Origin of the sequence: Streptomyces longwoodensis (assembly GCF_001514125.1) — a bacterium.
Lineage (GTDB): Bacteria > Actinomycetota > Actinomycetes > Streptomycetales > Streptomycetaceae > Streptomyces > Streptomyces longwoodensis.
In genome coordinates, this window is the sequence record NZ_KQ948550.1 from 287,021 (window position 1) to 343,169 (window position 56,149).

General features: G+C 75.1%; 53 protein-coding genes and 1 pseudogene (2 of these 54 cut by a window edge). 30 read left to right on the top strand and 24 right to left on the bottom strand.

Annotated features, from left to right (window positions below; translation table 11 throughout):
* The 8 genes in view from AQJ30_RS06225 to AQJ30_RS06260 are tightly spaced (at most 47 nt apart) and all read left to right on the top strand, a layout consistent with a single transcriptional unit that may run on beyond the window.
* Positions 1–904, top strand: the 3' portion of a protein-coding gene (locus AQJ30_RS06225; protein WP_067229647.1) for a glycosyltransferase family 9 protein. It extends 83 nt beyond the left edge of the window; only the last 904 of its 987 coding nucleotides appear in the window; the start codon falls outside the window, past its left edge; its stop codon occupies positions 902–904.
* Positions 901–1,833: a glycosyltransferase gene (locus AQJ30_RS06230; RefSeq protein ID WP_067229650.1), complete on the top strand. Its 933-nt coding sequence runs from the start codon at positions 901–903 to the stop codon at positions 1,831–1,833. Before AQJ30_RS06225 ends, AQJ30_RS06230 begins: the two co-directional genes overlap by 4 nt.
* Positions 1,830–3,056 carry a glycosyltransferase gene (locus tag AQJ30_RS06235; protein WP_067229652.1) on the top strand — a complete coding sequence of 409 codons (1,227 nt, stop codon included), beginning with the start codon at positions 1,830–1,832 and terminating at the stop codon, positions 3,054–3,056. Before AQJ30_RS06230 ends, AQJ30_RS06235 begins: the two co-directional genes overlap by 4 nt.
* On the top strand, positions 3,056–3,640 hold the full coding sequence (locus AQJ30_RS06240) for a D-sedoheptulose-7-phosphate isomerase (protein WP_067229655.1): 585 nt from the start codon (positions 3,056–3,058) through the stop codon (positions 3,638–3,640). The genes AQJ30_RS06235 and AQJ30_RS06240 overlap by 1 nt, the downstream gene beginning before the upstream one ends.
* Before the next feature lie 47 nt (positions 3,641–3,687).
* Entirely contained in the window at positions 3,688–5,115 is a 1,428-nt protein-coding gene (rfaE2, locus tag AQJ30_RS06245) for a D-glycero-beta-D-manno-heptose 1-phosphate adenylyltransferase (protein WP_079083935.1), read from the top strand.
* Positions 5,112–6,050 (top strand): glycosyltransferase family 9 protein, encoded by a 939-nt coding sequence (locus AQJ30_RS06250; protein ID WP_067229661.1) that lies wholly within the window; start codon positions 5,112–5,114, stop codon positions 6,048–6,050. The genes rfaE2 and AQJ30_RS06250 overlap by 4 nt, the downstream gene beginning before the upstream one ends.
* Positions 6,047–6,931, top strand: coding sequence for a glycosyltransferase family 2 protein (locus tag AQJ30_RS06255; protein ID WP_067229664.1), 885 nt, complete (start codon positions 6,047–6,049; stop codon positions 6,929–6,931). Before AQJ30_RS06250 ends, AQJ30_RS06255 begins: the two co-directional genes overlap by 4 nt.
* Positions 6,928–7,824, top strand: a complete 897-nt coding sequence (locus tag AQJ30_RS06260; protein ID WP_067229666.1) for a glycosyltransferase family 2 protein — start codon at positions 6,928–6,930, stop codon at positions 7,822–7,824. Before AQJ30_RS06255 ends, AQJ30_RS06260 begins: the two co-directional genes overlap by 4 nt.
* A 35-nt stretch (positions 7,825–7,859) precedes the next feature.
* On the opposite strand, the gene AQJ30_RS06265 is transcribed toward AQJ30_RS06260, so the two are convergent.
* The 4 genes from AQJ30_RS06265 to AQJ30_RS06280 form a co-directional block, all read right to left on the bottom strand.
* Complete coding sequence (locus tag AQJ30_RS06265; RefSeq protein WP_067229669.1) at positions 7,860–8,186, bottom strand: DUF3040 domain-containing protein; 327 nt, start codon at positions 8,184–8,186, stop codon at positions 7,860–7,862.
* A 62-nt stretch (positions 8,187–8,248) separates the two neighbouring features.
* On the bottom strand, positions 8,249–9,163 hold the full coding sequence (locus tag AQJ30_RS06270) for a polysaccharide pyruvyl transferase family protein (RefSeq protein WP_067229672.1): 915 nt from the start codon (positions 9,161–9,163) through the stop codon (positions 8,249–8,251).
* A gap of 53 nt (positions 9,164–9,216) precedes the next feature.
* Positions 9,217–9,855 carry a DedA family protein gene (locus AQJ30_RS06275; RefSeq protein ID WP_067229675.1) on the bottom strand — a complete coding sequence of 213 codons (639 nt, stop codon included), beginning with the start codon at positions 9,853–9,855 and terminating at the stop codon, positions 9,217–9,219.
* 193 nt (positions 9,856–10,048) lie between these two features.
* Positions 10,049–10,846, bottom strand: a complete 798-nt coding sequence (locus AQJ30_RS06280) for an SAM-dependent methyltransferase (protein WP_067229677.1) — start codon at positions 10,844–10,846, stop codon at positions 10,049–10,051.
* Between the two features lie 191 nt (positions 10,847–11,037).
* Here AQJ30_RS06280 and AQJ30_RS06285 point away from each other — a divergent pair, with 191 nt between their 5' ends.
* Complete coding sequence (locus AQJ30_RS06285) at positions 11,038–11,925, top strand: NAD(P)-dependent oxidoreductase (protein ID WP_067229680.1); 888 nt, start codon at positions 11,038–11,040, stop codon at positions 11,923–11,925.
* A 34-nt stretch (positions 11,926–11,959) separates the two neighbouring features.
* Here the strand turns inward: AQJ30_RS06285 and AQJ30_RS06290 are convergent, their stop codons facing one another.
* Positions 11,960–12,802 carry a helix-turn-helix transcriptional regulator gene (locus AQJ30_RS06290; protein WP_067229682.1) on the bottom strand — a complete coding sequence of 281 codons (843 nt, stop codon included), beginning with the start codon at positions 12,800–12,802 and terminating at the stop codon, positions 11,960–11,962.
* Positions 12,803–13,166: 364 nt separating this feature from the next.
* On the opposite strand from AQJ30_RS06290, the gene AQJ30_RS06295 reads away from it, so the two are divergent.
* A complete protein-coding gene (locus tag AQJ30_RS06295) occupies positions 13,167–14,108 on the top strand; it encodes an SDR family oxidoreductase (protein WP_067229684.1) in 942 nt (313 codons plus the stop codon).
* A gap of 34 nt (positions 14,109–14,142) precedes the next feature.
* Here AQJ30_RS06295 and AQJ30_RS06300 read toward each other — a convergent pair whose 3' ends face one another.
* On the bottom strand, positions 14,143–15,735 hold the full coding sequence (locus tag AQJ30_RS06300) for an AMP-binding protein (RefSeq protein ID WP_067230884.1): 1,593 nt from the start codon (positions 15,733–15,735) through the stop codon (positions 14,143–14,145).
* 50 nt (positions 15,736–15,785) lie between these two features.
* Positions 15,786–17,459 carry an AMP-binding protein gene (locus AQJ30_RS06305; protein WP_067229686.1) on the bottom strand — a complete coding sequence of 558 codons (1,674 nt, stop codon included), beginning with the start codon at positions 17,457–17,459 and terminating at the stop codon, positions 15,786–15,788.
* Positions 17,460–17,669: 210 nt separating this feature from the next.
* Between AQJ30_RS06305 and AQJ30_RS06310 the strand changes: the two genes are divergently transcribed.
* From AQJ30_RS06310 to AQJ30_RS40050, 3 genes and pseudogenes are all read left to right on the top strand, one after another.
* Complete coding sequence (locus AQJ30_RS06310) at positions 17,670–18,509, top strand: helix-turn-helix transcriptional regulator (protein ID WP_067229689.1); 840 nt, start codon at positions 17,670–17,672, stop codon at positions 18,507–18,509.
* Positions 18,510–18,648: 139 nt separating this feature from the next.
* Positions 18,649–21,471 carry a helix-turn-helix transcriptional regulator gene (locus AQJ30_RS06315; RefSeq protein WP_067229692.1) on the top strand — a complete coding sequence of 941 codons (2,823 nt, stop codon included), beginning with the start codon at positions 18,649–18,651 and terminating at the stop codon, positions 21,469–21,471.
* 95 nt (positions 21,472–21,566) lie between these two features.
* Positions 21,567–21,758 (top strand): annotated as a pseudogene (locus tag AQJ30_RS40050) (trypsin-like serine protease); the annotation flags it as partial.
* A 133-nt stretch (positions 21,759–21,891) separates the two neighbouring features.
* Here the strand turns inward: AQJ30_RS40050 and AQJ30_RS06320 are convergent.
* Both AQJ30_RS06320 and AQJ30_RS06325 read right to left on the bottom strand, forming a co-directional pair.
* On the bottom strand, positions 21,892–22,998 hold the full coding sequence (locus AQJ30_RS06320) for a winged helix DNA-binding domain-containing protein (RefSeq protein ID WP_067229695.1): 1,107 nt from the start codon (positions 22,996–22,998) through the stop codon (positions 21,892–21,894).
* A 76-nt stretch (positions 22,999–23,074) separates the two neighbouring features.
* The gene (locus AQJ30_RS06325) at positions 23,075–23,791 is read right to left on the bottom strand and encodes a hypothetical protein (protein ID WP_067229697.1); all 717 of its coding nucleotides are present in this window, start codon (positions 23,789–23,791) and stop codon (positions 23,075–23,077) included.
* Positions 23,792–23,993: 202 nt separating this feature from the next.
* Between AQJ30_RS06325 and gcl the strand changes: the two genes are divergently transcribed.
* Positions 23,994–25,778: a glyoxylate carboligase gene (gcl, locus tag AQJ30_RS06330; RefSeq protein WP_067229701.1), complete on the top strand. Its 1,785-nt coding sequence runs from the start codon at positions 23,994–23,996 to the stop codon at positions 25,776–25,778.
* 238 nt (positions 25,779–26,016) lie between these two features.
* On the opposite strand, the gene AQJ30_RS06335 is transcribed toward gcl, so the two are convergent.
* From AQJ30_RS06335 to AQJ30_RS06345, 3 genes are all read right to left on the bottom strand, one after another.
* Positions 26,017–26,280, bottom strand: a complete 264-nt coding sequence (locus tag AQJ30_RS06335; RefSeq protein ID WP_079083862.1) for a hypothetical protein — start codon at positions 26,278–26,280, stop codon at positions 26,017–26,019.
* A gap of 552 nt (positions 26,281–26,832) precedes the next feature.
* Positions 26,833–27,747 (bottom strand): 2-hydroxy-3-oxopropionate reductase, encoded by a 915-nt coding sequence (locus AQJ30_RS06340; RefSeq protein ID WP_067229702.1) that lies wholly within the window; start codon positions 27,745–27,747, stop codon positions 26,833–26,835.
* 88 nt (positions 27,748–27,835) lie between these two features.
* Complete coding sequence (locus AQJ30_RS06345; protein ID WP_067229705.1) at positions 27,836–28,675, bottom strand: TIM barrel protein; 840 nt, start codon at positions 28,673–28,675, stop codon at positions 27,836–27,838.
* Between the two features lie 153 nt (positions 28,676–28,828).
* Between AQJ30_RS06345 and AQJ30_RS06350 the strand changes: the two genes are divergently transcribed.
* From AQJ30_RS06350 to AQJ30_RS06380, 7 genes are all read left to right on the top strand, one after another.
* On the top strand, positions 28,829–29,077 hold the full coding sequence (locus tag AQJ30_RS06350; protein WP_067229708.1) for a YkoF family thiamine-binding protein: 249 nt from the start codon (positions 28,829–28,831) through the stop codon (positions 29,075–29,077).
* Complete coding sequence (locus tag AQJ30_RS06355) at positions 29,074–29,442, top strand: helix-turn-helix domain-containing protein (RefSeq protein WP_067229709.1); 369 nt, start codon at positions 29,074–29,076, stop codon at positions 29,440–29,442. Before AQJ30_RS06350 ends, AQJ30_RS06355 begins: the two co-directional genes overlap by 4 nt.
* Before the next feature lie 158 nt (positions 29,443–29,600).
* Positions 29,601–30,113 (top strand): 2-oxo-4-hydroxy-4-carboxy-5-ureidoimidazoline decarboxylase, encoded by a 513-nt coding sequence (gene uraD, locus AQJ30_RS06360; RefSeq protein ID WP_067229712.1) that lies wholly within the window; start codon positions 29,601–29,603, stop codon positions 30,111–30,113.
* 4 nt (positions 30,114–30,117) lie between these two features.
* Entirely contained in the window at positions 30,118–30,522 is a 405-nt protein-coding gene (uraH, locus tag AQJ30_RS06365; RefSeq protein ID WP_067229715.1) for a hydroxyisourate hydrolase, read from the top strand.
* Between the two features lie 4 nt (positions 30,523–30,526).
* Positions 30,527–31,456: a factor-independent urate hydroxylase gene (gene pucL, locus AQJ30_RS06370; protein WP_067229717.1), complete on the top strand. Its 930-nt coding sequence runs from the start codon at positions 30,527–30,529 to the stop codon at positions 31,454–31,456.
* Between the two features lie 124 nt (positions 31,457–31,580).
* A complete protein-coding gene (locus AQJ30_RS06375; RefSeq protein WP_067229720.1) occupies positions 31,581–32,960 on the top strand; it encodes an 8-oxoguanine deaminase in 1,380 nt (459 codons plus the stop codon).
* Between the two features lie 277 nt (positions 32,961–33,237).
* Positions 33,238–34,599: a nucleobase:cation symporter-2 family protein gene (locus AQJ30_RS06380; RefSeq protein ID WP_067230889.1), complete on the top strand. Its 1,362-nt coding sequence runs from the start codon at positions 33,238–33,240 to the stop codon at positions 34,597–34,599.
* A 39-nt stretch (positions 34,600–34,638) separates the two neighbouring features.
* Here the strand turns inward: AQJ30_RS06380 and AQJ30_RS06385 are convergent, their stop codons facing one another.
* On the bottom strand, positions 34,639–35,439 hold the full coding sequence (locus tag AQJ30_RS06385) for an AraC family transcriptional regulator (protein WP_067229721.1): 801 nt from the start codon (positions 35,437–35,439) through the stop codon (positions 34,639–34,641).
* A 95-nt stretch (positions 35,440–35,534) separates the two neighbouring features.
* Between AQJ30_RS06385 and AQJ30_RS06390 the strand changes: the two genes are divergently transcribed.
* Both AQJ30_RS06390 and AQJ30_RS06395 read left to right on the top strand, forming a co-directional pair.
* Positions 35,535–36,386, top strand: a complete 852-nt coding sequence (locus tag AQJ30_RS06390) for an NAD(P)H-binding protein (protein WP_067229724.1) — start codon at positions 35,535–35,537, stop codon at positions 36,384–36,386.
* A gap of 164 nt (positions 36,387–36,550) precedes the next feature.
* On the top strand, positions 36,551–36,706 hold the full coding sequence (locus tag AQJ30_RS06395; protein ID WP_425424127.1) for a hypothetical protein: 156 nt from the start codon (positions 36,551–36,553) through the stop codon (positions 36,704–36,706).
* 22 nt (positions 36,707–36,728) lie between these two features.
* On the opposite strand, the gene AQJ30_RS06400 is transcribed toward AQJ30_RS06395, so the two are convergent.
* The 3 genes from AQJ30_RS06400 to AQJ30_RS06410 all read right to left on the bottom strand — a co-directional run bounded on the left by AQJ30_RS06400 (position 36,729) and on the right by AQJ30_RS06410 (position 39,474).
* Entirely contained in the window at positions 36,729–37,373 is a 645-nt protein-coding gene (locus tag AQJ30_RS06400) for a hypothetical protein (protein ID WP_067229728.1), read from the bottom strand.
* A 239-nt stretch (positions 37,374–37,612) separates the two neighbouring features.
* Complete coding sequence (locus AQJ30_RS06405) at positions 37,613–38,212, bottom strand: histidine phosphatase family protein (RefSeq protein WP_067229732.1); 600 nt, start codon at positions 38,210–38,212, stop codon at positions 37,613–37,615.
* A gap of 53 nt (positions 38,213–38,265) precedes the next feature.
* The gene (locus AQJ30_RS06410) at positions 38,266–39,474 is read right to left on the bottom strand and encodes a pyridoxal phosphate-dependent aminotransferase (protein ID WP_067229734.1); all 1,209 of its coding nucleotides are present in this window, start codon (positions 39,472–39,474) and stop codon (positions 38,266–38,268) included.
* An 81-nt stretch (positions 39,475–39,555) separates the two neighbouring features.
* Between AQJ30_RS06410 and AQJ30_RS06415 the strand changes: the two genes are divergently transcribed.
* Positions 39,556–40,182: a winged helix-turn-helix transcriptional regulator gene (locus AQJ30_RS06415; RefSeq protein ID WP_067229736.1), complete on the top strand. Its 627-nt coding sequence runs from the start codon at positions 39,556–39,558 to the stop codon at positions 40,180–40,182.
* A gap of 99 nt (positions 40,183–40,281) precedes the next feature.
* Here AQJ30_RS06415 and AQJ30_RS06420 read toward each other — a convergent pair whose 3' ends face one another.
* From AQJ30_RS06420 to AQJ30_RS06430, 3 genes are all read right to left on the bottom strand, one after another.
* A complete protein-coding gene (locus AQJ30_RS06420) occupies positions 40,282–41,091 on the bottom strand; it encodes a hypothetical protein (protein ID WP_067229738.1) in 810 nt (269 codons plus the stop codon).
* On the bottom strand, positions 41,091–42,353 hold the full coding sequence (locus AQJ30_RS06425; protein WP_067229741.1) for a VWA domain-containing protein: 1,263 nt from the start codon (positions 42,351–42,353) through the stop codon (positions 41,091–41,093). The genes AQJ30_RS06420 and AQJ30_RS06425 overlap by 1 nt, the downstream gene beginning before the upstream one ends.
* A gap of 102 nt (positions 42,354–42,455) precedes the next feature.
* Positions 42,456–43,967, bottom strand: a complete 1,512-nt coding sequence (locus AQJ30_RS06430) for an IucA/IucC family protein (RefSeq protein WP_067230891.1) — start codon at positions 43,965–43,967, stop codon at positions 42,456–42,458.
* Positions 43,968–44,050: 83 nt separating this feature from the next.
* On the opposite strand from AQJ30_RS06430, the gene AQJ30_RS06435 reads away from it, so the two are divergent.
* Together AQJ30_RS06435 and AQJ30_RS06440 are read left to right on the top strand one after the other, a co-directional pair.
* Positions 44,051–45,619: an IucA/IucC family protein gene (locus tag AQJ30_RS06435; RefSeq protein ID WP_067229748.1), complete on the top strand. Its 1,569-nt coding sequence runs from the start codon at positions 44,051–44,053 to the stop codon at positions 45,617–45,619.
* Between the two features lie 20 nt (positions 45,620–45,639).
* Positions 45,640–46,545, top strand: a complete 906-nt coding sequence (locus tag AQJ30_RS06440) for a HipA family kinase (protein ID WP_079083863.1) — start codon at positions 45,640–45,642, stop codon at positions 46,543–46,545.
* A gap of 63 nt (positions 46,546–46,608) precedes the next feature.
* On the opposite strand, the gene aceB is transcribed toward AQJ30_RS06440, so the two are convergent.
* Positions 46,609–48,234 carry a malate synthase A gene (aceB, locus tag AQJ30_RS06445; RefSeq protein WP_067229752.1) on the bottom strand — a complete coding sequence of 542 codons (1,626 nt, stop codon included), beginning with the start codon at positions 48,232–48,234 and terminating at the stop codon, positions 46,609–46,611.
* Between the two features lie 184 nt (positions 48,235–48,418).
* Positions 48,419–49,057, bottom strand: coding sequence for a nucleotidyltransferase family protein (locus AQJ30_RS06450; protein ID WP_067229754.1), 639 nt, complete (start codon positions 49,055–49,057; stop codon positions 48,419–48,421).
* A 237-nt stretch (positions 49,058–49,294) separates the two neighbouring features.
* Between AQJ30_RS06450 and AQJ30_RS06455 the strand changes: the two genes are divergently transcribed.
* Positions 49,295–49,612 (top strand): DUF5955 family protein, encoded by a 318-nt coding sequence (locus AQJ30_RS06455; RefSeq protein WP_079083864.1) that lies wholly within the window; start codon positions 49,295–49,297, stop codon positions 49,610–49,612.
* Positions 49,613–49,775: 163 nt separating this feature from the next.
* Here the strand turns inward: AQJ30_RS06455 and AQJ30_RS06460 are convergent, their stop codons facing one another.
* Positions 49,776–50,570, bottom strand: coding sequence for an IclR family transcriptional regulator (locus AQJ30_RS06460; RefSeq protein WP_067229760.1), 795 nt, complete (start codon positions 50,568–50,570; stop codon positions 49,776–49,778).
* 278 nt (positions 50,571–50,848) lie between these two features.
* Between AQJ30_RS06460 and allB the strand changes: the two genes are divergently transcribed.
* On the top strand, positions 50,849–52,183 hold the full coding sequence (gene allB / locus AQJ30_RS06465) for an allantoinase AllB (protein WP_067230894.1): 1,335 nt from the start codon (positions 50,849–50,851) through the stop codon (positions 52,181–52,183).
* A gap of 56 nt (positions 52,184–52,239) precedes the next feature.
* Positions 52,240–53,355 carry an allantoicase gene (gene alc, locus AQJ30_RS06470; protein WP_067229763.1) on the top strand — a complete coding sequence of 372 codons (1,116 nt, stop codon included), beginning with the start codon at positions 52,240–52,242 and terminating at the stop codon, positions 53,353–53,355.
* Between the two features lie 73 nt (positions 53,356–53,428).
* Here alc and AQJ30_RS06475 read toward each other — a convergent pair whose 3' ends face one another.
* Entirely contained in the window at positions 53,429–54,193 is a 765-nt protein-coding gene (locus tag AQJ30_RS06475) for an SDR family oxidoreductase (RefSeq protein WP_067229766.1), read from the bottom strand.
* Between the two features lie 116 nt (positions 54,194–54,309).
* Between AQJ30_RS06475 and AQJ30_RS06480 the strand changes: the two genes are divergently transcribed.
* The gene (locus AQJ30_RS06480) at positions 54,310–55,125 is read left to right on the top strand and encodes an AIM24 family protein (RefSeq protein ID WP_079083865.1); all 816 of its coding nucleotides are present in this window, start codon (positions 54,310–54,312) and stop codon (positions 55,123–55,125) included.
* 46 nt (positions 55,126–55,171) lie between these two features.
* Here AQJ30_RS06480 and metX read toward each other — a convergent pair whose 3' ends face one another.
* On the bottom strand, positions 55,172–56,149 hold the 3' portion of the coding sequence (gene metX / locus AQJ30_RS06485; protein ID WP_079083866.1) for a homoserine O-acetyltransferase MetX. It continues 162 nt past the right edge of the window; the window shows 978 of its 1,140 coding nt (coding positions 163–1,140); the start codon falls outside the window, past its right edge — the gene reads right to left on this strand; its stop codon occupies positions 55,172–55,174.

The following is a 56,149-nucleotide window of genomic DNA, read 5'->3' on the forward strand; positions in this document are numbered from 1 at the left end:
CGACCACGTCACCCTGCTGTGCGGCCCCCTCGGCGCCCCCGCCGCCCACCTGCTGCCCGGCGTCGACGAGGTGCTGGTCTGGGAGGCCCCCTGGGCCGGCTTCGAGCCGCCACCCGTGCGCCGCGCGGACGTCGAGGAGCTGATCGCGTCCGTCCACGCCGACACCGCGCTGGTCCTCACCTCCTTCCACCAGTCCCCGCTGCCCACCGCGCTGCTGCTGCGGCTGGCCGGCGTCGCCCGCATCGCCGCCGACAGCGAGGACTACCCCGGCTCCCTCCTCGACGTCCGCCACCACCGCGCCCCGCACGCCCACGAGGTGGACGCCGCCCTCGACCTCGCCGAGGCCGCCGGCTTCCCCCGGCCCGCCGACACCCGGCTGCGGATCCTGCCCCCGCCCGACACCACCGCCCTGACCGGCGCCGGCCCCTACGTCGTCGTGCACCCCGGGGCGAGCGTCCCGGCCCGCGCCTGGAGCCCAGCCCGCTGCGCCCAGGCGGTGCGCGCACTCGCCGACGCCGGACACCGCGTCGTGGTGACCGGCGGCCCCGGCGAACGCGCGCTGACCCGCCGCGTCGCCGGAGCCGACGGCGTCGACCTCGGCGGGCGCACCGGCGCCCCCGAGCTGGCCGGCGTCCTCGCCCGCGCCGACACCGTCGTCACCGGCAACACCGGCCCCGCCCACCTCGCGGCGGCCGTCGGCACGCCCGTGGTGTCGCTGTTCGCCCCCGTCGTACCGGCCGAGCGCTGGCGGCCCTACGGCGTCCCCTGCGTGCTGCTCGGCGACCAGGGAGCGCCCTGCGCCGACAGCCGCGCCCGGCAGTGCCCCGTCCCCGGGCACCCGTGCCTGGAGTCCGTGACCGCCCACGACGTCCGACTGGCCGTGGAGAAGGTGAGGCAGGCGTGAGGATCCTGATCTGGCACGTGCACGGCTCCTGGACGACGGCGTTCGTCCAGGGACCGCACACCTACCTCGTCCCCGTCACCCCCGACCGCGGACCCGACGGCCTCGGCCGCGCCCGCACCTGGGACTGGCCGGACAGCGTCGTCGAGGTCCCCCCGGAACGCCTGCGCCACACCGAGGTCGACCTCGTGGTCCTCCAGCGCCCGCACGAACTCGCCCTGGTCGACCGGTGGCTGGGGCGCCGCCCGCCGCTGGTGTACGTCGAGCACAACGCCCCGCACGGCGACGTGCCCGACACCCGGCACCCGGTCGCCGACCTGCCCGGCGTCACCCTCGTCCACGTCACCCACTTCAACCGGCTGATGTGGGACAACGGCCGCGCCGCGACCGAGGTCGTCGAGCACGGGATCATCGACCCCGGGCACCGCTGGACCGGCGAACTCCCGCACGGCGCCGTCGTCGTCAACGACCCGGTGCGCCGCGGCCGCACCACCGGCACCGACCTGCTGCCCGTGTTCGCGGACGTCGTGCCGCTGGACGTCTTCGGCATGCGCACCCACCAGCTGGACGTGCCCGGCACCACCACGCACGACCTGCCCCAGCACGCCCTGCACGCCGAGCTGGCCCGCCGCCGGGTGTACGTCCACCCGGTCCGCTGGACCTCGCTCGGCCTGTCGCTCCTCGAGGCGATGTTCCTGGGCATGCCGGTCGTCGCGCTCGCCACCACCGAGGTGACCGAGGCGGTGCCCGAGGGCGCCGGGGTGGTCTCCAACCGCCTGGACGTCCTGACCGACGCCGTACGGGACTTCGTCGCCGACCCGCTGCACGCCCGCCTGATCGGCGAGGCCGCGCGGGCCGCGGCGCTCGCCCGCTACGGGCTGACCCGCTTCCTGAACGACTGGGAGCGGCTGCTGAAGGAGGTGACCCGATGAGGATCGCCATGGTGTCCGAGCACGCGAGCCCGCTGGCCGCGCTCGGTGGCGTCGACGCCGGCGGCCAGAACGTGTACGTCGCGCGGCTCAGCGAGGAACTCGCCCGCCGCGGCCACGACGTCACGGTCTACACCCGCCGCGACTGCACCGACCTGCCCGACCGGGTGCCGCTGCCCGGCGGCGGTGTCGTCGAGCACGTCCAGGCCGGCCCGCCCGAACCGGTGCCCAAGGACGAACTCCTGCCCTACATGCCCGGGTTCGGCGCCCGGCTGGCCGCCGCCTGGCGGCACGAGCGGCCCGACCTGGTGCACGCCCACTTCTGGATGTCCGGCATGGCCGCCCGGATCGGCGCCCGCCCGCGCGGCGTCCCGGTCGTGCAGACCTTCCACGCCCTCGGCACCGTCAAGCGCCGCCACCAGGGCCGCCGGGACACCAGCCCCGGCGAACGCATCGGCATCGAGCGCCAGATCGGCCGCGGCTGCGCCCGGGTCCTGGCCACCTGCGCCGACGAGGTGTACGAACTCGCCGACATGGGCGTGCCGCCGCAGCACGTGTCCGTCGTGCCGTGCGGCGTGGACGCCGAGCACTTCCGGCCCGGCCGGCCCGGCACCGACGTTCCCGCACGGCGGGAGCGCCACCGGCTGCTCGCCTGCGGCCGCCTCGTGCGCCGCAAGGGCTACGACCGCGCCATCCGCGCCCTGACCCGGATCCCGGACGCCGAACTCCTCCTCGCCGGCGGCCCGCCCGCCGGGCTGCTGGAGGCCGACGACGAGGCCGAGCGCCTGCTGCTGCTGGCCGAACGCCTCGGCGTCGCCGACCGCGTACGGCTGCTCGGCGCGGTCGACCCGGCCCGGATGCCCGCCCTCATGGGCAGCTCCGACCTGGTGCTGTGCACCCCCGACTACGAGCCGTTCGGCATCGTCCCGCTGGAGGCCATGGCCTGCGGGGTGCCCGTCGTCGCCACCGACGTCGGCGGCCACCGCGACTCCGTCGCCGACGGCACCACCGGGCGGCTCGTCCCGACCGGCGACCCCGCGGCGATCGCCGCGACGGTCCGCGAACTCCTCACCGACGAACGGCTGCGCCGCCGCTACGGCGCCGCGGGCCGCGACCGGGTGATGGCCCGCTACACCTGGCAGCGCGTCGCCGACGGCGTCGAACAGATCTACCGGCAGGTCGTGGTCAGCCACACCCTGCCCTCGGAGTCCACGGAGGTGGCGTGATGAGCGTCCAGGAGACCACGGCCGTCGCCCACTGCGACCAACTCGCCCAGGCCATCCGCGCGTTCCGCGGCTCCGCGCACCGCACCGAGCACTGGGGCGAACGGCTCGCCGACGTGCTCTGCGGCGGCGGCCGGCTGCTCGCCGCCGGCAACGGCGGCAGCGCCGCCCAGGCCCAGCACCTGACCGCGGAGATCGTCGGCCGCTACCGCGACGACCGGCCGCCGTTCTCCGCGATCGCCCTGCACGCGGACACCTCCGCCACCACCGCCATCGCCAACGACTACGGCGTCGACCAGGTCTTCGCCCGGCAGGTCCGCGCCCACGGCCGCCCCGGCGACGTGCTGATGCTGCTGTCCACGTCCGGCGCCAGCGCCAACCTGCTGTCCGCGGCCGCCGCCGGCCGCGGCGCCGGACTGCGCGTATGGGCGCTGACCGGACCCGCGCCCAACCCGCTGACGGCGGGCAGCGACGAGGCCCTGTGCGTGGCGGCCCCCGTCGCGGCGACCGTCCAGGAACTGCACCTGGTGGCCGTCCACATGATCTGCGCGGCCTTCGACGCGGCCGTGGAACGGCGCCACGGGTGACGTCCCCGCGCCCGTGGCCCGCCGACCGCACCCCGACCGGAGGTGACATGACCGTGAACGCCCCGCTGGTCGTCGTCGGAGACGCCCTGCTCGACCGGGACCTCACCGGCACCGCCGACCGCCTCGCCCCCGACGCGCCCGTCCCGGTCGTCGCCGACTGCGCCGAACACCTGCGGCCCGGCGGCGCCGCCCTCGCCGCCTACCTCGCGGCGCGCGACGGCCGCCCGGTCACGCTGGTCACCGGGATCGGCGACGACGCGGCGAGCCGGGCCCTGCTGCGCCTCCTGGACGGACACGTCGAGGTGATCGCGCTGCCGCTGACCGGGCCGCTGTCGCAGAAGACCCGGGTGCTGGCCCGCGGCCGGCCCGTCGTCCGCCTCGACGCGGGCTCCGGCCGGGTCCGCGAGGCCACCGCCGAGGCCCGCGAGGCCCTGCGCCGGGCCCGCGCCGTCCTCGTCTCCGACTACGGCCGCGGCGCCGCCGACGCCCTGCGGGACGTCCTCGCCGAGCACCCCCCGCTGGTCTGGGACCCCCACCCGCGCGGCGGGCCGCCCGTGCCCGGCACCCGGCTCGTCACCCCCGCCGCGAAGGAGGCCCGCGCGGCCGCCGAGGGCGGCGAGAGCCTGCGCGACCTGTCCCGCGCGGCCGCCGACCTGGTACGGCGCTGGCGGGTCCCCGCCGTCACCGTCACCCTCGGCGCCCGCGGCGCGCTGCTGTCCTACGGCGAGAACCCGCTGCTGGTCCCCGCGCCCGCCGCGCACCACGGCGACCCGTGCGGCGCCGGCGACCGCTTCGCCGCCGCCGCGGCCGGGCTGCTCGCCGACGGCGCGCTCGTCGAGGAGGCCGTCGAGGGCGCCGTCCGCGCCGCGACCGAGTTCGTCGGGGCCGGGGGAGCGGGCGCCGCCCTGGACCCCGCCGACGCGCCCCCGCCCGTGGACGACCCGCGCGCCCTGATCGACGCCGTCCGCGCCCGGCAGGGCACCGTCGTCGCCGCCGGCGGCTGCTTCGACCTGCTGCACGCCGGGCACGTCGGCCTGCTCCAGGCGGCCCGCCGGCTCGGCGACTGCCTCGTGGTGTGCGTCAACTCCGACGCCTCCGTGCGCCGCCGCAAAGGCGAGGGCCGCCCGGTCACCCCGCTCGCCGACCGGGTCCGGGTGCTGCGCGCCCTCGCCTGCGTCGACGCGGTGGCCGTCTTCGACGAGGACACCCCCGAACGGCTCCTGGCCGACCTGCGCCCCGACATCTGGGTCAAGGGCGGCGACTACGAGGGCGCCGACCTGCCCGAGGCGGCCCTGCTCCAGGAGTGGGACGGCCAGGCGGTCCTGTTGCCCTATCTCGACGGCCGGTCCTCCACCGCCCTCATCGAGCGCGCCGCCGAGGGCCTCACCCGCACCGGCGCACCCGACGGCGCCCCCCGACCCGCCGACCGCACCGTTTCCGGGACCGGCTCCTGGACCGCGGAGGGCGTGCGGTGACCGGACGCCTCCTCGTCCTGCGGGCCCTCGGCCTCGGCGACCTGCTCGCCGGGGTGCCCGCCCTGCGCGCCCTGCGCCGCGCCTTCCCCGGCCACGAACTGGTCCTCGCCGCGCCCGCCGAGCTCGCGCCGGTCGCCCGGGCCACCGGCGCCGTCGACCGGCTGCTGCCCGCCGGCGCCCCCGGCCGGGCCGTGCCCCGCAGCCTCGACTGGACCGGGCCCCCGCCCGACGTCGCCGTCGACCTGCACGGCAACGGCCCGCCCAGCCACCGCCTGCTGCAGGCCCTGCGCCCGCGGCGCCTCCTCGCATTCGCGCACCCCGGGACCCCCGAGATCGAGGGCCCGCCCTGGTACGCCGAGGAACACGAACGCGCCCGCTGGTGCCGCCTGCTGGAGGCGTACGGCATCCCCGCCGACCCCACCGACCTGCGGCTGCCCCGCCCGGCCGGCCCCTCCCCGGCACCCGGCGCGGTCGTGCTCCATCCTGGCGCGGGCGCCCCCTCCCGGTGCTGGCCCCTCGACCGGTACGCGGTCGTCGCCGAGGCCCTGCGCGAGCGCGGCCTGCGCGTCGTCGTCACCGGAGGCCCGGGCGAGGACGACCTGGTCGCCGGGCTGGCCAAGCGGGCCGCGCTGCCCGACACCGACCTGTTCGGCGGCGGACTGCCCTTCCCGCGGCTGTCCGCGCTCGTCGCCGGCGCCCGGGCCGTGGTCAGCGGCGACACCGGCGTCGCCCACCTCGCCGTCGCCCACGCCACCGCGTCGGTGACCCTGTTCGGACCCACCCCGCCCAGCCGCTGGGGCCCGCCGGACGACGCCCGCCACCAGGTCCTGTGGCACCCCGGCCCGGACGGCGACCCGCACGGCACGGAGCCCGACCCGGCCCTGCTGCGCATCCGACCCGAGCACGTCCTGACAGCACTGGACCGGCTGCCATGACCCACACGACCCACTCCCGCACCGGCGTCGTCATCGCCACCCGCGACCGCGCCCCCCGCCTCGCCCGCACCCTGGACCACCTCCTGGCGCTGCCCGAGCGGCCCGAGATCCTGGTCGTCGACAACGCCTCCCGCGACGACACCCCGGCCCTGCTCGCCCGCCACCACCCCCGGGTGCGCACCCTGCGGCTGCCCGCCAACCGCGGCGCCCTCGCCCGCACCGAGGGCGTCCGCGCCCTGGGCACCCCCTACGTCGCCTTCAGCGACGACGACTCCTGGTGGGCGCCCGGCGCCCTGGAACGCGCCGCCCGCCACCTCGACGCCCACCCGCGGCTCGGCCTGCTCTCCGCCCGCACCCTGGTCGGCCCCGCCGCGGAGCCGGACCCGCTCAACGACGTCCTCGCCGGCTCCCCGCTGGGCCCCGCCGAGGACCTGCCCGGCGTCCAGGTCCTCGGCTTCCTCGCCTGCGCCTCCGTCGTCCGGCGCGACGCCTACCTCGACGCGGGCGGCTTCCACCCGGTGCTGTTCTTCGGCGGCGAGGAGACCCTGCTCGCCTACGACCTCGCCGCCCGCGGCTGGGGCGTCACCCACTGCCCGGACGTCGTCGCCCACCACCACCCGCCCCCCGCGCCCCCGGCGTCGCGCGCGGGCCGCAGCGCGCTGTTCCGCCGCAACGCGCTGCTCACCGACTGGCTGCGCCGCCCCCTGCCGCACGCCCTGGCCCGCACCCGGGACCTGGCCGCCGAGGCCCGCCACGACCCGCAGGCCCGCAGCGCCCTGCGCCAGGCGCTGGTCCGGCTGCCCGCCGCGCTGCGCGCCCGCCGCCCGCTGCCCCCGTACCTCGAAGAGGCCGCCCGCACCCTGGACGGAGCCCCCCGATGAGCGACCCGCGCCTGACCGTCGTCGTCATCACCCACGACCGGCGCCCCGAACTCCTGCGCACCCTCGACCGCCTCGCGGCACTCCCCGAGGAGCCCCCGGTGATCGTCACCGACAACGGCTCCACCGACGGCACCGCCGAGGCGGTCGCCCGCCGCCACCCCGGGGTGACCCTGCTGCGCCCCGGACGCAACCTCGGCGCGATCGGGCGCAACCTGGCGGTCCGTCAGGTGCGCACGCCCTACGTGGTGTTCTGCGACGACGACACCTGGTGGGACCCCGGCTCACCCGCGGGCGCGGCCGACCTGCTGGACCGGCACCCCGCGCTCGCCTCCGTCACCGCCCGGATCGTCGTGGAGCCCGGCGGCACCGACGACCCCATCGTCGAGGAACTGCGCGCCTCCCCGCTGGCCCGGCCGTCCTGGATGCCCGGCCCGGTCCTCGGCTCGTTCCTCGCGGGCGCGACCGTGCTGCGCACCGACGCCTTCCGCACCGCCGGCGGCTTCCACCCCCGGCTGTGGCTCGGCGGGGAGGAGGAACTGCTCGCGGCCGACCTCGCGTCGGGCGGCTGGTGGCTCACCTACGCCGACCACCTGACGGTCCACCACCAGGCGTCCACGGTGCGCGACCCCACGCTGCGCCGGGCCCACGGCATCCGCAACACCCTGTGGTTCACCTGGCTGCGCCGCCCGCTCCGGCCCGCGCTGCGCCGCACCCTGTTCCTGGCCCGCACGGTCCCGCGGGACAGGGTCTCGCTGCGCGCCTTCGCCGAGGCCGCGGCGGCCCTGCCCTGGGTGCTCAGGGAACGGCGCGTGCTGCCCGTCGAGGTGGAGGAACGGTTCCGCCTGCTGGAGGACGTCCAGCGCCGGTCGACGGCGCGGCAGTACACGGGGTGACCGCAGCGCGTCCGATCACCGTCCGACGCGGGGCCTCAGCCGTGGGAGCGGGGGCCGCCCGGTGGCTCCGTCCACCGGCACAGCAGCCGGAACGCCGCGAACAGCGACAGCGGCCAGACACCGGCGAACGCCCAGATCACCCCGGGTTCGCCGGTGACGATGCCGGCCACCATCAGGCCCACGGCCACGGCCAGCCACCCCGCCACGACCCAGGGGCGCGGGGACCAGGCCGCCAGCCGGGCCAGCCGGGGATGTCGGCAGTGGGTGCGCAGCCGCCGGTCCAGCCGGCGGTCGCGGCGCAGCACGCGCTCCATCTCGTCCAGGATGCGCTGTTCGTGATCGGGAAGCCGGCCGGTGGTCACTGGGCCCTCCTGATGCTGCGGGGGGTGCGCACCCGGAGCGAGTGCCCCGTGGACCCCCGGGACTAACCGGTGCGGGACGGCTCGAGGAGCGCCGCCAGGGCGTCGGCACCGTCCCGTGCGGTGCCCTCGCGCAGGTCGTCGCGGATCCGCCCGGCCGCCGCCCGCCCGTGGGTCAGGCACCAGTCCCACCACCGCCGCAGCTCCGCCGCGTCCAGCGCGTCGGCGGGCACCAGCGCGGGCCAGCCGCAGGCGCGGGCCTGCGCCGTGACCTTCGCGCCGCCCGCCACCGGGTCCACGGCCAGCGCGGGCACTCCCGAGCGCAGGGCGAGCACCAGCCCGTGCAGCCGGTCGGTGACCACCAGGTCCAGCCGGGCGAGCACCGCCTCCACCTGGGCGGCGGTGGAGCCGAGCCGCCAGTCGTGGGCGTCGAGGCGGGTCTCCAGCTCCAGCCGGGCGCAGTCGCGTCCGGCCAGCCACCGCGTGACCTGCTCGGCCACGTGCCCGTGGCGCCGTCGGTCGCCGTACTCGTGCTGGCCGTGGGTGAGGACGACGCCGACCACCGGCCCGGCGGACGGGGGCCGCGGGGCCCGGGCGGCGAGGTCCAGGGAGGGCTCGGTGCCGGGCGCGTCCCGCGGCAGCACCCGGTGGAAGCCGCGCACCGCGGGCCCGTCCGGATCGAGGACCGACGTCCCGACCGCGATCCGCACGCACTCCGCGAACCGCCGGTGCAGTCCCTCGACCTGGGGCCCGTGCGCGGGGCCGCAGACGAACACCACGTGCGAGTAGTCCCGGGGCCGGGCGTCCTCCAGGTGCAGCGCGTCCGGCCGGAACCCGGGACTCCAGGCGACGTCGTGGGCGACGCCGGCCCGGTCCAGCACCTCCCGGACCCGGTCCAGGGCCAGCACGTCCCCGGCGGTCGCCTCCCCGTCCAGGAAACTGAACCACCCGGTCAGCAGGACCCGCCGTACCGACTCCATCGCGGGGCCGGGTGCCCAGCCGGGCGGAGGGCATGCCGGGGCAGCGGGGGCGCTCAGTCGGGGGGCGTGCGGCGGCGGCGCCGCTCGCGGCGGACCTCCACCGCGAGGGGCAGTAGGGAGAGCAGCACCACGAGCGCCACCAGCGGCAGCAGCCAGTCGTCGACCTGCGGCACCGACGCGCCGAGGAGGTACCCGGCGAGCACCAGGCTCTGCGACCACAGCAGCCCGCCCACGACCTGCCAGAGCGTGAAGGGCCGCACCGGCACGCCCAGGGCGCCGGCCGCCGGGTGCAGCACCGTGCGCAGCAGCGGGACGAACCGGCCTATCACCAGGGCCTTGCCGTAGCCGTAGCGGGCCAGCAGCCGTTCCGCGCGGCCCGCGGCCTCCTCCAGGCGCCCTCCCGGGGAGCGGGCCAGCAGCGCCCGCCCGCCGTGCCGCCCGATCAGGAACCCCACCTGGCCCCCGGCGACCGCCCCGACGGCCGCGCACAGCAGCACCTGCCACAGCTCCAGCGGCGCCCGGCCGTCCGTGCCGCTCGCGCACAGCACCCCGGCCGGGAACAGCAGGGTGTCACCGGGCAGGAAGAAGCCGACCACGAGCAGTCCCGACTCGGCGAAGACGACCGCCAGCACCCCGAGCGCGCCGAAGGCGGCCAGTACCGAGGAGCTGTCCGTCGGGTTGACGGCGATCACCGCGCTCGCCTCCCGGCTGCCTCGTCGACTCGTCCCGCGCCGTGGTCCGTCCCGCGTCCGGCCCGGTCGCGCTCTGCGTCCAGCATCGCGTGCGGACGGCGGCCGCGCCCGTCCCGGCGCGCGGACCGGGTCCGGGCGGACGGGACGTGGACGGTCGGGGCGGGGACGGACGGGACGCCGGGACGCCCGCGGGTCAGCCGGTCTTGCGGGCCACGCCCGCGTAGAAGCCGATCAGCTCGGAGCCGGGGGGCGGCGGGGTGTCCGGGCGCCAGTAGGGGACCTGGGCCAGCCCGGGCTCGACCAGCTCGAAGCCGTCGAAGAGCCGCTCGACCTGGGCCCGGGTGCGCAGGTTGAGGCTGGCGGTGGCCCGCTGGTAGACGGCCTGGGCCTCGCTGCGGTCGGCGAAGTCGCCGGTGGCGTGCGACAGCACCAGGTAGCTGCCCGCCGGGAGCGCGTCGCGCAGGGTGGCGACGACCCGCTCCGGCTCGTCGGCGTCGGTGAGGAAGTGCAGGATCGCGACGAGCAGCAGCGCCACGGGCCGGTCGAAGTCGATGATCCGGCGGATGTCCGGGTGCTCCACGACGCCCCGCGGGTCGCGCAGGTCGGCCAGCACCACCGAGTTGGTGCCGGAGGCGCTGAGCAGCGCGCCGGCGTGCGCCGCGACGATCGGGTCGTTGTCGACGTAGGCCACGCGCACGTCCGGTGCCGCCGCCCGGGCGATCTCGTGGACGTTGGGCGAGGTGGGCAGCCCGGTGCCGATGTCGAGGAGCTGCCGCACGCCGCTGTCCACGACGTACCGCACGGCGCGCTGGAGGAAGGCGCGGTTGGCCCGCAGCCCCGGCCGCACCTCGGGCGCGGCGGCCTCCAGCCGCTCGGCGGCTTCCTGGTCCACCTCGTAGTTGTCCTTGCCGCCCAGCAGGTAGTCGTAGATCCGGGCCGGATGCGGCCTGCTGGTGTCGATGTCCTCGGCGCGGAAGCCGTCCTGTGTCACCCTGCGCTCCTCTCGAGGGCCGCCCCGTCCCGCTCCCGGACGGCCGAGCACAGCTTCCCACACCAACTGGCCTGCTCCGGACGCGGGTTGTGCCCGCGGGCGGAGTACCCCGGCGTGGCCGGACGGCCCCTCGGGTCCCGTGTCCGGCAGGATCGGAGTCCGACAGCCAACCGGACAGGAAAGTGGACAACATGACCGACCAGCTCACCGTCAGCGTCCTGGGCACCGGCATCATGGGCGCCGCGATGGCCCGCAACCTCGCCCGCGCCGGGCACACCGTGCGCGCCTGGAACCGCAGCCGCGCCAAGGCCGAGCCGCTGGCCGCCGACGGCGTCACGGTGGCCGGCACCCCGGCCGAGGCCGTCATGGACGCGGACGTCGTGCTGACCATGCTCTACGACGGTCCGGCCGTCCTGGACGTGATGCGCCGGGCCGCGCCCGGGCTGCGCGAGGGCGCCGCCTGGGTGCAGTCGACGACCGTGGGCGTCGAGGCGGTGGAGGAGCTGGCCGGCTTCGCCCGCGAGCACGCGCTGGTGTTCTTCGACGCGCCGGTGCTGGGCACCCGCCAGCCCGCCGAGGCGGGCGAACTGCTGGTCCTGGCCGCCGGCCCCGAGGCGGGGCGCGCGGCGGTGGCGCCGGTGCTGAACGCGGTGGGGGCGCGCACGGTGTGGACCGGTGAGGACGGCGCCGGGGCCGGCGCGACCCGCCTCAAGCTGGTCGCCAACAGCTGGGTCATCGCGGCCACCGCCGCGCTGGGCGAGGTGCTGGCCCTGGCGCGCGGGCTCGGCGTGGAGCCGCAGCACTTCTTCGACGCGATCGCGGGCGGCCCGCTGGACATGGGCTACCTGCGGGCCAAGTCCTCGCTGATCCTGCACGACCAGCTGACCCCGCCGCAGTTCGCGGTGGACACGGCCGCCAAGGACGCGCGGCTGATCGTGCGGGCGGGGGAGCGCAGCGGCGTGCGCCTGGACGTGGCCGAGGCGGCCGCGCGGCGCCTGGAGCGCGCGGCCGCGCAGGGCCACGCCGACGAGGACATGGCCGCCGCGTACTTCGCCAGCTTCCCCGAGGACCCCGCGTGACGCCGGGCGCCGCCCGGGAGGGGTGACACGGCCGTCAGCCCCTCGTCCCCGCCCCGATGACCGACAGCAGGCGCAGCCGCTCGTAGCTCTCACTGCCCGGGACCGCCGTGTACACGAGCAGCATGTGCGACTGGTCCGGGTCGAGCAGCCGCTGGCAGTTCAGTTCCAGCACGCCGACCTCGGGGTGGACGTACCGCTTGACCTCGTGCGGGTGGATGCCGATCTCGTGCTTGTCCCAGAGGCCGCGGAACTCCGCACTGCGCGCGCGCAGCAGCTCGACGCAGTGCGCGGCCCGGGAGCCGGGGCCCCGGAGCGTGGCCAGTTCCCGCAGGCCGGACACGAACACGCGGGAGAGGAACGCGTGGTCCTCGGCCACGTACAGCGACCGGGTGGCCGGGTCGGTGAACCAGCGGTAGCCGATGCTGCGGGCGAGGCCCTCGTGGCGGGTCGTGTCGCCGGTCAGCGCGACCCCGAGCGGGGTCTGGCGCAGCGTCTCGCCGAGTTCGGTGACGATCTCGGCGGGGGTGTCGTCCAGCCGGTCGAAGATGCGGAGCAGACCGGGGCTGATGTGCTCCCCGGTCGTGCCCCGGACGGGCGGGGCCTGCCCGGCGAGCCGGAAGAGGTGGTCGCGCTCGTCCAGGGAGAGGTGGAGGCCCTGGGCGATGGCGGCGATCATCTGCTCGGACGGCTGCGGGCCGCGTGCGCGTTCCAGCCGGGCGTAGTAGTCGGTCGACATGTGGCAGAGCGCGGCGACCTCCTCACGGCGCAGCCCGGTGGTCCTGCGGCGCTGTCCGCGCGGCAGGCCCACGTCCTCCGGTTGCAGCCGTTCCCGGCGACGCCGCAGGAAAGCGGCCAGTCCGGCGCGGTCGATCTCCATGCGTCTCCCTCCACGGCACTAGGGGGTGTCTCGTCGATCAGGCCGGATCAGGGAGCGGCGTCCGGTGCCGCACCTCGCCGCGTTGTCGTCGGTCCCCGATGCTCCGCATCGACTCCCTCCTCCGCCTTGCGATGCACGGCACCGGACGCCGCTCCCTGATCCGGCCTGATCGACGAGACACCCCCTAGTCCCTTTCTACCGCCCGCCGTCACCCGCAGCCACGGCCTGCCGATCCCCCCTTGGCGCGGTGAGCGGGCCGGGCCGCCGCAGCACGGCCCGCGGATCAGTGGATCGGCAGGCCCTGGATGGCCCCGAGCCGCGTCGTCACTGTGGGGGCAAACGGACCGAACGGAAGTGACCCCTCATGCCACGCCACACCACCGACATCCCCCTGCCCGACCTGTCCGGCAGGCGCGCCGTCGTCACCGGCGCCAGCGACGGCATCGGACTCGGCATCGCCGCCCGGCTCGCCGCCGCGGGCGCCGAGGTCGTCCTGCCGGTGCGCAACCCGGCCAAGGGGGAGAGCGCCGTCGCCGTCGTCCGCGGCCGGGTCCCCGGCGCGCGGGTCTCGCTGCGCACCCTCGACCTGTCGTCGCTGGAGTCGGTCGCCACTCTCGGCGACACCCTGCTCGCCGAGGGCCGGCCCGTGCACCTCCTGGTCAACAACGCCGGGGTCATGACACCGCCCGAGCGGCGGACGACCGCCGACGGCTTCGAGCTGCAGTTCGGCACCAACCACCTCGGGCACGTCGCCCTCGTCGGCCGTCTGCTGCCGCTGCTGCGGGCCGGACACGCACGGGTGACCTCCCAGATCAGCGTGGCCGCGAGCCGGAACGCCATCCACTGGGCGGACCTGAACTGGGAGAAGTCCTACGACGGCATGAAGGCCTACAGCCAGTCGAAGATCGCCCTCGGACTCTTCGGCCTCGAACTCGAGCGCCGCAGCCGGGACCAGGGCTGGGGCATCACGAGCAACCTCGCCCACCCCGGGGTCGCGCCCACGAGCCTGCTCGCCGCGCGCCCCGAGATCGGCCGGCCCCAGGACACCCTGGGCGTCCGGGCCATCCGCTTCCTGTCCGCCCGGGGAATCCTCGTCGGCACGGTGGAGAGCGCGGCGCTGCCCGCCCTGTACGCCGCCGCCTCCACCGACGCCCGGGGCGGCACGCTGTACGGACCGAGCGGCCCCGGCCGGCTCGGGGGACCGCCCGCCGAACAGAAGACGTACTCCCGCCTGACCAACACCGAGGAGGCCCGGCGGGTGTGGGAGGTCTCCGAGGAGCTGTCCGGCGTGCGGTTCACCGGCTGAGACCACCGGCTGGGAGCGGGCACCCCGCGGGGGCTCACCCGCCGTAGGTCTCCCGCAGTTCGACCTTGCGCACCTTTCCCGACACCGTCATCGGGAACGCGTCCAGCACCTGCACCCTGCTGGGGACCTTGTAGTGGGCGAGCCGCCCCGCACAGAAGGCGCGCACCTCCTCCAGGGTCGGCGGGTCGGCCGGGTCGCGCGGGATGACGCAGGCCAGCACCTCCTCGCCGTAGGTGGCGTGCGGCACGCCCACCACCTGCACGTCCCTGACCTTGGGGTGGCCGTAGAGGAACTCCTCGATCTCGCGCGGGTAGATGTTCTCGCCACCCCGGATGATCATGTCCTTGATGCGGCCGACGATCTCCACGTACCCGTCCGGGCGCATCACCGCGAGGTCGCCGGTGTGCATCCAGCGGGCCGCGTCGACGGCCTCGGCGGTCTTCTCCGGTTCCTGCCAGTAGCCGAGCATCACGCTGTAGCCGCGGGTGCACAGCTCGCCCGCCGTGCCGCGCGGCCGGGTGACGCCGGTGACCGGGTCGACGACCTTGACCTCCAGGTGGGGCAGCACCCGCCCGACGGTGGCCGTGCGGTGCTCCAGGCCGTCGTCGACGCGGGTCTGCAGCGACACCGGCGAGGTCTCGGTCATGCCGTAGCAGATGGACACCTCCTCCATGTGCATCTCCGCCATCACCCGCTTCATCACCTCCACCGGGCAGGGCGAGCCCGCCATGATGCCGGTGCGCAGGGACGACAGGTCGTACGACGCGAAGTCCGGCAGGTTCAGCTCGGCGATGAACATCGTCGGCACCCCGTACAGGGAGGTGCAGCGCTCCCGCTGGACGGCCTCCAGGGTCGCCGCGGGGTCGAAGGACGGCGCCGGGATCACCAGGCACGCGCCGTGCGAGGTGGCCGCCAGGTTGCCCATGACCATGCCGAAGCAGTGGTAGAAGGGCACCGGCACGCACACCCGGTCCTGCTCGGTGTAGGAGATCAGCTCCCCGACGAAGAAGCCGTTGTTGAGGATGTTGTGGTGGGAGAGCGTGGCGCCCTTGGGGAAGCCGGTGGTGCCCGAGGTGTACTGGATGTTGATCGGGTCGTCGCAGGACAGCTCGTCGTACGTCACGTCCGGGCGGGCCCGGCCCAGCAGCGCGTCCCAGCTCGGGTCGCCGATGTACACGACCTCCCGCAGCGCGGGGCACCTGCCGCGCACCTGGTCGACCATCGCCCGGTAGTCGCTGCTCTTGTGGCTCAGGGAGGAGAACAGCAGGCACACGCCGGCCTGGTTGAGGACGTACTCGACCTCGTGGGTGCGGTAGGCCGGGTTGATGTTCACCATGATCGCGCCGATGCGGGCGGTGGCGTACTGGACGAGCACCCACTCGGGGCAGTTGACGGCCCAGATGCCCACCCGGTCGCCCTTGCCGACGCCGGTCACGCGCAGCGCCCGCGCCAGTTCCTCCACCTCGGCGCCGAACTCCGCGTACGTCCAGCGCCGCCCCGAGGGCACGTCGACCAGGACCTCGCGGTCCGGCCAGGCGGCGACGGCCCGGTCCAGGTTGGCCCCGATGGTGTCGCCCAGCAGGACGGTGTCGCCGGTGCCGTGGGCGTACGACAGCGGCGGCGGCAGGGGCGACTGGGGCGACTCGGGCGACTCGGGCGACTCGGGCGTAGGGGCGCTCACCGGAAGTCCTCCTCGCGGTACTCGTCGGCCGACCCGGCGGCCGTGGCCTCGCGCAGCTCGATCCGGCGGATCTTGCCGGACACCGTCTTGGGCAGCGGGGCGAACTCCAGCCGCCGGACGCGCTTGTAGGGCGCCAGCACCTGGCGGGAGTGCTCGAACAGCACCTTCGCGGTGTCCGGGCCCGGCTCCCAGCCCTCGGCGAGCACCACGTACGCCTTCGGCACGGCGAGGCGCACCTCGTCCGGCGCCGGCACCACCGCGGCCTCGGCGACGGCCTCGTGCTCCAGCAGCGCGCTCTCCAGCTCGAACGGGCTGATCTTGTAGTCGGAGGCCTTGAAGACGTCGTCGGCGCGGCCGACGTAGGTGATGTAGCCGTCCTCGTCCCGGGAGCCGATGTCGCCGGTGCGGTAGTAGCCGCCGGCCATCACCTCCGCCGTGCGGTCGGCGTCGCCGTGGTAGCCGGCCATCAGGCCGACCGGGCGCTCGGACAGGTCCAGCGCGATCTCGCCCTCGGCGGCGCCGGGCGCGCCGGAGACCGGGTCGAGCAGTTCCACCCGGTAGCCGGGGCTGGGGCGGCCCATGGAGCCCGTCTTCAGCGGCTGGCCGGGCGGGTTGGCGACCTGCACGGCCGTCTCGGTCTGCCCGAAGCCGTCCCGGACGGTCACGCCCCAGGCCTGCCGCACCTGCTCGATCACCTCGGGGTTCAGCGGCTCGCCGGCCGCCACCGCCTCGCGCGGCGTGGTCCGCAGCTGGGTCAGGTCGGCCTGGATGAGCATCCGCCACACGGTCGGCGGCGCGCAGAACGTCGTCACGCCCGCCCGGTCCATCTCGGCCATCAGCCGGGCCGCGTCGAAGCGCGTGTAGTTGTGGATGAAGACGGTCGCCTCGGCGTTCCACGGCGCGAACAGGTTGGACCAGGCGTGCTTGGCCCAGCCGGGCGAGGAGATGTTCAGGTGCACGTCGCCGGGGCGCAGCCCGATCCAGTACATCGTGGCCAGGTGGCCGATCGGGTACGAGGTGTGGGTGTGCTCGACCAGCTTGGGGCGGGCGGTGGTGCCCGAGGTGAAGTACAGCATCAGCGGGTCGTCGGCCAGGGTCGGCCCGTCGGGCAGGAACTCGGCGGGCGCCGCGTAGACGTCCTCGTACGGCTCCCAGCCCTCCCGGGGCAGGCCGCCGACGCTGATGCGGGTGTACGTGCCCGGCACGTCGTCGAACTTGCCGGTGTCCTCGGCCCGCACGATCACGTGCGCGACCCGGCCGCGCTCGACGCGGTCGCCGAGGTCGGCCGGGCCCAGCAGCGGGGTCGCCGGAATGACGACGGCCCGCAGCTTCATCGCCGCGAGCGCGGTCTCCCACAGCTCGACCTGGTTGCCCAGCATCACCAGGACGCGGTCCTCGGCGCCCACGCCCCGGTCCCGCAGCCAGTTCGCGGCGCGGTCCGAGCGCTCGGCCATCTCCGCGAAGGAGACCCGGACCTCGGAGCCGTCCTCCTCCACGATGTGCAGGGCGGTGCGGTCGTTGCCGTCCGCGATGACGTCGAACCAGTCGAGGGCCCAGTTGAACCGCTCCGGCCGGGGCCAGCGGAACCCCTCGTACGCCGTGGCCCAGTCCGCGCGGTGTTCCAGCAGGAAGTCCCGTGCCCCGCGGAAACTCTCCGTCGCCGTCGTCATCCGTCCTCCTCGTTCAGGTGGCCGCCCGTCTCCGGGAGGCCCGCCGGTGCCCGGGCGGTCCCGGTGCCCGTCGGCGCACTCCCGCGGTACCGGACCATTGCCGGACGGCTCTCTGCCATCGTGTAATCCGTGATGCAGGTCTCACTACCCCCGAACGGGGGTGTGCGCGGCGCAACGACACGGCTCGGCCGCGGGGAGAGGGCGGAACAGGTGGCAGCAGACGCGTCCGGAACCATGCTGATGCGCGGTGCGCTGGCGCGGCTGCGGCGCGCCACGGGACTGCCGGTCGCCTTCGGCGGGCTGGTGGAGCCCGGGCAGCGGCGGGTGCGCCTGAGCGAGCTGAGCGGCGCGGCCACCTTCGCGCTGCGCGGCCTCGCGGTGACCTCCGGCAACGGCCTGGGCGGCAAGACCCTGGCCCTGTCCCGGCCGTGCGCGGTGACGGACTACTCCCTGTCCCGGCAGATCAGCCACGAGTACGACGCGGCGGTCGCCGAGGAGGGACTGCGCTCGGTGGTCGCGGTCCCGGTCGTCGTGCGGCGCCGGGTGCGCGGGGTGCTGTACGGCGCGCTGCGCACCGCCCAGCCGCTGGGCGACCGCACGCTGGGCGCGGCCGTGGACGCGGCGCGCGACCTGGAGCAGGCGCTGGTCGTGCAGGAGCAGGCGCACGACCTGCTGGCGGCGGCCCGCCCGCGGGACACGCCGCCCGGGGTGCCCGGCCCGGTGCCGGGCTGGGAGCAGGTCCGCGAGGCGCACGCGGCCCTGCGCGCGCTGGCCCCGCGCATCACCGACCCCGCGCTGCGCGAGGAGCTGCTGACCGCGTGCGGCCTGCTGACGACCGGCGTGCCGGACGGCGGGGTGACCCTGGCCCCGCGCGAGCTGGACGTGCTGTCCTGCGTGGCGTCCGGCGCGACCAACGCGGTGGCCGCCGCCCGGCTGGGGCTGCGCCCGGAGACCGTCAAGGGCTACCTGCGCTCGGCCATGCGCAAGCTGGGCGCCCACACCCGGGGGGAGGCGGTGGCCGCGGCACGGCGGAAGGGACTGCTGCCCTGATTCCGGACGGGTGACCGACGGACAGGTGACCGAATTTCTCCCCGCGGCCGCCTGTTATATCCCTCACCACACCGTGCCTCCGAAATTCAATGAGACGTTGCCTAGAATTTGGCTCGAACACGACACACGGAGGGGAGCGGTGACCGTGCGACGGGACTTCCAGGAGTCTGCCCGATGCCGCTCCGACCTGGTCATCGGCCGGGACGAACTGGTGACCGCGGCCCGTGACCAACTGGCCCGCGGCGGCAGCGTGCTGCTCCACGGCCCGGCCGGAATAGGAAAGTCCACCGTCCTGCGCGCTTTGGCCGCGGATTACGGCGAGGCGGCGCGCGTGTTGCGCTGCTCGGCGACCGAGTCCGAATCGCACCTGCCCTTCCTGGCGCTGGCGGACCTGCTCGGCCTCGTCCTGGAGGAGGTGGCCGGCAAGCTCCCCACGGCCCAGCGCACCGCCCTGGAGTCGGCGCTGACCGGACGAGGCGAATCGACTCTGCAGAACGACGGGCTCGCCCTGCGCCTCGCCGTGCTCTCCGCGCTGCGCGCCCTGGCCGCCGACGGCCCCGTCCTGGTCGTCGCCGACGACCTGCAGTGGCTGGACGCCGCCAGCGCCGAACTCCTCGGCTTCGCCGCCCGCCGGCTCGGCGACACCCCCGTCCAGCTGCTCTGCGCGGTGCGCACCGAGGGCCAGGAGTACGACCGCCACCTGCGCGCCAGTCCGCCGGACACCCTCGCCGTCCGCCTCGACCCGCTCTCCCGCGCCCAGATCTCCGCCCTGCTCGACCACCGCGGCTACACCGACCTGCCCCGCTCCACCGTCCGCGAGATCCACCGCACCAGCGGCGGCAACCCGCTGTTCGCCCTGGAGCTCGGCCGCGCCCTCGGCGAGAACCCCACCCCGCCGCGCCCCGGCGAGCCGCTGCCGGTGCCGACCTCGCTGCGCGCCCTGGTGCTCAGCCGCCTCGACATGCTCTCCGCCGACGCCCGCCGCACCCTGCTCGTCGCCAGCGCCGGCGCCCGCCCCACCCTGGGGCTGCTGCGCGCGGCCGGCCGCGAGAACGCCGAGGCCGAGACCACCCAGGCCGCCGCCCTCGGCCTGCTCGCCACCGAGCCCGAGGGCCCCGCCGTACGGTTCGCGCACCCGCTGATCTCCGCCGCCCTCTACGCCGAGGCACCCGCGCGGGAACGGCGCGCCGCGCACGCGGCACTGTCCACCGCGGCCTCCGACCCCATCGAGCGGGCCCGCCACCTCGCCCTCGCCACCACCGGCACCGACCCGGACGTCGCCGCCCGCCTGGCCGGCGCCGCCGCCCTGGCCCGGGAGCGCGGCGCGCCCTCCGTCGCCGCCGCGCTCGGCCTGCTCGCCGCCCGGCACACCCCCGCCGAGGGCACCCCGGGCCCCGACGAGCGGCGCCTGCTGGCCGCCGAGGACGCCATCACCGCCGGCGAGACCGACCTCGCCCGGGACATCGCGCACGACGTGCTGGGCCGCGCCACCGGGGGGGCCGCCCGGGTGCGGGCCTGGATGGTGGTCATCGAGTCCGCCGGGCAGTCCCTCGGCGACGTCGACGCCGTCTTCCCGCAGGTGCTCGCCGACGCCGGCGACGACCCCCGGCTGCTCGCCCTGGTCCACTACCAGCTGGCCTGGCGTGGGCTGGTCGTCGAGGGCGACTTCGCCGAGGCCCGCCAGGAGGCCGCGCACGCGGCGGAGCTGGCCGCCCGCGGCGGCGACCGGCGCACCGAGCTGATGGCGCTGTCCTTCCAGGCCTCGACCGAGACCCTGATGGGCCACCCGGACGCCCCGGCCACCATCAAGAAGGCCCTGCGCGAACCCCAGGACCCGTACGTGGCCTGCCACCACAACGGTGCCGGCGCCGCCCGCTTCCGCTGGCTGCTGATGAGCGACCAGCTCCCCGAGGCCCGGACGACCATCACCGCGCTGCTGCGCGAGGTGCGCCGGCGGGGCATGGTCGAGAGCGAGGTCCACTTCCAGCGCTTCCTCGCCGACACCGAGCTGCGCTCCGGGCACTGCGGGCGCGCCCTGGACCTGGCCCGCGAGAGCCTGCGTCTGGCCCGCGACTCCGGCATCGGGCTGGGCGCCTCCGCCATGCTCGCCTCGCTCGCCGAGGCGTCCGGCGGCGACGTCGACCGGGCCCTGGTCCTGGCCCGCGAGGCCGCCGGGCGGGCCGAGGAGGACGGCGACCAGATGTACCTCTCGCGCGCCCTGGCCGCCCTCGGCTACGCCCAGCTGGTCGCGGGCGACGCGGCGGGCGCGGTCGGCTCGCTGCGCCGGGTGCGCGAGCTGGAGCACGGCCTGGGCATCAACGACCCCGCGCGCGGCCGCTGGCAGGGCGACCTCGCCGAGGCGCTGGTGCGCACCGGGGAGGTCGGCGAGGCGCAGGAGCTCATCGACGTCACCCGGGCGCACGCGCTGCGGCTCGGCCGGGAGAGCGTGCTCGCGGTGCTGGACCGCGCGGAGGCGCTGGTGCGGGCGGCGCGCGGCGAGACCGAGGACGCCGTCGACCGCCTGACGTCCGTCCAGGACCGGCTGGCCAAGCTGGGCTACGGCCTGGAGGAGGCCCGGGCCGCGTTCGCGCTGGCCCGGCTGCGCGCCGCCCCCGGGTCCGGCCCGGCGTCGTACGACGAGGCGGCCCGGCTGTTCCGGCGCTGCCGCGCGCTGCCGTGGCTGCGGCAGGTGGAGCGGGCCGCGTCGGCGGACGCGGAGCCGCCGGCCCCGGTGCCGCCCGCCGCGTCCGTGCCCGCGTCGGACGCGCTGGACGGGCTGGCGGCGATGGAGCGGCAGGTGGCGGCGCTGGTGATGGAGGGCGCCACCAACCGGGAGATCGCCGCGCGCCTGTTCATCAGCGTCAAGACCGTCGAGGCCACCCTGACCCGTGTCTACCGCAAGCTCGGCATCCGCTCCCGCGTGGACATCGTGCGCCTGGCGGCGGGCCGGCACGCGACGTAGGCCGGTCGTCGGGTCCGACCGAGGGTTTTCCCTGTCCCAAGTCCCTTAGGGGGTTCCCTCATTGGGGCGCGGGCGGGCCGGCCCTAGGTTGAGTGATGTGCCGCTCGCCCGGGCACACGGGGGGCCGGTCCCGCGGTCCCCGTGCACACGCTCCGCCCGCGCGACGCACCGACGACCACAGCACACGCCGATCCACTTCCGGCGACCGAGTCTCCTGCCAGGGCGACAGCGGCGGTCCCCTGTTCCTCGGGGGCGTCCTGGCAGGGATCACTTCCCGTGGCGCCCTCCGGCCCGCGCCACCGGGACGCACGACTCCCGGGCATCACCCGGGTGACGAACCAGGGGGCGCTGCGGGCCTCCACGAGCGGCCCGCAGCGTCCCCTCTCCACGTGCGGCCCCCGCCCCGCCCGGGCGGCGCGCTCAGGCGCGGACCGTCCCGAACCGGATGTCGTACGACGTCCCCGGGTGCATCACGGCCAGCATCCGCCCGGCCTCCTCGACGACCTCCCCGCGCGCCCGCCGCGTCAGCGGGTCGAAGGGCTCGACGACCAGGGCCTGCCCGTCCAGCTTCCACACGCCCGCCAGGAAGCCGTCGACGAGGAGCGTGCGGTACGCCTGGTTGCCCTGCCAGTGCCGGCCCCGGTGGGCCGGCGGGACGATCCGGGTCCGGTCGGCGTGGGACAGGAGCAGGTTGTCGAACTCGGGCAGGAAGCGCGGCGGGGCCGGGGTGTCCGGGTCGGGGCGCGGGGCGTCGGGCAGGTCGAACAGCTCGGTGCCGTCCTCGGCGCGGAAGGTGACGAGCCGGGACCGCAGCCGTTCGAACGCCTCGCGCAGCCGGGTCAGCCCCGCCCAGGTCTGCATGTCCTTCACCGAGGCGGGGCCGAACGCGGCCAGGTAGCGCAGGACCACCGTCTCCGGCTCCGGGGCCGGTCCGGCCGGGCGGCCCAGCCAGTGCTCGGCGGTGGTCAGGGCGACCTGGCCGCTGCGGCCCCACAGCCCGCGCGGGGTGACCTGGACGAGCGGGAGCCGGCAGCGGGCCGCGACGGCCAGGGACTGCGGGTCGGCGTCCGGCCACTCGGCGCCCAGCGCCGCGCGCAACTGCGCCATGGTGCGCGGCTCCTCCTCCACCAGCTCACATACGAGCGCGGCGAGCCGGTCGAGGTCCACGCCGGTCAGCCCTGTGCGGAAGGCGGCCAGCTCGCGGTCCCGGGCGGGCTGCACCAGCGGGCGCAGGGTGAGGCAGTCGTCGGCGGTGTGGGTGTGGATGGTCGAGCGCAGGGTGACGATGCGGACGACCTCGCGGTCCGCCATCAGCTCCGAGAGCGCCTCGGGGGTGAAGCCGTCGAGGCGGGCGGCCAGCGCGTAGTACGGCGGCTTGACGTTCTGCGCCTGGAGTCCGACGAGGTGCCGTACGGCGGCCGCCGCGGTCGACGGGGAGCGGCGCAGCAGCAGTTGGCGCTCCAGGGTGGCGCGGTTGAGGGCGCGGGTGCCGAGCACGGGGGCCGGTGCGGACGTCGTCTTCGTCATGGACGGCACGCTAGCGGGGGTTGCGGACAGGTTCCGTCCGCGAGGCGGACGCGTCCTGACGGTCTCTTCCGGAGGTTCAGGAGCCCTCGCTGTCGAAGCTGTCGGCGGCCGGGTTGACCGGCCGGGGGGTGCCGGTGAGGTCGAGCACGAACAAGGGCACACCGAGGCGGTCGGCGCCGGTGCGGGCGTCGTCGGCGTACCCGGCGAGGGAGAAGTGGGCGCAGCGGGCCGACTCCGTCATGGCGGTGAGCCACAGGCACTCCACGTCCCGGAGCGAGGCCGGCCGCACGCTCGGGTCCACCAGCGCGAGCAGCCCGGGGGCCGCCAGCCCGATGCCGACGGTCGGCCGCTGGTCGGCCCGCCGGACGTCCCGGAACCCGAGCGCGCCCAGGTACAGCACGGTGGCGGTCACGGCGTCGAGGGCGGTGCGGATGACCAGGGGGTGCGGGGGGCGGCGGGCGCCGGGGGAGTCCGGCGAGGGCCGGGGCGCGGGCGCGGTGTCCGGGGCGGCGCCGCCCGGGTCCGCGGGCGCCGTTCCGGTCACCGGCAGGCGCAGGACCGTGCCGCACGGGCAGCCCAGCTCCGGGTGGGGCCACTGCGCGGGGCGGGCGCAGCGCGGGCAGGGCAGGGTGATCCACTCCTCGGCCCAGGCGCGGTGGGCCACCACGGCCGGGGGCGCCGCGCCGTCGACGAGCGGGGTGACGGTGGCCCCGCACGCGCAGGGCCAGGCCGGCACGGCGTACAGGCGCTCGCGTCGGCAGGCCGGGCAACGCACCGGCACGCTCTCGGACATGGCCCACTCCAGGGCATCGCGGCGGACAGCGGTCCCATCGTGCTCCACCGGGCGCCGCCCTGTCCGACTCTTGACGGCCTTGGTCTACCCCCCTACATTGCTTCCAGATAGTAGAAGTTAGTTTCCGCTATACGGAAGTGCTGACCCTAGGGCGCGACGGGAGAGCTCATCCGGCAGCCGACAGTCGAAGCAGGAGTACGCGATGGCTCGCATGACCGCTGCCCGTGCGGCAGTTGAGATCCTCAGGCGCGAGGGCGTCACGGCCGCGTTCGGCGTCCCGGGCGCGGCGATCAACCCCTTCTACGCGGCGCTCAAGGCGTCCGGGGGTATCACCCACACGCTCGCCCGCCACGTCGAGGGCGCCTCCCACATGGCCGAGGGCTACACCCGCACCCGGCCGGGCAACATCGGCGTGTGCATCGGGACCTCGGGACCGGCCGGCACCGACATGATCACCGGCCTGTACTCCGCCATCGGTGACTCGATCCCGATCCTGTGCATCACCGGCCAGGCCCCGACCGCGGTGATCCACAAGGAGGACTTCCAGGCGGTCGACATCGCCTCGATCGCACGGCCCGTCACCAAGATGGCGGTGACGGTGCTGGAGGCCGCTCAGGTCCCCGGCGTGTTCCAGAAGGCGTTCCACCTGATGCGCTCCGGGCGCCCGGGCCCTGTCCTGATCGACCTGCCGGTCGACGTCCAGCAGACGGAGATCGAGTTCGACCCGGACACGTACGAGCCGCTGCCGGTCTACAAACCGGCCGCCACCCGCGCCCAGATCGACAAGGCGCTCGCCATGCTGAACGCCGCCGAGCGCCCGCTCATCGTGGCCGGCGGCGGGGTCGTCACCGCCGACGCGTGCGACCTGCTCGTGCAGTTCGCCGAGCTGACGGGCGTTCCGGTGGTCCCGACCCTGATGGGCTGGGGCGCGCTGCCCGACGACCACGAGCTGAACGCCGGCATGGTCGGCCTGCAGACCTCGCACCGCTACGGCAACGCGACGTTCCTGGAGTCGGACTTCGTCCTCGGCATCGGCAACCGCTGGGCCAACCGCCACACCGGCAGGCTGGACGTCTACACGGCCGGCCGCACGTTCGTGCACGTCGACGTCGAACCGACCCAGATCGGCCGGATCTTCGCCCCCGACTACGGCATCGCCTCCGACGCCGCGGCCGCCCTGGAGCTGTTCGTCGAGGCGGCCCGGGAGGCGCAGCGGGCGGGCCGGCTGCCCGACCGGTCCGAGTGGTCGGCCACCGCGCAGGAGCGCCGCGCCACGCTCCAGCGCCGCACGCACTTCGACGACGTGCCGATCAAGCCGCAGCGCGTCTACGAGGAGATGAACAAGGCCTTCGGCCCCGAGACGCGCTACGTCTCCACCATCGGGCTCTCGCAGATCGCGGGCGCGCAGATGCTGCACGTCTACCGGCCCCGGCACTGGATCAACTGCGGCCAGGCCGGCCCGCTCGGCTGGACGATCCCGGCGGCGCTGGGCGTCGCGACGGCCGACCCGGACGCGCAGGTCGTCGCCCTGTCCGGCGACTACGACTTCCAGTTCATGATCGAGGAACTGGCGGTCGGGGCGCAGCACCGGATCCCGTACGTGCACGTGCTGGTCAACAACTCCTACCTCGGCCTGATCCGCCAGGCGCAGCGGGCGTTCGACATCGACTTCCAGGTCAAGCTGGAGTTCGAGAACATCAACTCGCCCGAGCTGGGCGTCTACGGCGTCGACCACGTCAAGGTCGCCGAGGGCCTCGGCTGCAAGGCGATCCGCGTGACCGACCCCGCGGACTTGGGCGCCGCCTTCGAGCAGGCGAAGAAGCTCGCCGCCGAGTTCCGGGTCCCGGTCGTGGTGGAGGCGATCCTGGAACGGGTCACCAACATCGCGATGTCCACCACCAACGACATCGGCAACGTCGTGGAGTTCGAGGAACTGGCCACGGAGCCGTCGCACGCCCCGACGTCGATCAGGCCCCTGAAGGCCTGAGCCGGCCGGCGGCCCACCGCACCGCCCCGGGGACGAAGCGTCCCTGGGGCGGACGTGTGTGCGGGTGCCGGGTCCCGCGCGGGGAGGCGGGCGCGGAGCCCGCCTCCCCCGTGTCGGCGGGCCCCGCATGACAGCAAAATGCCCCGGGGGACGGGCGGTCGAAGCGCGTTCCCCGGGGTTCAGAGGTTGATTTGAGGTTGGCGTAGCCGTGGGTACGGCCCTTGGCGTAGGCGGTGGCTCAGGGCCCGTTGCCGGGCCGCTCGTACGGTGCGGACAGGCCCGGCCAGTCGTCGGGGCCGCCGCCCTGCCATTCGACGAGGTCGTCGTCCGCGACGTCGGTGACGTACAGGTCGGCCAGGCGCAGGATCTCGGCGACGTCGTCCTCGTGGCCGGCGGTCCCCAGGGTCTCGCCGTCCGCGGTGACCCGTCGTGAGCCGTCCAGGGCCGGGGGGTGCACCACGACGTGCGGGTGCTCCGTGCGGTGCGGAATGCCTTCGGACATGCCTCAAGAGTGCGGCGGGCGGGGCCCGCGCGCACTCCGGGGGGGTGGTGGCCGTCCGACGGCGCGAGGCTGGGCGCGACAGGACGTTCGCGCCGCCGGACGGGGTCTGGTGGGGAGGGGAGTGAGGTGAAGGGGAGGAGAAGGAGGAGAAGGAGGAGAAGGAACGGGACCGCGGCGGTCGCGACGGACGCGCCGGTCCCCTCCCTCTGGTCGAGAGGGGAGCCGCCGGTCCTCCACCACCGCACTGGCTCGCGCACCGCCGCGGTCCGCGCCCTGCCCGCCGTGCCGGGCGATCACCCCTCATCCGGATCGCTCGGCCGCGGGTCGTGCGCGCCCGGGTCCCGGCCTCCCCGCCGGGTCCCGGACGCGGCCTCGTGGCCGGTCGGCGCGCGCGGCGCGGACCGGCTCCCCCCGCGGGGGCCGCGGGGGAGGGGCCAGGTCGTTCACGTGCCCCGCGCCGGCGGTGCGCCGACGCGGGTGTTCCGGGCGGTGCCGGCGCCTGGGCGCGACACGACAGATGTCAGCACCGGCACCGCCCGGGGTTCAGGGGAGTCAGACCTGGGAGCCCGACAGGCGCTCCACGGCCCGCAGCAGGGCCGAGTGGTCCAGGTTGCCGTCGCCCTGGGCGCGCAGGGAGGCGACCAGCTGGGCGACGACCGCGCCCACGGGCAGGGCCGCGCCGACGGTGCGGGCGGCGTCGGTGACGATGCCCATGTCCTTGTGGTGCAGGTCGATGCGGAAGCCCGGCCGGAAGTCGCGCCGCAGGAAGTTGTCCTTCTTGCGGGTCAGCACGGTCGAGCCGGCGAGGCCGCCGTTGAGCACGTCCAGCGCGGCCCCGAGGTCCACGCCCGACTTCTCCAGGAAGACCACGGCCTCGGCGCACGCCTGGATGTTGACGGCGACGATCAGCTGGTTGGCGGCCTTCACGGTCTGGCCGGAGCCGTGCGGGCCGCACAGCACGATGGTCCTGCCGAGCGCGTCGAAGACCGGCCGGGCCTCGTCGAAGTCGGCCTGCTCGCCGCCGACCATGATGGACAGCACGGCCTCGATCGCGCCGGCCTCACCGCCGGACACCGGGGCGTCCAGCACCCGGATGCCCTTGTCGCGGGCCCGGGCGGCGAGGTCGACCGAGGTCTGCGGGGTGATCGAGGACATGTCGATCAGCAGGGCGCCGGAGCGGGCGTTCTCCAGGATGCCGTCGGGGCCGTAGGCGATGGCCTCGACCTGCGGGGACGCGGGGACCATGGTGATCACGACGTCGGCGTCCCGCACCGCCTCGGCGACGGAGCCGGCGGCCCGGCCCCCGGCGGCGGCCAGCCGGTCCAGCTTGTCCTGCTCCAGCGTGTAGCCGGTGACGTCGTACCCCGCCTTGATCAGGTTCTCGGCCATGGGGGAGCCCATGATGCCGAGGCCGATCCAGGCGATCTTCGGGAGCTCCCGGCGGGAGGAGTCGGTGGGCGTGCTCATGAGGGTGCCTCTCTGGTGTGCTGCGGGAGGGGGCGCGGGAGGATGGGGGGCTGGGGGCTGCCGCAGGGGCTGCGGAGCGCGGGGGCGGCTAGCGCGCCGCGCGCCGGTCCACCGGCAGCCAGTCGAACGCCTCCGCGCTCGGCCGGTCGCCCGGCTTGTACTCCAGGCCGACCCAGCCCTCGTAGCCCGCCCTCGCCAGCCGGTCGAGGAGGTCCTCCAGCGGCAGCGAGCCCGTGCCCGGCGCGCCGCGGCCCGGGTTGTCGGCGATCTGCACGTGGCCGGTCCTCCCGGCGTACCGCTCGATCACCGCCGGCAGGTCCTCGCCGTTCATGGACAGGTGGTACAGGTCCATCAGGAACCGGGCGTTGCCCAGCCCCGACGCCTCGTTCACCCGGTCCACGACCGCGACGGCGGCCGGGGCCGACACCAGCGGGTAGCGCGGGGACTCGGGGGCGTTGAGCGCCTCGATCAGCAGGACCGCGCCGATCCGGTCGGCGGCCCGGGCCGCGCGCACCAGGTTCTCCAGCGCCAGGGCGTCCTGCTCGGCCGGGTCGACGCCGTCGACGCGGTTGCCGTACAGGGCGTTGAGCGCCGTGCAGCCCAGGGACTGCGCGAAGTCGGCGGCCACGTCGATGTTGGCGCGGAACCGCTCGGACTCCTCGCCCGGCAGCGACAGGGCGCCGCGGTCCGGGCCGGGCAGCTCACCGGCGTAGAAGTTCAGCCCCGTGAGCCGGACGCCCGCGTCCTCGACGGCCCTGCGCAGGGCGTCGAGCTCGGCGCGCTCGGGGGTGGGGGTGTCGATCCAGGGCCACCACAGCTCGACCGCGGTGAAGCCGGCCGCCGCGGCGGCCGCGGGGCGCTCCAGGAGCGGGAGTTCCGTGAAGAGGATCGACAGGTTGACGTTGAAGCGCTGGTCTGCGAATCCCATCGGATGCCGCGCTCCCTTCCGTGTCGATATTCTCGAATGCTCAATATTCCGTATGGCGGAAGTTTGTTTCTGCTTATTGGAAGACTGCCGTCGGGGGTCCCGGCTTGTCAAGAGGCCTCGGCGGATGCCGTCGCCGCGGGTTAGGTTGAGCGCGTGCGATTGCGAGTGGAGTTCACGACCGAGCCCTTCGACCTGGACGAGGCGCCCGCGCACGCCCTGGTGGCGCGCGAGGTGATCGAGGCGGCCGGGCTCGACGCGGTGGACGTCGGGCCGTTCGGCAACACCGCGGAGGGAAGCGCCGACGCGGTCCTGACGGCCCTGGACACCGTGCTGCGCAGGACGCTGGAGGCCGGCGCCACCCGGATCTCCCTCCAGGTCAACGTCCTCGGGGAGGAGCGGTGAGCGGCGCCGGGGACGAACCCTTCATCACGGCCGTGAAGCCGCTGGTCGACGCCATGGGTGGGGAGCTGCTCCCGCCGGACGAGGCCGGCCCCGACGACGTGGTGCTCTCCTGGCAGGGGTCCGAGGTGGTCGCCGTGCGGCTGCCCCAGCTCGCCGACTCCCTCGACCACATCCTCGCCGCCATGGAGCGCAAGCGCGGCAAGCCGCTGGCCGACCTGGACCGCAAGGCCAAGCAGGAGGTGGTGCGCGTCCTCGAGGCCCGCGGCGCCTTCTCGGTGCGCCACGGCGTGGAGACCGTGGCGAGCGCGCTCGGCGTCAGCCGCTTCACCGTCTACAACTACCTGAACCGCGAGAAGGGCAGCTGACGGACGGGGGCGCGGGGCCCGGTGCCGTCCCGCGTGGGCGCGGTGACCGGCGGGCGATGTCACGGCGAATTTTCAACAAAGTGTTGACGCCGTCACACGAGGGGCGTTAGCTAGCCGCAGCCCGTTCCGACCAGGCCGAGACGGCCACGGAGGCTCCCGTGACTTCGACTTCCACGCCCCCGGGCCTCGCCCGCTTCAACGCTCTCCCCGAGGCCGCGGCCCGCGCCGCCCTCCACGAGACCTGCGCCAGCACGGCCTGGGCGGACCGGCTGCTCGCCGCCCGCCCTTACGCCACCCCCGAGGACCTCTACGCCGCGAGCGACGCCGCCCTGGCCGAGCTCACCGCCGCCGCCCTCGACGAGGCGATGGCCGGGCACCCGCCGATCGGACGGCCCCGGCCCGGCGACCCGACCTCCGCCCGCGAACAGCGCGGCATGGCCGGCGCCTCCGAGGACCTCAAGGCGCGGATGCTGGAGCTCAACCTGGCCTACCAGGACCGGTTCGGCCACGTCTTCCTCATCTGCGCCACCGGCCTGAGCGCCGAGCAGATGCGCGACGCGGTCGAGGAGCGGATCGGCAACGCGCCGGAGAAGGAGCGGGAGATCGTCCGCACCGAGCTGGGGAAGATCAACCGCATCCGACTGGCCCGACTCGTCGAAGAGGACGCCTGACACCATGAGCACCAGCACCACCGCCTCCGTGTCCACGCACATCCTGGACACCTCCCGCGGCCGCCCCGCCGCGGGCGTCGGGGTCGCCCTCGCGGCCCGCGCCGGCCGGGACGCCGACTGGCGGGAGCTCGGCGGTTCGGCGACCGACGCCGACGGCCGGTGCAAGGACCTGCCGGCCCTGCCGGAGGGCACCACCCACGTACGGCTCCACTTCGCGGTGGAGCCCTACTTCGCACCAGTCCAGCCCCAGCAAGCCGATGCGCAGCAGGACGCCCCCGCGACTCGGGACAGCGGTCCCGGCGTGTTCTTCCCGGAGGTGGCGATCACGTTCGCCGTCGTACCGGGCGAGCACTACCACGTACCGCTGCTGCTCAACCCGTTCGGCTACTCCGTTTACCGAGGGAGCTAGCTACATGACCGTTCAGCCCAGCCCGTCCCGCCCCGGCCGCCCCGTGCTCCTCGGCCAGAACCAGTACGGCAAGGCCGAGAACCGGGTCGTCAGGATCACGCGGGACGGCGACACCCACCACATCAAGGACCTCAACGTCTCGGTGGCGCTCAGCGGCGACATGGACGACGTCCACTACTCCGGGTCCAACGCGCACGTGCTGCCGACCGACACCACCAAGAACACGGTGTACGCGTTCGCCAAGGAGCACGGGATCGCCTCCGCCGAGCAGTTCGGCATCCACCTCGCCCGGCACTTCGTCACCAGCCAGGAGCCCATCCACCGGGCCCGCATCCGCATCGAGGAGTACACCTGGGAGAGGATCGAGCACCACGGCCGCGGCGCCCACTCCTTCGTCCGCGCGAACCAGGAGACCCGGCTGGCGCAGGTCACCTACGACGGCACGTCGTGGGAGGTCGTCTCCGGCCTGAAGGACCTGGTCGTGATGAACTCCACCGACTCCGAGTTCCACGGCTTCGTCAAGGACACGTACACGACGCTGCCCGAGGCCCACGACCGCATCCTCGCCACGCAGGTGTCCGCCCGCTGGCGGTTCAACTGGACCGACGACGCCGAGCAGGCCCCCGACTGGGAGACCTCCTACGCCGAGTCGCGCCGGCACCTGCTGGAGGCGTTCGCGGAGACCTACTCCCTGTCGCTGCAGCAGACGCTGTACGAGATGGGCGCGCGCATCGTCGAGCACCGCGACGAGGTGGACGAGGTGCGCTTCTCCCTGCCGAACAAGCACCACTTCCTCGTCGACCTCGAACCCTTCGGGCTCAAGAACGACAACGAGGTCTACTTCGCCGCCGACCGCCCCTACGGCCTGATCGAGGCGACCGTCCTGCGCGAGGGCCGCCCCCAGCTGATCCCGGCGGACCTCACCAACCTCTGAGCGACCCCCCGCGACCGACCCCGGTCCTCGGCACCCGTGGCCGGGCGCCCCGCGCTCCCGGCCACGGCACTCAAAACTCCAGGGTCCTGCCGTGCCCTAGCCCCACAGTCGAGAAGGACGCACCATGGCAGCAGCCCAGCGCACCGTCATCGAGAACTGCGCGATCGCCACCGTCGACGCCCACGACACCGAGTACGCGGACGGACACGTCGTCCTCGCCGGCCACCGCATCGAGTCGCTCGGCGCGGGCCCGGCCCCCGAGGGCCTCCAGGACGTCGTGCGGCGGATCGACGCCACCGGGCACCTGGTCACACCCGGCCTGATCAACACCCACCACCACTTCTACCAGTGGATCACCCGGGGCCTGGCCACGGACCACAACCTCTTCGACTGGCTGGTCGCGCTGTACCCGACGTGGGCGCGCATCGACGAGCCGATGGTCCACGCCGCCGCCCAGGGCTCCCTGGCGATGATGGCCCGCGGCGGCGTCACCACCGCCATGGACCACCACTACGTCTTCCCGCACGGTTCCGGCGACCTGTCCGGCGCGATCATCGGCGCCGCCCGCGACATGGGCGTGCGCTTCACCCTGGCCCGCGGCTCCATGGACCGCAGCGCCAAGGACGGCGGCCTGCCGCCGGACTTCGCCGTCGAGACCCTCGACGGCGCGCTCGCCGCCACCGAGGAGACCGTCCGCCGGCACCACGACTCCTCCTTCGAGGCGATGACCCAGGTCGCCGTCGCGCCCTGCTCGCCCTTCTCCGTCTCCACCGAACTGCTGCGCCAGGGCGCGGAGCTGGCCCGCCGTCTCGGGGTCCGGCTGCACACCCACGGCTCGGAGACGGTCGAGGAGGAGAAGTTCTGCCACGAACTGTTCGGCATGGGCCCGACCGACTACTTCGAGTCCACCGGCTGGCTCGGCGAGGACGTGTGGATGGCGCACTGCGTCCACATGAACGACTCCGACATCGCCGCCTTCGCCCGCACCCGCACCGGTGTCGCCCACTGCCCCTCCTCCAACGCCCGGCTCGCGGCGGGCATCGCCCGGGTGCCGGACATGCTCGCGGCCGGCGTGCCGGTCGGCCTCGGCGTCGACGGCACCGCGTCCAACGAGTCCGGCGAACTGCACACCGAACTGCGCAACGCGCTGCTGATCAACCGCCTCGGCGCCCACCGCGAGGCCGCGCTGAACGCCCGGCAGGCGCTGCGCCTGGGCACCTACGGCGGCGCGCAGGTCCTCGGCCGCGCGGACGCGATCGGCTCCCTGGAGCCGGGCAAGCTGGCCGACCTGGTGCTGTGGCGGATGGACACCCTCGCCCACGCCTCCATCGCCGACCCGGTCACCGCGCTGGTGTTCGGCGCGGCGGCCCCGGTCACCGCGTCGTTCGTGAACGGCCGTCAGATCGTCGAGGACGGACGGCTGTTGACCGCCGACGAGGACGCGGTCGCCCGGACGACCCGTGAGCAGGCCCGGCGTCTGGCGCGGATCGCCGCCCAGGGCTGACCTGCCGAGAACTCCGGCCGGGAGGGACGGCTCCCGGCCGGCGGCCGTGGACCCCAGCGGGGCCCATGGCGACCGGATCCGGGGCGCGCGTGCACACGTGCGCCCCGGGACGGTCACCGTCGCCCCGGGCCGGCCACCGGCCCGGGCTGGTCCCGCACGACCACACCCGCACCACCTCCCTGACACCCGCGGCGTGGCTCCGCACGCCGTGTAACCGACCGGAGGAGCAGCAGTGGCCGCACCCCATCCCGTCGACGAGAAGCTCCCGCCGCTGAAGATGGCCACCACGGGCCTGCAGCACGTGGCCGCCATGTACGCGGGAGTCGTCGCCCCACCCCTGATCGTCGGCGCGGCCATCGGCCTGTCCGCCACCGACCTGACCTTCCTCACCGGCGCCTGCCTGTTCACCGCGGGCCTCGCCACGTTCCTGCAGACCCTGGGCGTCTGGAAGATCGGCGCCCGGCTGCCGTTCGTCAACGGCGTCACCTTCGCCGGCGTCGCCCCCATGACGGCGGTCGTCGCCTCCACGCACGACAAGTCCGACGCGCTGCCCATCATCTTCGGCGCCGTGATCGTCGCCGGGCTGCTGGGCTTCCTCGCGGCACCCGTCTTCTGCAAGGCGGTCCGCTTCTTCCCGCCCGTCGTCACCGGCACGGTCATCACGCTCATCGGCGTCTCCCTGCTGCCGGTGGCCTTCAACTGGGCGCAGGGGCCCGACCCGGCGGCCGACGACTACGGCTCGGGCACCCACCTGGGTCTGGCGGGCGCGACCCTGCTGGTCGTGCTGCTGCTGCGCCGCTTCACCCGGGGCTTCGTCAAACAGATCGCCGTCCTGCTCGGGCTGATCGCGGGCACGCTGATCGCGGTACCGTTCGGGGCCACCGACTTCGGGCCGGTCACGGACGCGGCCGTGGTCGGGTTCCCCACGCCGTTCCACTTCGGCACCCCGCAGTTCCACCTCGCCGCGATCCTGTCGATGTGCGTCGTCATGGTCGTCTCGATGACCGAGTCCACCGCCGACATGCTGGCGTTGGGCGAGATCGTCGACCGCCCGGCCGACGAGCGGACCATCGCCGCCGGCCTGCGCGCCGACACCCTCGGCTCGGCGCTGAGCCCGCTGTTCAACGGCTTCATGTGCAGCGCCTTCGCCCAGAACATCGGCCTGGTCGCGATGACGCGCATCCGCAGCCGGTACGTCGTCGCCACCGGCGGCGGGTTCCTGGTGCTGATGGGCCTGTGTCCGATGGCCGCGTCGCTGATCGCGGTGGTGCCCCGGCCGGTGCTCGGCGGCGCCGGCGTGGTCCTGTTCGGCTCGGTCGCCGCCAGCGGCATCCAGACGCTGGTCCGGGCCGGCCTCGACAAGGACAACAACGTCCTCATCGTCGCCGTCTCCCTGGCCGTGGGCATCGTGCCGATCACCGCGCCGGAGTTCTACCACGCCTTCCCGGAGACCGCGCGGATCGTCCTCGACTCGGGCATCTCCACGGGCTGCGTGGCGGCCGTCCTGCTCAACCTGGTCTTCAACCACCTGGGCCAGGACGCCGACGCCGCGGACGTCACGCACCCCATGGAAGCGGGGACGGAACTCAGCGGCGCGGCCACGGGGGCGGCGGCCCCGCACGCCCCGGCCACGCCCTGAGCCCCCGTTCCGCCCCGCACGGGCCGCCCGCGCCGCGCCTCACCCCCGCGCGGCGCGGGCGGCCCGGCAGGGGGTGGTCGAGGGCAGCCGGCCCGTGAAGTACGAGCGGGGCGGCACGCCCATCAGGGTGCGGAAGTCGGCCGTCATGTGCGACTGGTCGTAGTAGCCGCTGGCCGCGGCCAGTTCCCCCCACGGGGAGGTCGGCGCGTGGGCGAGGACGTGGCGCACCCGGTCGATGCGGGCGAAGTGCTTCGGCGAGACGCCCACGCCGTCGGTGAACAGGTTGCGCAACTGCCGTTCGCTCACCGCCAGTTCCCGCGCCGCGTCGGCCACCCGCGCCGGGGGCAGACCCGGGCGGACGGACAGCGCGGCGACCCCGGCCCGCAGCAGCCCGGCCCGCTCCGCCTCGGCGCGGGACGGCCGCTCCGGCAGCACCCGGACCAGGAGGTCCGCCCACTCCTCGGGCGCCAGGTCGCGCCCGCCGTCCACCAGCCGGCGGGCCACGCGGCCGGGCAGCTCGGCCAGCGCCACCGTGCGCCCGGCCAGGTCGGCGGCCGCCACCCCGAGCAGCGGCCGGGCCGCGCCCGGGGCCAGCGAGAACCGCGCACAGGACGCCGGGCGTTCACTCGCGTGGTACGCCGCCCGGGTGCGCGGACCGATCACCAGGGCCCCGGGCCGACCGCCGTCCGCGACGCGCACCACCAACTGCACCGCCGGGTCCGGGACGTAGGTGTACGGCTCGCCGGGAGCGCCGTCCGTCGCCGACACCGCGAACCGCGTGACGTAGGACCGCAGGTGCTCGGGCAGGGGCCGGGGGCGCTCGGCGACGGCGGAGGTCATGCCCCCACCGTACGCGCGCCCCGGCCCCGCACGGGCCGCGCAGCCGTGCCGGAATTTCCTAGCCGCGCGCCGCCCGGGCCCCGCACGGTGGGGGCATGATCCTCGTGACCGGTGCCACCGGCACCATCGGCAGTGAACTGGTACGACTCCTCACCGCGCGCGGCGAGAAGGTGCGCGCCCTCACCCGGGACCCCTCGGCGGGCCGGGTGCCGCCCGGCGCCGACGTGGTGCCCGGCGACTACCGCGACGCGGCCTCCCTGCGCGCGGCCATGGACGGGGTCGCGGCGGCCTTCCTGGTGGGTGTCCCGGGCCCCGACGCGCAGCACGACGAGGCGCTGGTCTCCGCGGCCCGCACGGCGGGCGTGGGCCGCCTGGTCAAGCTGTCCGCCATCGGCACGGGCGACCCGGACCTGGGCTCCTTCGGCGGCTGGCACGTCCCCGGCGAGCGGGCGGTGCGCGGGAGCGGGGCCGAGTGGACCGTCCTGCGGCCGTCGTCCTTCGCCTCCAACACCCTCGGCTGGGCGGGGGCGATCGGCGCGGGCGAGCCGGTGCCCAACCTGTCGGGCGACGGGCGGCAGGGCGTGATCGACCCGCGCGACGTGGCCGAGGTGGCCGCGCGGGCCCTGCTCGACGCCGGGCACGGCGGGCGGACGTACACGCTGACCGGCCCCGAGGCGATCAGCGTCCCCGAGCAGGCGGCGGTCCTCGCCGAGATGCTCGGCCGCCCGGTCACCGCGCGGGACCTCTCCCCGGAGGACACCCGCGCCCACCTGGCCGGCTGGGGGCTGACCGAGCGGGCCGCCGACGACGTGCTGGCCGGCATGGCCTACGTCCGCGCGGGCCGCAACGCCCTCGTCACCGAGGACGTGCCGGCCGTCCTGGGCCGCCCGGCACGCACCTATCGCGCGTGGGCGCGGGACCACCGGGCGGCGTTCGACGGGGCGTGAGGCCGGGGAGCGGGTGGGGGGAGCGGGGGCTCAGGCGGGCTCGGCCGCCCGCTCCCGCAGCACTGTGGCCGCCAGGACCAGCGCGCTCAGGGCGACGAAGGAGGCGACACGGAAGGCGAGCCGGTACCCCTCGGCGGTCGCGGGGACCAGCCCGGTCCCGTCGGGTGGAGTACGAACTCACGCCGTCCGCCCGTGAGTTGCACGAGACGCTGCAACGACTGACCGACTGGGCCGAGCGCAACCGGACGTACGTCGCCGAGGCACGCGCGGCCTACGACGAACTGCACGCGCAAGACCTCGCGGAGGCGGGTGGCGCCTAGACCCCGAGCCCTCGGGCCCCGGTCACGCCCGGCGGGGTGAGGCCAGCAGGTAGCGGGCGCGGGTGCGTGGGTCGGTGTGCTCGCCGGTCTGCCAGCCCGCCGCCTCCAGGGTGGCCGCGCAGGCCCGCAGGGCTGCCGCGTCCGGGGCGTGCACGGCGACCGCCTCCGGCTGCGGGGTGGCGCGCACCCGGTAGCCGTCCGTGGCGTCCGGGCCGGCCGGGCGGTGACCGGCCGCCTCCAGGGCGAGCGCGGCGGCCTGCACGAGGTGCGCGCGCTCCCAGTCGCAGGGCCGGTCCGTGGCCCCGTCGCGCCGGGTCATCCGGCGCAGCTCCAGCAGGCCCTGCCAGGCGCTGTGCACCTCACGGGCGCGGCGGGGGAAGTCGTCCGCCGTCTCCTCGCCCCCGATGCGCGCGCTGAACACCCCGCTGTCGGCGGCGGGCCCGGGCTGCCGGGCCGGGGCGACGGGGTCGGGCGGCCGGGTCAGGGACTCCCGCGTCCGGTGGCCGGCCGGGGTGAGGAAGTGGTCGTGCGGCGGCCGGGGGTGCCGGAAGGCCAGCCCGCGCCCGACCAGCGCGGCGAGCTGCGCTGGCGTCCCGGTCAGCCGCCCCGTGACCGGATCGGCGCCCTCGATGATCCGCCGCTGGGCGGCGGTCGGCGGACGGCCCACGCCACGCTCCCTCCGGTCTCGGCCTGCGCGCCGGAGGGCGGTCGTACGGTGACGCCCGCCCTCCCCGGCGCGACTCCTTGCTCGAAGGCTACGGCGGAGGTCTGACAACCGGGCGGGGTGCGCACCGGGAGGCGGGACCCGCCAACCGGGCGGGCGCGCGCCCGGAGCGCGCGGTGCCGTGGGCCCGACGCCCCGGGCGTGCGGTCCCCGCGGCCCCGGGGTGATCCGAAAGACACGGCCTAAGCCGGTGGCCGGATGTTCCACCCCGCGATCACCGGGCGCCCGTGCTCCGTGCCCAGCCGGCACAGCGTGCCCGTGGCCAGCTGGAACAGGGCGCCGGAGGAGGGCGGCAGGCCGAGCCAGCGGGCGGTCAGGACGCGGAGGAAGTGGCCGTGCGCGACCAGCACCACGCAGCCCTCGGTGTTGGCGAACGCCGCCTCCACCTTGGCCAGCGCCCGGTCGGCCCGGTGCCCGACCTGCTCCGGGCTCTCCCCGGGGTGGTCCGGCGGGCCCGGCGCGACCCCGTCGTCGAACAGGAACCAGCCCGGCCGCTCCCGCTGGATCTCGACGGTCGTGACGCCCTCGTAGCCGCCGTAGTCCCACTCGCGCAGGTCCGAGTCGACCCGCACGTCGTGCAGGCCGATCAGCTCGGCCGTCTCGCGCGCCCGCTGCAGGGGGCTGACGAACGCGGCGCCGATGCGGTGGGAGCGGATGAGCGGCACCAGCCGCCGCGCCTCCTCGCGCCCCCGCTCGGTCAGCGGGACGTCCGTCGACCCGGTGTGCCGTCCGGACCGCGACCACTCGGTCTCGCCGTGCCGGACCAGGAAAAGATCACTCATGGCCCCAGGCTAGGGGGTGTCTCGGCCGTGTCCTTCGGATCACCGGAGCGGCGTCACTGCCGGTACCCACCGAGGAACCGCCCGATCCGGCCGATCGCCGCCTCCAGGTCGTCCGCGTGGGGCAGGGTCAGGATGCGGAAGTGGTCGGGGGAGGGCCAGTTGAAACCGGTGCCCTGCACGACCTGGATCTTCTCGCGCAGCAGCAGGTCCAGGACGAACCGCTCGTCGTCGTGGATCGGGTGCACCTTGGGGTCCAGGCGCGGGAAGGCGTACAGCGCGCCCTTGGGCTTCACGCACGTCACGCCCGGGATCTCGTTCAGCTTCTCCCAGGCCACGTCGCGCTGTTCGCGCAGCCGTCCGCCGGGCGCGGTGAGCTCGCGGATGGACTGGCGGCCGCCCAGCGCGGCCTGGATGGCGTACTGCGCGGGCGCGTTGGCGCACAGCCGCATGGAGGCCAGCATCGTCAGGCCCTCCAGGTAGTCCCGGGCGTGCTGTCTGGGGCCGGTGACCACGAGCCAGCCCGAGCGGAAGCCGGCCACCCGGTAGGTCTTGGACAGCCCGCAGAAGGTGAGGACCACCAGGTCGGGGGCGAGGGCGGCGGCCGAGTGGTGCACGGCGTCGTCGTAGAGGATCTGGTCGTAGATCTCGTCCGCGAAGACCATCAGGCCGTGGCGGCGGGCGAGGTCGAGGACGCCCTCGAGGATCTCCTTGGGGTAGACCGCGCCGGTGGGGTTGTTGGGGTTGATGAGCACGACCGCCTTGGTGCGGTCGGTGACCTTCGACTCCATGTCGGCCAGGTCCGGGTACCACTCGGCCTGCTCGTCGCACAGGTAGTGGACGGCCTTGCCGCCCGCCAGCGTCGTGACGGCCGTCCACAGCGGGAAGTCCGGCGCGGGGATGAGGATCTCGTCGCCGTCCTCGACCAGCGCCTGCACGGCCATGGAGACCAGTTCGGACACGCCGTTGCCGAGGAACACGTCGTCGACGTCCACCGCGAGGCCGAGCGTCTGGTAGCGCTGGGCGACCGCCCGGCGGGCCGAGAGGACGCCGCGCGAGTCCGTGTAGCCGTGCGCCCGGGGCAGCATCCGGATCATGTCCTGGAGGATCTCCTCCGGCGCCTCGAAGCCGAACAGCGCGGGGTTGCCGGTGTTCAGGCGCAGCACGCTGTGACCCGCCTCCTCCAGTGCGTTGGCGTGCTCGATCACCGGGCCGCGGATCTCGTAGCAGACCTCGCTGAGCTTGTTCGACTGCCGGAACTCCATGCGCCCCTCCGGGAACTCGTGTTGCTTGGTTTTACCAAGTACGAGCTTGGAAAGTCCAACGACTTGTCTAGACTGCGTCGCATGTCACCTCGCCGAAGCTACGACCAGTACTGTTCCGCCGCCCGCGCCCTCGACGTCGTGGGCGACCGCTGGACCCTGCTGATCGTCCGGGAACTGCTCGCCGGTCCGCGCCGCTACACGGACCTGCACGCCGACCTGCCGGGCGTCAGCACGGACGTACTCGCCTCGCGGCTGAAGGACATGGAGAGGGACGGCCTCACCACCCGCCGCCGGCTGCCCCCGCCCGGCGCCGCCTACGTCTACGACCTCACCCCGCGCGGCCGGGACCTGCTGCCCGTCCTCCAGGCCCTCGGGGCGTGGGGACAGCCCGAGTTGGGGGAGCGGCGCCCCACCGACGCCGTGCGCGCCCACTGGTTCGCCCTGCCCCTGCTGCGCGCCCTGGAGGGCCAGGGGCTGGTCGAGGTCCGGCTGGAGGAGGGTGCGTTCCACCTGCACGTCGGCGCCGAGGACGGCCCGGTGTACGGCGACGGACCCGCTCCCGCGGAACCCGACGCCCGGCTGGTGCTGGACACCGCCACCTGCACGGCCGTCGCACGGGGCGAGGTGGCCGTGCCCGACGCGGTGCGCACGGGCCGGATCGAGGTGACCGGCGAGGGCGCCCTCGCCAAGGCCCTGCGCGAGGCGTGACCCGCCGGCGGGGTGCCCGCACGACCTCCTGGAGACGGCGAAAGGCCCACCGCGCCTCGCGGTGAGCCCTTCTGACGACCCGTCACACTAGCTGCTGCGTCACGCCCCCGGCGGGACCCGGCCCGGGCGGCCCGTGCCGCGCGTGAGCACGTAGCCGCCGATGCCGGCGAGCGCCGCCAGCACCGCGCCGATGCCCGTCCACACCCAGCGGTCCGACCACCAGCCGGACGACCAGCCGCCGTCCGGCTCGATGCCCGAGAGCACCGCCGTCCTCGCCGAGTCGTCGTCCTTGCCGTTCTGCTGCGAGGTGACCGCGACACCCGGCACGAGCGGCTCCGCGAGCCACCCGTCGACCGCGGCCGACCCGCCGACGTCCTTGGACTCCACCCGGACCGTCGCGTCGACCGGCCGGCCCAGGTCCGCCGTCTGCAGGCGCACGGTCGTCAGCCGCACGTAGTACGTGCCCGGCAGCGGGTCGTCGGCCCACGGCTCCGACCAGGCGCGGACGGTGCGCAGGACGCACTCCACCTCGACCTCGGCCGCGCCCTGGGCGGCGGTGCGCGTCTGGGCGCCGTACTGGCACGCCTGGCGGCGGCGCAGCCCGTCGTACACGTCGACCTGCCAGGTCTGCGCCGCGTGGGACGCGGGCAGCTTGACCGTCGCCCTCACCGTGGGCCGCTCCAGCGCGTCCGCCGCGAACGACCAGTACAGGTAGTCACCCGTCGAGGCGCTCGCCGTGGCGGTGCGCCCCTGTTCGATCTCCGTCGCCGTACGGAACGACGTGCCCGCCGAGGTGGGCGCCGAGGCGTCCCCCGAGGGGCTCGCCGAAGGGGTCGAGTCGGCCGCGGCGGGACCCGCCGCCAGCCCCAGCACCAGCAGGGCCGCGCCCCACACCGTGGTCATCCGCATCAGTTGGTCCTCCAGACCGCGACACGCCAGCGCGACAGCCAGCCCCACACCAGACCCGCGAGGAAACCGATCAGCACCAGCGCGCCGAGCAGCCACCAGCCGCGGCCGAGCCCGAACGACGCCACGTCGTCGGCCTGCGACGGGCCGTCGACCACGTCCACGGTGAGCTCGACCGGCATGCCGGGCGTGGTCTTCACCCCGGAGGCGGCCGAGAAGGAGTTGGTCACCAGCAGGCACACCGTCTCGGCCGGCGCGTCCTCCTCGTCGGAGTCGGCCTTCGGGTAGCGCAGGCCCGTCGAGATCACGTCGGTACGGCCGCCGCCGGCCGCCTCGCCGCGCACGATCTCCCGGCCGTGCGTGGTGAACGCCCGTACCAGCAGCCCGTAGTCGGGGTTCATGGTGCGGTCCGCCGCCACGCTCACCGAGGCGCGCAGCTCCTTGCCCGGGTCGACGTCGACCCGGTACCAGCGCTGCTGCCCGAACTCCTCGCGGTCCGTGTACAGGCCCGACTTCAGCGTCGGCGCCTTCGGGCAGGAGGAGCCGCCCTCGGTGGCCACCGGGGTGACCACCGGGTCGGCCGCGCGGTCCACCAACTGGTTGACCTTGTCGGTGAGGTCGTCGGTGTGCTCGACGGAGGTGTAGGTGCCGCCGGTCGCCTCCGCGATGCAGCTGAGCTGCGCCCGCATCTTGGTGTTGGGCACCAGGCCGAGGGTGTCGATGGTCAGGCCGATGCCCTTGGCGGCTATCTCGCGGGCCACCTCGCACGGGTCGAGCGGGGCGCAGGTGTCCTCGCCGTCGCTGATCAGGACGATGCGCTTGGAGCCCTCGCCGCCCTCGAGGTCGTCGGCGGCCTTGAGCAGCGCCGGGCCGATCGGCGTCCAGCCGGTGGGCGACAGGGTCGCCACGGCGGACTTGGCCTCGGTGCGGTCCAGCGGTCCCACCGGGTAGAGCTGCGCGGTGTCCTTGCAGCCCGTCTTGCGGTCGTCGCCGGGGTAGGTGGCGCCCAGGGTGCGGATGCCGAGCTGCACCTCCTCGGGCGTGGCGTCCAGCACCTCGTTGAACGCCTGCTTGGCCGCGGCCATCCGCGTCCCGCCGTCCATGTCCTTGGTGCGCATCGAGCCGCTCACGTCGAGGACGAGGTCGACCTTCGGCGCCAGGGCGGTGGTCTCGTCGGCGACCGCCCCGGCCGGGAACGCGATCCCGGACGCGAGCGCGGCGAGCAGGGCGCAGACGCCCGCCGCCAGCCGTTGTGTTCTGATCATCGGCGGATCTTATTGATCGAAGGTGTCCGGCTTCAAAACGGGGTCAGAAGCCGGGCGTATCGCACCCGTTGTGCCGTGCGGCCGGGGTGGCGCCCACCCCCGTCATCCGGCCAACGGGTTCGGCACCTCGGCCCACCGGTCCCCGCCCCCGCCCGTCGACAGCCGCATCAGCGTCAACGCCTTGACCGGCAACGGCTCTTCGCGCAGCGCCGTCAGGTCCGGCGTGCGCGGCAGGTGCCGTACGGCGGTCGCCAGGGCCTCGGCCAGCGCCGGCCGGCTGCCGGCCGTGCCCGCCAGGGCGCCGCCGACCAGCGAGCCGAACAGCTTGCGGCGCAGGGCGGTCGGGTCGTCGGTGAGGATCCGGTCGGGCAGCTCCGGCAGGGGCACGCCGTGCCGGGCCAGCCGCGCCGGGCTCACCCGGATGTCGGCCAGGTCGCGGTAGACCAGCCGCAGCGGGGCGCCGGACGGCCCCAGCACCACCAGCAGGTTCTGCCCGTGCGCCTCCAGCGCCACGCCCGTCTCCAGCAGCCGCAGACCCACCGTCAGCGCCAGTCGGGCGAACGCCGCCGACCAGGCCGCCGAGCGCGGCAGGCCGGTGAGCGGGAGCGCGGCCACCGGCACCACGCGCTCACCGGGCCCCGCGTACGCGTCCGGCGCCTCGCGCAGCAACGCCGCCAGGTCGGGGGAGCCGGCCGTGGCCGCACCCAGCGTGCGGGTGACGTGCAGCAGGCCGTCCGTGCGCGCGGCCAGGGCCTCGCCGAACGCCGACAGCGTCGCCGCGCCGGTCACCGAGGCGACCGACAGATCCCGCACCGACGAGGTCAGCCGGGCGCTCAGCGCGGTCTTGACGTGCGGCCCGTCCGGCAGCGCCAGCGTGCGCAGGGACATCAACGGCCGCGCGGCCGGGCCCCGGTCGCAGGCCCGCTTGAGCACGTGGTCCGCCTGCCACGGGTGCACCGGCACCAACAGCCGCCCGCCGTCCCGCAGTTCGTCCGGCCACGCGCCCGACACCAGGCACTCGGCCTCGGGCACGGGCACCATCCCCAGCCGGACCACGGGCCGGTGCTCGGGCCCGTACGCGAACTGCTCGGCCACCGAGAAGCCGGGCCGGGAGCGGCAGTTCGGGTGGTACGGGTGCCCGTCGACCACCCGCTGCTCCCATTCCCAGTCGTGCCGCGGCCACCCGGACGGGTCCGGCTCCCCCGAGGACGGCTCCTGCGCGGCCCGGGACAGCGCCATCGACGCGACGCTGTGCCCCAGCTCGGCCGCGAAGCCCGTCCCGCGCGGCACCCCGAGCGCCGCCGTCAACCGCGCGGGGTCGTCGTACACCGTCCCGGCGAGGCGTACGGCGGTGACGTGGGCGTCGGTCGCGAACGGGTCGGGGGGCGGGCCCTCCAGGAGGCGCCCGTCGGCGAGGCGCAGCGCGAGCCCGTCCCGGCCCGGGGTGCGACCGGTGATCCAGGGCAGCGGCTCATGGGCCAGCGCCCGCCACAGACGGGTCAGCACGGCGGCCCGCGCGCCCGGCAGCTCGGCCGCGTACCGGGGGCCGAGGGCGGGGCGCAGGGCGGCCAGCTCGGCGGCGACCTCGGCCTCGGCGGTGGGGGGACGGTGCACGGTCATGCTCCTCGGGGTACGCGGACGGCGGGCCGTGACGACAGCGATACTGATCGTCCCGCCCGACGAACCGTAGAGAACGAGTGGAACGCGTGGACGTCAACCCCCCACCCGCCGACGTGGCGCACCCGCAGGACCCGGCCGCCACGGCCGTCCCGGCCGAAGCGGACACGGCCGACACGGCCGACGCGTACGCGGCCGCGCCGCTGCTGAACTGCCTGCTGCGGGAGGTCGCCGAGCCGCTGCGGCAGGAGGGCGGACGACAGGTGCACCGGCTGCCCAGCGGCCGGCTGCTGCGCGTGCGCGGCACCCGGCGGCCGGTGCTGCCCGAGGTCCGCACGGGCGGCGCCTGGCACCGCCTCGGCCACCCGGAGCTGGTCAAACTGGTCGCGGAGGAGCTGCGCGGGCACACCGGCCTGTCCAACCACGAGCTGCCGGCCGAGATGCTCGACAGCCGCGCGGCGGTGGCGGCCCTGCTCGCCGCCCGCGCGCGCACCGCCCCGCCCGACGACCCCTACCTGCGCTCCGAGCAGTGCCTGCTGACCGGCCACCCGTACCACCCGGCGCCCAAGGCGCGCGGCGGCGGCCCGGCCGGCGCGTGGCTGCCGTACGCGCCCGAGGCGTACGCCCGCTTCCCGCTGGTCCTGCTGGGCGTGCGGGAGGACCAGGTCGTCGAGGAGGGCGACACCCGCGCCCTCGACGCGCTCGGCTCCGCCCCGCCCGGCTACCGGCTGCTGCCCGCCCACCCCTGGCAGCTCGACCTGGTGGGCCGCGACCTGGAGCCCGCCTTCGCCGACGGGCGCCTGGTCCGGCTGGGCGGGACGGACTTCCCGGTCCGGCCGACGGCCGCGATCCGCACGGTGTACGCCCCCGAGCGGGACCTGTTCCTGAAGTTCAGCCTCGACGTGCGCATCACCAACGACATCCGCCGCCTGTGGCGCCACGACCTGCGCAGACTGCGCCGCACGGACGAGGCGGTGAGGAGCGCGTTCGCGACGACGGACACCGGGCAGGCTGCGCCCGGGCCCGCCGCCTGGCTCAGCGACCGCGGCCACCGCACCGCCGCCTTCGCCTTCGAGGAGCTCGCCGTGCTGGTCCGCGACGGCTTCGGCGGGCACCTCCTGCCCGGCACCACGCCGCTGCTCGCGGCGGGCCTGGTCGAGGGCTTCCCGGGCAGCCCGCTCGCGGCCACGCACGACCCCGCGGGCTGGTGGGCGGCGTACCTGGCGGCCGTGGTGCCGCCCGTGCTGGCCGCCTTCGCCGGACACGGCGTCGTCCTGGAGGCCCACCTGCAGAACACCCTCGTCGCCGTCGATGCCCACGGCGTCCCGGCGCAGGCCCTGTTCCGGGACGCCGAGGGCGTCAAACTGCTGCCCGAGGTGACCCGCGCGGTGGGCTGGGAGCGACTGGTGTACTGCCTGGTCGTCAACCACCTCTGGGAGGTCGCGGCGGCCCTCGCCGAGCACCACCCGGGCCTGGACCCCTGGCCGGCCGTCCGCCGCGAGCTGGCCCGCGCGGACCTCCCCGAGGCCACCGCCCTGCTGACCGCGCCGACCCTGCCCGGCAAGACGAACCTGCTGCTGCGCTGGACGGCGGCCGACGGCGCGGCGGCCCGCTACCTGCCCCTGCCGAACCCGCTGGCCCGCGGATGAGCTGAACTACGCTGGTCGGTGTGCTGCGCGACGTGACTGCTGTTCGATACGTGACCCCGCTCCGGTCCGGCGGCTCCGTTCCCGGGGTCGTCGAGGCCGACGACGACGGCACGTACGTCGTGAAGTTCACCGGGTCCGCGCAGGGCCGCACGGCGCTCGTCGCCGAGGTGATCGTCGGGGAGCTGGCCCGGGCGCTGGGGCTGCGGGTGCCCGAGCTGGTCCTCGCCCGCTTCGACCCGGCGCTCGGGGCGCACGAGCCGCACCAGGAGGTCCGTGACCTGCTGAACGCCAGCGCGGGCCTCAACCTGGGGATGGACTTCCTGCCCGGCGCCCGCGACTTCACCCCGGAGATCGCGCAGGTCTTCCCCGTGGACCCGCTGGAGGCCGGCCGGATCGTCTGGCTGGACGCGCTGACCGTCAACGTGGACCGTACGGTGCACAGCTCCAACCTGATGGTGTGGCCGACGCTCGGCACGGTCCCGCCGCGGCTGTGGCTGATCGACCACGGCGCGGCGCTGGTCTTCCACCACCGCTGGGACGTCTCGGCGCCGGAGAAGCGCTACGACTTCCGCCACCACGCCCTCGGCCTGTACGGCCCCGACGTGCGCGCCGCCGACGCCGAGCTGGCGCCGAGGGTCACCGAGGAGCTGCTGCGGCGGGTCGTCGCCGAGGTCCCCGACGCGTGGCTCACCGCCTTCGCGACGCCCGACGAGGTCCGCGCGGCGTACGTGGGCTACCTCCACGCGCGCGTGCGGGCGTCGCAGCAGTGGCTGCCCACCGACTTCCCGAGCCCCGAGGAGCTGGCCGCCGAGAACGCCCGGCGCGCGGAGCGCAGCCGGCGGGGCCGTCCGGCGTGGCTCAAGCAGGTGCCCGACCTGCACGGCAAACCGCCCGCGGAACAGGACTGGTCGGTCCACCTGGGGTGATCGTGCGGGGGGGCGTGGGCCGGCGGGAGCGGTGCTCCCCGCGGCCCACGCCCCCTCGGGCGGTCAGCCCTTGAGCTGCTCGTAGGCGGGCAGCGTCAGGAAGTCCGCGTAGTCCTCGTCCAGGGCGACCTGGAGCAGCAGGTCGTGGGCCCGCTGCCAGTGCCCGGCCGCGAAGGCCTCCTCGCCGAGTTCGGCCCGGACGTTCGCCAGTTCCTCGGCGGCGACCTTGCGGGCCAGCTCCGGGGTGGCCTTCTCGCCGTTCTCGAACTGCACGCCCGCGTTGATCCACTGCCAGATCTGGGAGCGGGAGATCTCGGCGGTGGCCGCGTCCTCCATCAGGTTGAAGATGGCGACCGCGCCCAGCCCGCGCAGCCAGGCCTCGATGTAGCGGATGCCGACCTGGACGGCGTTGACGAGACCGGCGTACGTGGGCTTCGCGTCGAGGGAGTCGACGGCGATCAGGTCGGCGGCCCCGACGTGGACGTCCTCGCGGAGGCGGTCCTTCTGGTGCGGCCGGTCGCCGAGCACCCGGTCGAAGGACTCCATGGCGATCGGCACCAGGTCGGGGTGGGCCACCCAGGAGCCGTCGAAACCGTCGTTCGCCTCGCGGTCCTTGTCGGCGCGGACCTTCTCGAAGGCGGTCCGGTTGACCTCGGGGTCCTTGCGGGAGGGGATGAACGCCGCCATGCCGCCGATGGCGTGCGCGCCGCGCTTGTGGCAGGTGCGCACGAGGAGTTCGGTGTAGGCCCGCATGAACGGGGCGGTCATCGTGACCGCGTTGCGGTCCGGCAGGACGAACTTCTCGCCGCCGTCACGGAAGTTCTTCACGATGGAGAACAGGTAGTCCCAGCGGCCGGCGTTCAGCCCGGAGGCGTGGTCGCGCAGTTCGTAGAGGATCTCCTCCATCTCGTACGCCGCCGTGATCGTCTCGATGAGGACCGTGGCGCGCACGGTGCCCTGCGGGACGCCGACGTGCTCCTGCGCGAAGACGAACACGTCGTTCCACAGGCGGGCCTCGAGGTGGGACTCGGTCTTCGGCAGGTAGAAGTACGGGCCCTTGCCGAGGTCGATCAGGCGCTGGGCGTTGTGGAAGAAGTACAGGCCGAAGTCGACGAGGGCGCCGGGCACCGGGCGGCCGTCGGCGTCGACGAGGTGGCGCTCGTCCAGGTGCCAGCCGCGCGGGCGCATGACGACGGTGGCGAGCTCGTCCTCGGCACGCAGGGCGTAGGACTTGCCGCTGCGCTCGTCGGTGAAGTCGATGCGGCGGGCGTAGGCGTCGATCAGGTTGAGCTGGCCCGTGACGACGTTCTCCCAGGTCGGCGCGGAGGCGTCCTCGAAGTCCGCGAGCCACACCTTCGCCCCGGAGTTCAGGGCGTTGACGGTCATCTTGCGGTCGGTGGGGCCGGTGATCTCCACGCGCCGGTCGTTCAGGGCGGCGGGGGCGGGGGCGACCCTCCAGGACTCGTCCGCGCGGATCGCGGCCGTCTCCGGGAGGAAGTCGAGCGTGCAGGTGCGGGCGATCTCGGCGCGGCGCTCGGCACGGCGGGCGAGGAGTTCGTCACGGCGCGGGGTGAACCGCCGGTGCAGCTCCGCCACGAAGGCGAGCGCCGCGTCGGTGAGGACCTCCTCCTGCCGGGGCAGGGGCTCGGCGTCGACGATGGCCAGCGGGGACGGCGCTGGTGCGGACATGAGCTGTCACTTCCTTCAGCGGTGGCACCGGATGCCAAGAGGCACGAACGGGACAGAAGGCACCGGATGTGCGGACGGGTGCTTCTGAGCAGTGGATACTAGTTTCCTCATCGTGGAACTTCAATGGTTTGTTGATGTCGAGATTCTTCGGTTCGAGCCAAGGTGGCGCCCCGTGCCACCCCGTTCACTCAAGGTGGCGCAGGTCCTCGGCCGTGTCGATGTCGTGGGGCCGGGCGACGTCCCCGCACTCGACGAGCGTGATCTCCCGCTCGTGTTCCCGCAGGTAGGCGCGCGCGCCGCGGTCACCCGTCGCCGCAGCCGCGACGCCCGCCCAGTGCTCCGACCCCAGCAGCACGGGATGGCCGCGGACACCGTCGTAGGCCGCCGACGCCAGTGACGTCCCGTCCCGGAGGGCGGCCAGCACCCGGGCCACCGCCTCGGGCCCGATGCCCGGCTGGTCCACGAGCGAGACGAGGGTGGCCCGTGCGCCCGTCCCGGTGAGCGAGGCGAGCCCGGCCCGCAGCGAGGAGCCCATGCCCTGCTCCCAGTCCGGGTTGTCCACCAGGACGCACCCGTCGAGCGCCGCCCGCTCCCGTACGGCGTCGGCGCTCGCCCCGAGGACCACGTGCACGCGCGCGAGGCCGGCCGCGCGCAGGACGCCCACCGCGTGTTCCACCAGCGGACGGCCCCGGTGGACGAGCAGCGCCTTGGGCCGGCCGCCCAGCCGCCGCCCCCCGCCGGCCGCCAGGAGCAGCCCGACGACGGGCCCGGCCGTCCGCTCCGCCGGGCGGGCCGCGGTGTTGAGGTCTTCCGTACGCGTCATGGGTCCTGCATACCCGACCGCGGTGCCCGTCCGGGCGGGGCGGCTCCGGCGCGCGGCGCGCCGCGCTCACGCACGGCTGAATTTCCGTCCCCCCTGTGGCGTGGTGGGGCGCGGTGGCGTTTACTGACCCGCGTCCCCACGGCGTCCGGCCACGGCCTGGGGGCGGCCGGGGCCTGTCGGACAGGCCCCGGGGGGACACGACGGACCGGCGCACGACGGCGTGCGAGGGGGGAAGCTGTGTTGCGGAGCTTGGGGCAGAGGCGGCCAGTGACCGGCAGCGAGGACGATCCCCGGGTGACGGGGCTGAGAACGGCGGTGTCCCGGCTGCGCCGCGAACTCGCGGCGCTCCCCGCCGAGTTCCCGGACCGCGCGATAGCCGAGGACGAACTCGCCGCCCTGGCCGCGATGGTGACCCACGGCGTGCCCGAGGTGCCCCGCCTGCGCGGCTCGCTGCTGCTGATCGCGGGCGCGATCGGCTCGGTCAGCGCCCTCGCGGGCGGCCTGTCGGACGTACGCCACGCGGTCGAACTGTTCGGCGAGCCGCCGCGGCGCTGACGCGAACGGCCGCGCCGCCGGCGCCGGGCGCCGGGCCGCTGTGCTGTGTGACGCCGGCCCCCGCGCCGCTGACCCGAGCCCCGCCCCCGCTCACGCGTTCCGCCCGCCCCGCGCGATGCGCCCGCGGCCCGCCGTTCACCTCACGGGCGGCCCGCCGTTCACCTCACGCCTGGTTCTGGCTCACCAGCGCCGCGGACAGTTCCCCGGCGATCTGCTGGAGCACCGGGACGATCCGCTCCGTGGCGGTCTCGGTGACCCGGCCCGCCGGACCCGAGATGGAGATGGCCGCCGCGGTGGGGGCGTCGGGGACCGGTACGGCCAGGCAGCGCACGCCGATCTCCTGCTCGTTGTCGTCGACCGCGTAGCCGGCCCGGCGGACCTCCTCCAGCGCCGCCAGGAAGCCCTCCGGCGTGGTGATGGTCTTCTCGGTCGCGGCCGGCATGCCCGTGCGGCCGAGCAGGGCGCGCACCTCCGCGTCGGGGAAGTCCGCGAGCAGCGCCTTGCCGACGCCGGTGGAGTGCGGCAGGACGCGCCGGCCGACCTCGGTGAACATGCGCATCGAGTGCTTCGACGGCACCTGCGCCACGTACACGATCTCGTCGCCGTCGAGCAGCGCCATGTTGGCGGTCTCGCCGGTCTCCTCGACCAGCCGCGCCAGGTACGGCCGCGCCCAGGTGCCCAGCAGCCGGGACGCCGACTCTCCGAGCCGGATCAGTCGCGGCCCGAGCGCGTACCGCCGGTTGGCCTGCTGGCGGACGTAGCCGCACGCCACGAGGGTGCGCATCAGCCGGTGGATGGTCGGCAGGGGCAGCCCGCTGCTCGCGGACAGCTCGCTCAGCCCGACCTCGCCCCCCGCGTCGGCCATCCGCTCGAGCAGGTCGAAGGCGCGCTCGAGGGACTGCACGCCTCCGGCGGCGGACCTGGCGGAGTCGGTGGTGCTGGCGCTGGACGTCGGCACGGCGCGTTCCTTTCCGGCACGGGCGGGGAGGGCAGAAGCCTACCCGTCGGCCGCTTGACCGCCTGCTTGTGCGTCACTACGTTCTGCTGGTTGGAATTCTACTTCCGCTTTGTGGAAACGTCCAGACTCCCGGCCGGGGGTGCACTGTGGAGGGGTGTGCCCTTGACGGCGAATGGGCGGGAGGTGAGACTCCTTCAACAGAAAGTTGAATTCCGTTACGTGGAAGTGAACCCCGTGTCACGGAGAGAGGGGTCCCGGTGTCCGAGGCTCGACCGGCGCTGTCCGACGCCGACCTGGTGCTGCGCTCCACGCGCGTCATCACCCCGGAGGGGACGCGCGCCGCCTCGGTGGCCGTCACCGCCGGCACGATCACCGCCGTCCTGCCGCACGACGCGGACGTACCGGCCGGGGCCCGGCTGGAGGACGTCGGCGACGACGTGCTGCTGCCCGGCCTCGTCGACACCCACGTGCACGTCAACGACCCGGGCCGCACCGAGTGGGAGGGCTTCTGGACCGCCACCCGCGCGGCCGCCGCCGGCGGCATCACCACCCTGGTCGACATGCCCCTCAACTCCGTGCCGCCCACCACGACGGTCGAGCACCTGCGCACCAAGCAGCGGGTGGCCCGCGACAAGGCCCACGTCGACGTCGGGTTCTGGGGCGGAGCCCTGCCGGACAACGTCAAGGACCTGCGCCCGCTGCACGACGCGGGCGTGTTCGGCTTCAAGGCCTTCCTGTCGCCGTCCGGCGTCGACGAGTTCCCCCACCTCGACCAGGAGCAACTCGCCCAGTCCCTGGCCGAGATCGCCGGCTTCGACGGCCTGCTCATCGTGCACGCCGAGGACCCCCACCACCTGGCCGCGGCCCCGCAGCACGGCGGCCCCCGGTACGCCGACTTCCTCGCCAGCCGGCCCCGCGACGCCGAGGACACGGCGATCGCCGCGCTCGTCGCCCACGCCCGGCGCCTGCACGCACGCGTGCACGTGCTGCACCTGTCCTCCAGCGACGCCCTGCCGCTGATCGCGCGGGCCAGGGCGGACGGCGTGCGCCTGACGGTGGAGACCTGCCCGCACTACCTCACCCTCACCGCCGAGGAAGTTCCCGACGGCGCCAGCGAGTTCAAGTGCTGCCCGCCCATTCGCGAGGCCGCCAACCAGGACCTGCTGTGGCAGGCGCTGGCCGACGGCACGATCGACTGCGTCGTCACCGACCACTCGCCGTCGACGGCCGACCTGAAGACCGACGACTTCGCCACCGCCTGGGGCGGCATCTCCGGCCTCCAGCTCAGCCTCCCGGCCGTGTGGACCGCGGCCCGCGCGCGCGGCCACGGCCTGGAGGACGTGGTCCGGTGGATGTCGTCCCGCACCGCCGCCCTGGTCGGCCTGGACGGCCGCAAGGGCGCCATCGCGCCGGGCCACGACGCCGACTTCGCCGTCCTCGCCCCCGACGAGACCTTCACCGTGGACCCGGCGGCCCTCCAGCACCGCAACCGCGTCACCGCATACGCCGGCCGGACGCTGTACGGCGTCGTGCGCTCCACCTGGCTGCGCGGCGAACGCATCGTCGCGGACGGCGACTTCACCGAGCCCAGGGGCCGCCTGCTGACCCGCTGACCACCCACCCGCCCAGACCCGCACCCGGCCGACTCCGAGAGGAATCCCTGATCACCGTGACGGCGATACCCAGCTTCACCGGCGACGCGCAGCCCTACGGCGGCGGCGACCCGTACGCGGATTACCGCACCGCCGACTTCCCCTTCACCCGGTACGCCGACCTCGCCGACCGCCGGCTCGGCGCCGCCGTCATCGCCGCCAACGACGAGTTCTTCGCGCAGCGCGAGAACCTGCTGCTGCCCGGGCGGGCGGAGTTCGACCCCGAGCACTTCGGGCACAAGGGCAAGGTCATGGACGGCTGGGAGACCCGCCGGCGCCGCGGCGCCTCCGCCGAGCACCCCTGGCCGGCCGACGACGACCACGACTGGGCGCTGGTGCGGCTGGGCGCCCCCGGCGTGGTCCGCGGGATCGTGGTCGACACGGCCCACTTCCGCGGCAACTACCCGCAGGCCGTGTCCGTCGAGGCCACCTCGGTACCGGGTTCCCCGTCGCCGGAGGACCTGCTCGGCGACGACGTCAAGTGGACCACCCTCGTCCCGCGCACCCCGGTCGGCGGCCACGCGGCGAACGGCTTCGCCGTCCGGGCCGAGCAGCGCTTCACGCACCTGCGCGTCGTCCAGCACCCCGACGGCGGCATCGCCCGCCTGCGCGTGTACGGCGAGATCGTGCCCGACCCCGCGTGGCTCGCGGTGCTCGGCGCCTTCGACGTGGTGGCGCTGGAGAACGGCGGCCAGGTCGAGGACGCCTCGAACCTCTTCTACTCGCCCGCCTCGAACACCATCCAGCCGGGCCGCTCCCACAAGATGGACGACGGCTGGGAGACCCGCCGGCGCCGTGACCGGGGCAACGACTGGATCCGCTACCGGCTGGTGGCGCAGGCCGAGGTCCGCGCCCTGGAGATCGACACCGCGTACCTGAAGGGCAACAGCGCGGGCTGGGCGTCGGTGTCCGTGCGGGACGGCGAGGACAGGCCCTGGCAGGAGGTCCTGCCGCGAACCCGGCTCCAGCCCGACACCAACCACCGCTTCGTCCTGCCGACGCCCGCGGTGGGCACCCACGCGCGCGTGGACATCTACCCGGACGGCGGCATCTCCCGCCTGCGCCTGTTCGGATCCCTGACCGAGGAGGGCACGGCCCGCCTCACGGCCCGGCACCAGGAACTGGGCGGCTGACCCGCGCGGGGGCCGGACCCGGGGCGGGGGCGCGGACCGGCCCGTCCACGCGCCCCGCCCCGCCCCGCCGGTCCTACGCCGCCAACCCGCCGTCCACCGCGAACTCCGCGCCCGTGACGTAGTCCGCCGACGCCAGGTACGCCACCAGGCCGGCCACTTCGTCGGCGGTGCCGAAGCGGCCCAGCGCGGTCACCGCCGCCTGGCCGTCCGCGTACGGCCCGTCCGCCGGGTTCATGTCCGTGTCGATCGGCCCCGGGTGCACGACGTTCGCCGTGATCCCGCGCGGCCCCAGTTCCCTGGCCAGGGCCTTGGTCAGACCGGTCAGCGCGGACTTGCTCATCGCGTAGAGCGTCGCGCCCGGCATCGGCACGCGCTGCGCCAGGCAGCTGCCGATGGTGACGATCCGCCCGCCGCGCCCCATGCGGGCGGCCGCCGCGCGCGTGGTGAGGAACACGCCGCGCACGTTCACGGCGAGCACCCGGTCCACGTCGGCGAGCGTCAGGCCGTCCAGCGGGCCGACCGCGCCGACGCCCGCGTTGTTCACCAGCACGTCCAGGGCGCCGAAGTGCCGGGCCACCCGGTCCACGGCGTCCGCCGCCTCGCCGGCGTCGGCGGCGTCCGCGCGCACCGCGAGGGCCCGGCGGCCGAGCGCGCTGACGCGCCGTACGACGTCCTCGGCCTCCTCCTTGCCGTTCACGTAGGTCACGGCGACGTCCGCGCCGTCGCGGGCGAGCCGCAGGGCGGTGGCCGCGCCGATGCCCCGGCTGCCGCCGGTCACCAGGGCCACCTTGCCGAGCAGGGGTGTGGGGGTCGTGTCGGATGCGTGCGTCGTGGTCATGGGTCCATCCCAGCCGCCGCGGGCCGGTGACGCTGGCGGCGAACGGACGCCGACCTGCGGACGCCGTCGCTGAGCGCTTCCGGAACTCTTTCCTCCGTCCGGCTCGTTCTCCCCGTGTGACACTTCAGCAAGAGATCGTCGGCAACGCCATGCAGATGGCGGTCGTCTCCCTCCAGCCCGGTCAGACGGTGTACTGCGAGGCGGGCAAGTTCCTGTTCAAGACGACGAACGTGACCATGGAGACCCGCCTCGGCGGCCCCTCGGACCGCGGCGGGCAGCAGCAGGGCGGCGGCTCCGGCTGCATGGGCGGCCTGCTGCGCCAGGCGATGGGCACGGCCATGCAGGCCGGCCAGCGCGCGCTGGCCGGCGAGTCGCTGGCCTTCCAGTACTTCACCAGCCAGGGCGGCGAGGGCACCGTCGGCTTCGCGGGCGTGCTGCCGGGCGAGATGCGCGCGCTGGAACTGGACGGCACGCGGGCGTGGTTCGCCGAGAAGGACGCGTTCGTGGCCGCCGAGTCCACCGTCGACTTCGGCATCGCCTTCCAGGGCGGCCGCACCGGCATGAGCGGCGGCGAGGGCTTCGTCCTGGAGAAGTTCACCGGCCGGGGCACGGTGATCATCGCCGGCGCGGGCAACTTCATCGACCTGAACCCGGCCGACTTCGGCGGCCGCGTCGAGGTCGACACCGGCTGCGTCGTCGCCTTCGAGGAGGGCATCCAGTACGGCGTCCAGCGCGTCGGCGGCCTCAACCGCCAGGGCCTGATGAACGCCGTCTTCGGCGGCGAGGGCCTGTCCCTGGCCACCCTGGAGGGCAACGGCCGGGTCATCCTCCAGTCCCTCACCATCGAGGGCCTGGCCAACGCCCTGAAGAAGGCCCAGGGCGGCGACAAGCAGGGCCCGACGGGCGGTCTCTTCTCCACCCACGCGGGCTGACGGGCGGGCCGCGCGCGCCGGGAGCCGAGAGCCGCCCGGCCCGGTGTCAGGCGAGCAGCTCCCTCACCAGCGCGGCCACCTGCTCGGTCTCGATCAGGAAGCCGTCGTGGCCGTACGGTGACGAGATCACGCGCAGGGCGTCCGAGGAGGGGAGCGCCGCGGCCAGCTCCGCCTGCTGGGACGGCGGGTAGAGCCGGTCGGAGTCGACGCCGGCCACCAGGGTGCGGGCGGTCACCCGGCGCAGGGCCGCGCGCACCCCGCCGCGGCCCCGGCCGACGTCGTGGCTGCTCATCGCCTCGGACAGCACGACGTAGCTGCCCGCGTCGAAGCGGCGGGCCAGCTTGGCCGCCTGGTGGTCGAGGTAGGACTCGACCTGGTAGCGGCCGTCGCCCCACGGGTCCTCCTCGGCCTGCGCCGAGCGGCCGAAGCGGACCTGGAGCTCCGGCTCGCTGCGGTAGGTGACGTGCGCGATCCGCCGGGCCAGGCCGAGCCCGGCCACGGGCCCCTCGCCGGTGCCGTGGTAGTCGCCGCCCTGCCAGTGCCGGTCGGAACGGATGGCCCGCACCTGCAGCGAGGCCCACGCGATCTGCTCGGCGCTCGCCGCTGCGGTGGTCGCGAGCAGCAGCAGCGCCCCGGTGCGTTCAGGACGCCCCACCGCCCACTCCAGCGCCCGCATCCCGCCCATGGACCCGCCGACCACCAGCACCCAGCGGTCGATGCCCAGCGCGTCCGCCAACCCGGCCTCGACGGCCACCTGGTCACGCTGCGTCAGGAACGGGAAGGCGCCGCCCCAGGCGCGGCCACCGGGACGCGCGGAGGACGGCCCGGTGCTGCCCTGGCAGCCGCCCAGCACGTTCGGCGCGACGACGAAGAAGCGGTCGGTGTCCAGCGCCAGGCCGGGCCCCACCAGCCCGTCCCACCAGCCGGGCGTGGGGTGCCCCGGCCCGGCGGGACCGGCGACGTGGCTGTCGCCGGTGAGGGCGTGCAGGACGAGGACGGCGTTGGACGCGTCCGGCGCGAGCCG

What these genes read in the sequence shown, in the direction of transcription:
- AQJ30_RS06240 (WP_067229655.1), top strand. Translation starts at nt 3,056, where the DNA reads ATGAGCGTCCAGGAGACCACGGCCGTCGCCCACTGCGACCAACTCGCC.
- gcl (WP_067229701.1), top strand. Translation starts at nt 23,994, where the DNA reads ATGGCTCGCATGACCGCTGCCCGTGCGGCAGTTGAGATCCTCAGGCGC.
- AQJ30_RS06345 (WP_067229705.1), bottom strand. Translation starts at nt 28,675, where the DNA reads ATGGGATTCGCAGACCAGCGCTTCAACGTCAACCTGTCGATCCTCTTC.
- AQJ30_RS06380 (WP_067230889.1), top strand. Translation starts at nt 33,238, where the DNA reads ATGGCCACCACGGGCCTGCAGCACGTGGCCGCCATGTACGCGGGAGTC.
- AQJ30_RS06375 (WP_067229720.1), top strand. Translation starts at nt 31,581, where the DNA reads ATGGCAGCAGCCCAGCGCACCGTCATCGAGAACTGCGCGATCGCCACC.
- AQJ30_RS06415 (WP_067229736.1), top strand. Translation starts at nt 39,556, where the DNA reads ATGTCACCTCGCCGAAGCTACGACCAGTACTGTTCCGCCGCCCGCGCC.
- AQJ30_RS06260 (WP_067229666.1), top strand. Translation starts at nt 6,928, where the DNA reads ATGAGCGACCCGCGCCTGACCGTCGTCGTCATCACCCACGACCGGCGC.
- pucL (WP_067229717.1), top strand. Translation starts at nt 30,527, where the DNA reads ATGACCGTTCAGCCCAGCCCGTCCCGCCCCGGCCGCCCCGTGCTCCTC.
- AQJ30_RS06335 (WP_079083862.1), bottom strand. Translation starts at nt 26,280, where the DNA reads ATGTCCGAAGGCATTCCGCACCGCACGGAGCACCCGCACGTCGTGGTG.
- AQJ30_RS06385 (WP_067229721.1), bottom strand. Translation starts at nt 35,439, where the DNA reads ATGACCTCCGCCGTCGCCGAGCGCCCCCGGCCCCTGCCCGAGCACCTG.
- AQJ30_RS06270 (WP_067229672.1), bottom strand. Translation starts at nt 9,163, where the DNA reads ATGGAGTCGGTACGGCGGGTCCTGCTGACCGGGTGGTTCAGTTTCCTG.
- AQJ30_RS06425 (WP_067229741.1), bottom strand. Translation starts at nt 42,353, where the DNA reads ATGATCAGAACACAACGGCTGGCGGCGGGCGTCTGCGCCCTGCTCGCC.
- AQJ30_RS06325 (WP_067229697.1), bottom strand. Translation starts at nt 23,791, where the DNA reads ATGTCCGAGAGCGTGCCGGTGCGTTGCCCGGCCTGCCGACGCGAGCGC.
- rfaE2 (WP_079083935.1), top strand. Translation starts at nt 3,688, where the DNA reads ATGACCGTGAACGCCCCGCTGGTCGTCGTCGGAGACGCCCTGCTCGAC.
- AQJ30_RS06405 (WP_067229732.1), bottom strand. Translation starts at nt 38,212, where the DNA reads ATGAGTGATCTTTTCCTGGTCCGGCACGGCGAGACCGAGTGGTCGCGG.
- AQJ30_RS06305 (WP_067229686.1), bottom strand. Translation starts at nt 17,459, where the DNA reads ATGACGACGGCGACGGAGAGTTTCCGCGGGGCACGGGACTTCCTGCTG.
- AQJ30_RS06475 (WP_067229766.1), bottom strand. Translation starts at nt 54,193, where the DNA reads ATGACCACGACGCACGCATCCGACACGACCCCCACACCCCTGCTCGGC.
- AQJ30_RS06390 (WP_067229724.1), top strand. Translation starts at nt 35,535, where the DNA reads ATGATCCTCGTGACCGGTGCCACCGGCACCATCGGCAGTGAACTGGTA.
- AQJ30_RS06340 (WP_067229702.1), bottom strand. Translation starts at nt 27,747, where the DNA reads ATGAGCACGCCCACCGACTCCTCCCGCCGGGAGCTCCCGAAGATCGCC.
- aceB (WP_067229752.1), bottom strand. Translation starts at nt 48,234, where the DNA reads ATGTCCGCACCAGCGCCGTCCCCGCTGGCCATCGTCGACGCCGAGCCC.
- AQJ30_RS06295 (WP_067229684.1), top strand. Translation starts at nt 13,167, where the DNA reads ATGCCACGCCACACCACCGACATCCCCCTGCCCGACCTGTCCGGCAGG.
- AQJ30_RS06235 (WP_067229652.1), top strand. Translation starts at nt 1,830, where the DNA reads ATGAGGATCGCCATGGTGTCCGAGCACGCGAGCCCGCTGGCCGCGCTC.
- AQJ30_RS06320 (WP_067229695.1), bottom strand. Translation starts at nt 22,998, where the DNA reads ATGACGAAGACGACGTCCGCACCGGCCCCCGTGCTCGGCACCCGCGCC.
- AQJ30_RS06285 (WP_067229680.1), top strand. Translation starts at nt 11,038, where the DNA reads ATGACCGACCAGCTCACCGTCAGCGTCCTGGGCACCGGCATCATGGGC.
- AQJ30_RS06410 (WP_067229734.1), bottom strand. Translation starts at nt 39,474, where the DNA reads ATGGAGTTCCGGCAGTCGAACAAGCTCAGCGAGGTCTGCTACGAGATC.
- AQJ30_RS06255 (WP_067229664.1), top strand. Translation starts at nt 6,047, where the DNA reads ATGACCCACACGACCCACTCCCGCACCGGCGTCGTCATCGCCACCCGC.
- uraH (WP_067229715.1), top strand. Translation starts at nt 30,118, where the DNA reads ATGAGCACCAGCACCACCGCCTCCGTGTCCACGCACATCCTGGACACC.
- AQJ30_RS06290 (WP_067229682.1), bottom strand. Translation starts at nt 12,802, where the DNA reads ATGGAGATCGACCGCGCCGGACTGGCCGCTTTCCTGCGGCGTCGCCGG.
- AQJ30_RS06450 (WP_067229754.1), bottom strand. Translation starts at nt 49,057, where the DNA reads ATGACGCGTACGGAAGACCTCAACACCGCGGCCCGCCCGGCGGAGCGG.
- AQJ30_RS06420 (WP_067229738.1), bottom strand. Translation starts at nt 41,091, where the DNA reads ATGCGGATGACCACGGTGTGGGGCGCGGCCCTGCTGGTGCTGGGGCTG.